The following is a 54,545-nucleotide window of genomic DNA, read 5'->3' as shown; positions in this document are numbered from 1 at the left end:
CGATTGCGAGCAATCGCCTCCCGATATAGCTAATCATGGATTGCCTCCCTGCTGGCTGCTTGCTACTGGCTGCTTATTACTGGCTAATGTTTATTCCTTCAAATGGATTTTCGTCCCGATTCGCAGGGAACGCAAAGTCCGTCACCTTGTTTTGAAGCACTACCGTTTTCTTAATATAGGAGATTGGCACAATCGCCGATTGCTCCTGCAGCGTCAGCAAGATAGAGCTATACAGCTGCTGGCGCTTCGTTTCATCCGTCGAGGCAAGCGCTTCATGGATTTGCTGATCCAGCTCCTGCTTCATTGGCAAGCCGGAGTTGGCTTCGGCTACGCCCCAGCCTTTCTCAGCTACAACGTTAATGAAGGAATGCGGATCATACGGCGCGCCATAGTTGTACCAGAAATCAAGGTCAAATTCGCCCGCTTTCCGGCGCTGAATTTGCGTCGTGAGCTCAAGCCCCGTTATGTTCAGCTTCACGCCGATCGCACTCCATTCGGCTTGCATCGTTTCAGCCATCGCTTTTTGAATCGGATCTGTCTTATCGAAAATCAATTCCAGCTCTAATGCCTGTCCATCCTTCTCGCGAACGGCTTTGCCGGAAGGCAGCTTCCAGCCTGCTTCATCCAAGTAAGCAGCCGCTTTATCCGTATTGTATTCGACAGGTTGTACGTCGATATTCGTATACGGGAAGTTTTTGGACAAAATCGTATCCGCCTTCTCCTCAAGGCCGAGCGTAATGCCTTCAACCATCGCCTGCTTGTTAAAGCCAGCCTGAAGAGCCAGACGCACCCGCAAATCGGAAAGCTTGTCATTCGTTGTATTCAGCAGAAGACTTCTTGTTCCGACCGGCTCGGACAATTGGGTTGCATACTTGCCGGATTCTTTCAAATTATTAAAGGCATCCATGCTGATGACACCTTCTCCATAAATCAAATCGAGCTCGCCTTTTTCAAAAGCCAATACGCGGGTTTCCGCGTCAGGAATGATTTTGACGGTGATTTTATCGATTTTTGGACTTTCGCCCCAATAATTCGGATTGCGCGTAAATACGGCATATTCGTCCTTCTTGTATTCAGCCAGCATCCACGGGCCTGTTCCAATCGGCTCTTTAATTCCTTTAGAAGTGTCTCCATCATCCGGGAAACCGGCTTCACCCAAGAAACGAACCGGGCGAACGAGCGAAAGATCCTGAATAGCCGGATAATAGGCCTGCTTCAGCGTCATTTTAAAGGTGTATTCGTCAACGACCTCCGTCTTGTCGAGAACGTTGATAACGCCAAGCCAGCTGTGCAAGCTCGGGTTTTTCATAACCGCATCAAAATTTTTCTTCACGATCGCGGCATTAAAAGCCGTTCCGTCGGAAAACTTCACATTTTGACGAAGCTTGAAGGTATATTCCTTGCCATCCTCCGAAATCGTCCATGATTCAGCCAGCATCGGCTCAAGCTTGCCCCCTGCTTTATAGCTGACCAACGGCTCATAAATCATCGATTGGGCAAATAGCTGCGAAGGATTATATGTGTGTGGGTTCATCGTTCCAATATCACGCGGCCAAGATAACGTAATGGCCTTTTCCGATACGACTGCTGCGTTTTCAGTAGTTCCACTGCTAGCGCTTGGCGCCGCTTCCTGCTTCGTACATGCCATAAGCACGGTTGATACGAGGAAAATCGTAGCTGCGATAGATAGGAGCGTTTTCTTGGTCGTTCTAATCATGTTGTCGTTGTCTCCGTTTCGGTTCAGTAATAATGATTCTCATTAATAATAGTGAAAAGCTTATAGGCTGTCAATGAGCTTCGTCCTTAAATCATGTGAAAAAAGGCAATCGGGCCTCATACAAGGTCCAATTGCCTGACTTGTTATTTACTGCTTGTTTTTGTGCGTGCATGGAAAAGCTACGCCGCGAGCCGTTCTCTAGCAAGCTTTCTGAACTTCAGATAAGACATGACGCGCCAAGGAATGATATAGGAAAAGGCGATCACCATGAACAAGGCGGCGAACGTTTCCGGATCGAGCATCGACACATAATTTCGCAGCAGCAGGCGAATGCCCAAAATCGCTAGAAAAGCGACGATGAAGCCTCGATTCTTTTTCGCATAAATTTGCTGATCCTCGCGCACCTCATAATTAGTCGTCCAGATGAGCGGTATCGACAGCGCTAAGCCGATCACAATAGCGAGGAGCCATTCAAGCAGCGGCGCATGGATGTGAGGATTGAGGAAAATCATGAAGCCCGGCAGCATGAAAAGAAGGGGAAGCAGCAAACGTATGCCGCTGCCGCGAATCGGACGATAAAAGCTGCGCGTCCTCCTCCATAAAATCAATCCCGCTATTAAAATAATGAATACGTACACAGAGCCGTTCATGCTCACACCGCTTTCTTTGAAGGAATAGATAGTTTTAATTATAATCGTTCATCAGCTGGACTTCTATACGCTCCTAAACGCTCATGTTATACTTCATGAATATTAAAATTTCACATGGGAAGCAGTAGAGTCGGTTAACGAAAGCACTGTTCAACATCAGATTGGAGATTGTCATGTTTGGATACGGCAAGGCCATCAAGCAGCTTGCGCCCGCTGCAAAATGGCTGATTTTTAGCGAAATATGCTTCGGAATGACCATGGGGCTGTCGAGCCTTGTGCTTAATTTATATTTTCTATCAAAAGGTGTGAATGAAGAGGCGATTGGCCACCTGACATCGGTCAGCACCTTAATTGGAGGAGCCGTCGGCATTCCCGCCAGCATGCTGGCAGGACGTCTGGGACGAAAGCGAATTATGGTGAGCGGCATCTGCATGATGTCCGGCAGCTTTGCGCTGTTTGCAGTGAGCGACCACTTGCTTCTATATTATGGCGCTCAGGCCATGCTGTCCTGCGGCATCGTATTTATTGTTGCGACGGAAACCCAGCTGTTGTTTCAATATAATCGTTCCCGGGAAGCCGAGACGCAGGCTTACAGCCTGTTTCTCGCTGTGTTTATGTTTTTCAACATCGGAGGCACGCTGCTTGGCGGGTATTTGCCCCGCTGGCTCGGCACGCCAGCAGACCATTATGAGCCGCAGCTGTGGCTGGCGTCTATGTTCATGCTGCTGCTCGCGATCATTCGCGGATGGAAGCTGCCTTCTGATCGCCAAGCTGCTGTGAAGAAGACAACGCAGGAAGCACAGCAGCGGGGGATTGGGCCACAGGATACAGCGAAGGATCGGAAAGCTGGAGCTGGCAGCGAGCATCGGGCAGCAGTTGGGAAAGCATCCGCTTCGCGCAAATTTGCCCATTCGCTTACTCGTCTACTGCCAACGAAGCAGGTCTGGCTGCTAGCAGGATTTATTTTCATATCCGGCATTGCTGGCGCTTTGACCATGCCCTTCCTGAACGTCATCGTTAAGTACCAGCTCAATTGGGAAAATGAAGCCGTATCATCACTGCTCGCAGCTAATTATTTCGTCTTGTTCATCGGCACTTTGCTGGTGCCTTCCGTGTTATCCCGGCTCGGCGAGGTCAAAACGTATATGCTGTTGTTCGCACTGACGATCGTATGCGCAGCCGTACTGTCTGTCACCAGCTCGGTAGGCTTATTCGCTAGCGCGCTGCTGCTGCGGGGCGGGCTGTTCGCCTTCCTCAATACGCTCATCGACAGCAACACGATGTCGTCGCTGCCGGACGAGGACCGCAACAGCTTTGCGGGGCTGCGCTCTCTGTTTCGCAGCATAGGCGGCGCGGCGGCAGCCTATGCTGCAGGGCTGATGCTGGAGCAGAAAAATGTCCAGCTCCCTTTTCTCATCACGGCCATCGTTATGCTCATCAGCGCCATTTATTTCTGGTATGTAGTCAGGCCACTGTTGAACAAGCAGAACATACAGAACAAGCAGAAAACGCAGCAGCAGCTCGAACCGTAAGGCTGAGCTGCATGGGCTGTTTCCTGTTATTATATTTCTTTAGCTCGGAAATAGACTAGGCCGCCGATAATAAATAGAAGCAAGCTGCCTATAATCGTCATAAACAAGTTCATCACAGGCATAGTGAAGGCACCGTAATTTTCGGAGCCCAGCGCCAGCATCGCAATCGTCGGCTGCGCCCAAGGATAAAAGGGGCCATATTCTGCTGAGTTGATGACTAATATATTCGGCAGCGTCAGCATGACGTTAATCGTCAGCGGCGCTGCAAAGCTGCTCCAGCTGGTGGATGCCCAGAGCTGAAGCGCTGCTAAAGGCAAGCAAGCGAGCCAGCCTCCCAGCAAGCCCAGCAGCATAAAATTCCAAGGAATTTCATGGAGTCCGCGGGCAGCACCTGTAATGAGCACCGCTGCCAAGAAAAGCAGCTGCACACCGATGAGCAGCTCGGAAACGAGCCAGAATTTGGCGAAATAAAGCGATTTACGCGATATTGGCATCGCCAGCAGCTGCTTCCAGCCTCCCCCAGCATGCTCATAGCGGCAAACGAAAGCCGCAAAGACGCCAGTCAAAATCGGCAAAAGCAGCACCGCATGAAACAACGCCATGGATGAATACAAGCCTTCATATTGCTCGGCAGGCGTGCCTTCTATTGGATTAGAGACAATGCCTAATAAAAACGAGAGCAGCGGACTAATAGGGACTAGCAGCCAAATGAAGGAGCGGGACAGCTTAAGCCGCTCGGATGCCAGCAGCCTCATGAATGCAGCCATTCTAGACCACATCCCTTCGGCCAAAATGCACAGAACCCAGCAAAAAAATAACTAGCCCGGTCAATATTCCCGCGCCGATATAAAGCTCTCCCCGTTCGCCTCTGAAGGCAAGCAGCGGCCAATTCAGCGGCAGCCACGTATATTTAGCCGGAAGATACATGGAAGCCATCGCGGTAACGATCCCGGCGCTAATGGAGAAGCCCTGATTGCGAAAGGTCATGCAGAGCCATAGCATGCAGGCAAGCATGGGCAGCGCACCTGCATAAGGATAGAAACTTAGCCGCAGCACCTCCGTCAGCGGAAAGTGCCAGCCAAAGCCAAGCAGCACACCTAAAGCGACAGAGAATACGGCAAGCAGCAGGCAGGAGCAGGCCAGCAAAATCGCGCTCAGCGCAAATTTTGCAGAAAACACCGTCAGCCTTGATATAGGCAGCGCCAGCAGCTGCTTCCATGAGCCTGTGCCATGCTCCACATTTGCCAGCAGCGAGCTGACAAGCACGCAGCCGAGAAACAGCGAGATCGGCACAAACATGAAGATATTATGCAGCAGCCCGCCCCATAAATCTTCGGCATACTGCTTCACTAAATAGTCATAACGGAGCCCAAAATTGACGGCTTGCAGCAATACAACGCCAAAAGGAGCAAATATAACGAGCGCCCACAGCCCTTTGCGGCGTATTTTCAAAAAATCGGCAGATAGTGCCTTGAAAAGCATGCCCATCACTTCTGTCCCCCTTCCCCAACAATTTGCAGGAAAAGATCCTCTAGCGATTTTCTTTTTTCTTCGATACGATATACGTCATGCTTGCGCGCTACTAATTGGTTCACCATCTGTGCCGCAGCGGCATCGCTTATTCCTTCCAGTCTAATAAGCGAGCCTTCTCTGACAGCGTCCAAACCCTGCTCATACAAGGTGAGCAGCGCCGCTTGCGGATCGGATACCCGCAGCTCGATTGTGCTCTGCGCCTTCTGCTGCAAATTTTGAATCGTATCTTGAAAAACAAGCTCCCCTTGCCTAACGATGCCTACCGTTCCCGCCATCTGTTCGACCTCGCTCAGCAAATGGCTGGAGATGAGCACCGTAATGCCATGCTGCCGCGGCATGCGCTTAATCAGCTCGCGAATTTCCAAAATGCCGGAAGGATCGAGGCCATTCGTGGGCTCATCCAAAATCAGCAGCTCTGGATTGCCCAGCAATGCGCTGGCGATGCCAAGCCGCTGCTTCATGCCCAGCGAATACCCCTTTACGGACCGCCGTGCCTCCTTCGCAAGGCCAACGATGTCCAGCACCTCGGCAATTCTCGCCCGTGGGACGTCGATAATTCGGCGAATGGCCTCCAAATTGTCGACTGCGGTAAGATGTCCGTAATAGGACGGGTATTCCACCAGCGAGCCGACTTTGCGAAGGATGTTCAGCCGTTCCTTTTGCAACTCCTTGCCGAAAATATGCACACTGCCGCCCGATGGCTTAATCAGCCCGAGCAGCATGCGGATGGTCGTCGTTTTCCCTGCCCCATTCGGCCCAAGAAAGCCGTAAATATCCCCTTTTTCAATGCGCAAATTCAGTCCGGCTACAGCATAACGCCCTTTATATTTTTTGCTGAGCCCTTTCGTTTCTATGACCCATTCGTTCATGTCTATCACCTCGAAAGCTAGAATAACGCATCAAGGTTAAAACCAAGGAGCCTCTTTGTTTAAATTTTGTTTAAAAAATAACCCGCCGCCGCTTCCGGATAGATTAGAATGCGTGTGCCTTTAGCTGTGCTGTCAATATGCCAGGCCAGCCCCATCTCGCGGATCAAATAATGAACGATCGCAAGGCCGATGCCTGCCCCTTTCTCCTTCGAGGCCGACTGGGTGCCGGGTCCCCGATCCGAAATGACGAGAGCCGAATGCTCGCTATGCTGCACGATGGCAACGCCAATGTAGCCGCCGTCAGCGGCATGACGCATAACATTTTGGAACAGATTGTCCAAAATGCGACGGAAGCCGTCCTTGTCCACACGCCAGACAAGCGCCTGCTCGGGCAGTTCAATATCCGCCGCCAGCCCTTCGCGCTCCCAAAGCGGATACCAAGAGGCTGCGCTTTCCCTGACAAGCCGCAGCACATCCTGCGGTGCCAGCTCAAGCGGATACCGTCCGCTGGTCATCAGCGTATACGAAAGCAGATTTTCGATCAGGCTGCTGACCGTATCGATTTTATTCTCCAACTGCTTTACGGTTTCGCGTCCCGCCTGACTAAGCGGCTCCTTATGCAGCGTATACAGCTGACCGCCCATCACCGTCATCGGCGTACGCAGATCATGCGATAAATTCGCAATCAGCTCCTTGCGCAGCTCCTCCTCTTCGCGTTCCCTCTGCCTGCCCGCTCTAAGCTGCAAAATCATTTCGTTAAAAGCGATTTCGAGCTGTCCAATCTCATCCTGCTTATTCACCTCCACCGGCAGCGGAAGACCCTCTGCTCCCCGCCTCGTCATAGCCGCCTGCAAGCGCAGCAGACGCCTACGAATATGGCGGAAGAACAACAGCGATAAAGCCACGAAGAACAGGAACACCAGGATGAGAAAAAGAATATAAAACGGGGCTCCAGATATGAGCGGCGTATTGCTTTGCACAAGCGAACGCGGCAATTGCATCGCCATAAAGCCTTGGCCAAGCGGCTTATCGCCAATAAAGGCAACAACCGTAAACGTGTCTGATCCGGTATTTTCTTTCATAAACTGGATGGCATCTTCATTCGACCACGTCACCGGCAATCTGTCCTGCCCGCCAAGCTCCAGCTTCGTCTTCCCCTCTCCATCGACCCAAAAGAAGGAAGCATCGGGATAGCTCTCCCGCAGCTTTCGCAGCGTTTCATTGATGTGCTGGCTGGATGCGCCGGACAGCACGGCCGCCTGCTGATGGAACATTAGCTCAATCTCGCTGCTCTTGCCGTATTTAAGCTCCTGCATGTCCTGCTGCTGAACCGCAACTCCCAGATAATAATAGAAAACCGTCGCCACTGGAAACACGATCGGCACGAACAGAAACGCTGATAGAATAATGAGCAGATATCTGGATTGCAGCGATTGAAACAAACGGCCGCCTTTGTGTGTCCGCCGCTCCTTCTTATTCCGCTTCACGGCTTCACCCGGTAGCCGATACCCCGCACCGTCTCAATAATTTCGGGATGAGCCGGGTCCTTCTCCAGCTTCTCGCGCAAATAGCGAATATGTACCATCAGCGTCTTGTCCCCTTCCAGATAAGCCTCGCCCCATACACCCTCATAAATTTGCTCCTTCGTCATAATCTGCCCCAAATGGCGCAGCAGGTAGGAGAAGATTTGAAACTGCTTGCCTGTCAAAAGAATTTCCTCGCCCGTTTCCCGATTTTCAATGCGGTTCTCCTGTTCAAAAACAAGCCAATGCTTAACCGCCAGCGGCTCAGCCGCAACGCTTGCAAAGCGGCGCAGCAGCACCTCGACCCTTGCCGTCAGCTCATCAGGATGAAACGGCTTCGTCAAATAATCATCAGCAAACTGCAGGCCTTGCAGCTTATCATCAATTGCCGTCCGCGCCGATAGCATTAGAATCGGCATGCTCGGCTCTGCCTTTTTCAACCGCTGCCCAATCGTAAAACCATCTAGTCCCGGCAGCATCACATCCAAAATCGCCAGTGAGCAGCCCGCCGCCTCCTCCAGCGCCCGTTCGCCGCTCAGCAGCCACTGCACCTCGTAGCCCCGCTCCTGCAAATGCGCATAAACGAACTGCCCAATTTCCTTGTCATCCTCAATATATAAAAGCTTTACACTCAACGCGCTTTCCCCTCCCCAGCTACAGCAAAGGTTATCAAGCTGCAATACTTTGAAAATAATACGCAGCAGCCTCAAACTCTATTTTTCTTCCTTCAATACAGGAGCAAAGCGATGCTTCGTTAATTGTTCAAAGCCATAAGCCAGCTTTATTAGGGTTGGCTCGCTGAAGGCGGCCCCCACAAAAGTGATGCCTTGCGGTCCATTGGTTACATATCCGCCGCTTGCGACAACCCCCTTCTCCGCGTATCCGCCAGGTACGGTAATAACCGGATAACCCGCTCTTGCAGCGAGATCGTCACCCCCCTCGTTGCCAAGGAACAGCAGCGCGTCCAGTTGATGCTCTGCAAGTGCATGGTCGATTCCTAGCTTACCCGCCATTTCTTTATTCCTCGCTAGGCTTTCCAAATAAGCCGGCTCCGTTAAGGTCCCGCTCGTCTCTTCCGAAGAAATGAGAGTATCTTGGCCATATTTTAACGCTTGCTCAGCGTTTGCCGCATTAAAAGCAATGACCTCCTGCAAGGAATGAACAGGGACATGCGCAGCAAGCTTGCCCAAATAATCATTCAAGCCCTGCTTCAATTCGTAGCGGATGACATTGCCATCCCACTGTTCCTGTTCACATGGCAGCTCTACAGGATCAACAATCGTTACTCCCGCCTCTCTTAGAATGACAATTGCAGCCTCTACTATCTCAAGCCGATCAGTATCTAAGCCCTGGTAATAAAATCTGGGAATGCCGATTCTCGCTTTTTTTAAATAGGAAGCGTCCAGAAAAGGGAGATAGTCATTTATAAAGCTCGTCTCTTGCTGTCCGTCCGCACCCGTCATTGCCCCCAACAGCAGTGCTGCATCAGCAACGGTTCTCGTCAAAGGACCCGCTGTATCTTGTGAATGAGAGATGGGGATAATGCCAGCGCGGCTAACGAGACCAATAGTTGGCTTCAGTCCGACAAGGCCATTTTGGCTGGCAGGGCTAATGATCGAGCCTGTCGTCTCCGTTCCAATAGCTGCCGCTGCTAAATTAATTGCGGTAGCTGCCGCTGAGCCAGAACTGGAGCCACCAATGAACAATTCCCCTGGGCCATATGGGTTGAGCGTGAGACCGCCTCTAGAGCTGTATCCCGCCCATATTTGACCCGACATGCACCCTGCCCATTCGGTCATATTTGTTTTACCAAGCAGTACCGCACCCGCTTCACGCAAGCGGGCAGCTACGAACGAATCCGCTTCGGCAATGGAATCCGCTAATGCTATGGAGCCTGCGCTTGTATGCATGGCGTCATGCGTATCTATATTATCCTTTAACAAAATAGGGATTCCATGCAGCAGTCCCCTGCTCCCACGCTCCTCGCGTTCCTTATCCAACTGCTTCGCGATGGCTATGGCCTCTGGATTTAGTTCAAGTACCGCATTGATGATCGGGTTATAACGTTCTATTCTTTCTAAATATATTAGCGTCAGTTTTTCCGAGCTAAGTACGCCCTCCTCCATCGCTTTGTGCATAGAGGCTATATCAGCTTCCACAACCCATTCCTCAAACTTAATCCGCATAAATCCAACCCCTTGATCGTTTGTATGTATATGGCTTCCATATTACCTTGTTCTTAGGGATTGTAAAGAAGTTTAGCCAAACTAAACTGATTCGTTATTCTTACTTTAAATCGCAACAAAGAACCAAAGCCGCCTATGGCTCTGGTTCTTTATTTTTCCGCTGAATGCGGATACATCCTTGCTTTTTGCAAAAAACGCCTCTATTGCTCTAACTCTTTATCCCATTATATATGTGCGCTTACCAGCCGAAATCAAGCGTCTTGCCCGTCTCCGCCAATGTCTTAATATTGCTGAGAATCATCCACCAGCTCGTCTTCGTATTTTCATATGACGGGTGGTCAGCTGGCCACTTATCATTCACCAGCGTCAGCTTGGTGCAGCCGCCGACCTTCTCAAGTGACAGCGTAAGCCGTGTCTCGAGCTCCGCATGATTTTCACGATATGAGGGCCCCGGGTGCTCCGTACAGCTGAATAGCTCATTTGGCTTATATTCCAGTACCGTTCCGTAAACATGCACAACCTCTTCGCCCTTCTCATTTGGCCCAATGTATTCATAATGGGCACCTGGCTCAAACGTCGAATGCAGCGTGCTGCCAAAAAAGATTTTGCGCGTGTTTTCCGGCTTCATGAACGCATTCCAAACGTCCTCCGGTTCGGCATTCACATAAAAATCATATCTCAAATCCATACCTACACTCCTCCGCAATCGTGAATGGGCTGACCTTATACTTAAAATATAGGAAAGGATATGATTTTTCCATCCTCTCTCTATATTTCTCGGAATGAAACGCGCCGCGCCGAGAGAGGTCGGCGAAAGCCGTTTCACCTTATCTTGCTAGTAAGCTTAGCTGTGATAAAATTATTATAAGGTGCAAGCAGCAGCATGTATTGTAAAAACGCGACAACGACTATAACAATAAATTGCGGAGGAATTTATGATGAGCGCAAGCATGCAACGACCGAGCATGGGCCTTCTCCATTTGCAGGAGGGGGAGAAAAATTTTCAGCTTACGCGTTATGCGCCTTCCGAGGATATTGCTTTTTTCGTCAAGCATTTCTGGATCGTCAGCTGGGACTTGTCCGAGCAGAAGCAGTATTTGCAGGAGGTTGTGCCTAATCCATGCGTGAACCTTATCGTTCAGCAGGGAAGAAGCGGCATTTTCGGTGCGGCCAAGCAGAAGTATAGTTATCTCGTAGAAGGCAAAGGCTGCGTCTTCGGCGCAAAATTCCGTCCTGGCGGCTTTTATCCGTTTATGAAGCAGCCGGTGTCCTCTCTTGCTGACCATCCGCTGGGCATCCATGATATTTTCGATATGGATGGGCCATCCGCCGAGAAGCTGCTGCTGGCACAGGAAGAAGAAGCCGCTATGGTCGAGCTCGCCGAGCGCTTCATTAAACCGAAGCTGCCTGCCCAGGATGAATCGGTCACGCTCATTAATCAAATGGTCGATTGGATTATAGCTCAGCGAGACGTTACGAAGGTCGACCAGCTATGCGAGGCTTTTCATATTAACAAAAGAACGCTGCAGCGTCTATTCGATCAATATGTTGGCGTTACGCCAAAATGGGTTATTCAGCTGTACCGGCTGCAAAATGCCGCTGAAACGCTGGAACGCAGCCCAAGCCATGACTGGACGCAGCTATCGCTAGAGCTTGGTTACCACGATCAATCACATTTTATTAAAGATTTTAAAGCTGTTGTCGGCGTCACTCCAGAACAATACGCCAGTGTCGACCATGGCATCAATCAAGTCGTTGCTGTTCCAGCACGAGGTTTAAAATAACATCTGGAGACTTATCGCCTTTCTCAAATCGCACATGCAGCGCCTTGGTCGCTTTTGCTTCCGTCCAATCGTTCGCTTCCGCGAGCAGTAAGCAGGCTTTAAAATATTTCTCGTAAAACGCGCTTTGCTGCTCGTGTGCTGCTTGAATCACATCCTTGCTAAGGTGGGACCCTGTTAATTCCGGACTGCGTTCCGGGCTCGCTGCAGCGAGCGCCTGTTGCATCCCAGTCGCACCAAGGTCGACGCAATAGGCCGGCTTGCCCGGCTGCAGACGCCAAGACTCATCCAAACTGCCGGCATCGACAGGGTCGAACCCTACCTGATCAACCAGTTGGAAAACAATGGATTTGGCTTCGGAGTTAAAGGCCTTCAATGACCGATATGCTTCAGGGAATCCCCCTCTCCAACTGGCTATGTCATAAAAACACCCCGAAAGTGATGCATCATCTGAAATTGCCCCCGTTCATGAAACAAGGATAAAACACCTCCAAGTTGTACGATTATTTTACAATAGCCGTATTTCCAACTTAAAGGCGCTTTATCCTAGAGTGAATTTTTCATACAAGCGCGTAAATCAGCCTACCGCTGCTCATTTTCAACAAATGCAATAAACCGCTTGGCAGCCGGAGAAATATGACGATCCTCCCTCCACTTTAAGCCTATTTCCCAATACCAGCCATCATCCGTAATCGGAATCCAAACAAGTTCGTTTAACATTAATCCCATCGTCTTAGGCAAGACAGATACACCGAGATTTGACTTAACAAAGCCGGCTACTGTGATTAAGTCCTCGGCTTCATACGCCGAATCAAGTACAAAACCAGTATGTTGGAAACGCGACATTATCGTCGCTTTTAAGCCGCAATTGTTTTTCAAACCGATGAATGGCTCGCCCGAAAGCTCTGCCAAACTCAAAGCTGAACGATTCGCTAAATGATGCTGAGAGGCTACAACAATATACAATGGGACCTTCTGGATCATCATCCATTTATGATTGTCTAAAGTAGATTCCTTCGATGTAATCATAAGATCCGAATGTCCTTGTTCCAAATGCTCATCTATATCTCCAAGATTCCCTTGTGTCAATTCAAATCGAACCTTGGGATAGTCTAATTGATAGCTTCGGACTAAATGGGGGATTAAGTCAACACCAAGGATATTGAGATAGGATAAAGTAATAACGCCCGTCTCCGGGCTAGACCATTCTTCGATTTCTTTTACGCCGCTTTCAATGTTCTGCAAGGCTTTGCCGATCCATTTGGAGAACATGGCGCCATTGCGGTTCAGCTTCACGTTTCGCCCATTACGCTCAAACAAGGGAGCCCCGATTTCGTTCTCAAGCTTTGCAATCGCATGACTTAGCGCTGGCTGGGTAATACCGAGTGTCTTTGAAGCCATCGTCATGTGTTCTAAGCGTGCTACCGTCATAAAGTACTCTAATTGTGTAAGCTCCATTATGTGACCTTCTTTATATTAATATTATTCATCAATTTCATTATTATAATAGATTGGACGTTATGGAAGAGTCAAGTGTACTATTATTCATTATAAGGAGGAATAGATATGGATAGCACATTTGAGTACTCGGCAACAGAATTTAAAGGCAAGAAGGTGCTTGTAACTGGCGGTACAAAAGGAATGGGGCAAGCTGTTGTGAAGAGGCTAGCAAGCAGTGGAGCCACTGTCTTGACAACAGCCCGTTCCGTATCTGCTGACATGCCCGCTTCGGTCAAATTTGTTCAAGCCGATATTGCTTCGCCTGAAGGAGTAGAGCAAGTGATTGCAGCAGTGAAAGAACAGCTTGGTAGTATTGATATTATTGTCCATTGTGTAGGCGGATCCTCTACTCCACCAGGAGGCGCACTTGTCCTTAGCGATGACGATTGGCTGCAGGCATTAAATTGGAATCTTCTGGCCGCAGTAAGGCTTGATCGCGGTTTAATTCCACTCATGTTGGAAAACAAATCAGGCGTTATTCTGCATTTCACCTCCATCCAAAGAAAATTGCCTCTTTACGAGACTACATTAGCTTATGCAGCAGCTAAAGCTGCTCTCGCTAATTACAGCAAGGGGCTGTCTAATGAATTTTCTCCCCGTGGTATTCGTATTAATTCATTGTCTCCTGGTTTTATTCAGACTGAGGCAGCAGATGCGTTAATTGAGAGGATGGCAACTGCAACAGGAAGCAGAGAAAGTGCGCTCCAGCAGCTTATGGATTCGCTTGGAGGCATTCCAATTGGCCGCCCTGGGTTTCCTGAAGAAGTTGCTGAGCTGGTTGCATTTTTGGTTTCTGATCGTGCAGCATCCATTACAGGAAGCGAATATGTCATTGATGGCGGAACCATTCCTACCATTTAATTACTCAAATAAACTAAGGGGGAGATACTATGGAAATCCTTCAAATTCCAACTGTAATTCGTGAATATATGGATGCATCGAATAAGCCCGATCCAGAAGCTTTTATAAATTGTTTTTCAGAAGATGCCGTTGTTTTGGATGAAGGAAAAAAGCGGATTGGCAAAAAGGAGATTAAAAAATGGGCCGATCAATACCATTTTGGAGCAAATGTAACGTTAGAGCCTAGATCAATACAAGAGAATAAGGATGAGATTGTTGTAACATGCAAGTTGGAAGGAACTTACGACAAAACAGGGTTACCCGACCCATTATTGCTCGATTACCATTTCCGTATTGCAGATGTTAAAATTGCGAGTTTATCCATTTTTCTAAACGATCACAAAAAAGATTAGAGAAATCAATCGCACAAAGTTTAAAAGCAAAGAGACAGCCCCTGTGCTACCGGGAGCTGTCTCTTTGCTTTTATTACAAATGAAGCTTGAAAGCCGGCATTCGCTTATACTTTGAATCTGCTGATTTTATCCTGAAGCTCCTCAGCCATGCTGGACAATGATGCCGCCGAGGATGCAATTTCCTCCATCGAAGCAAGCTGCTCCTGTGTCGCTGCGGATACATTATGCGCGCCGCCCGAAGCTTCCTCCGCAATATGCGAAATTTGCTTCACGAAGCCGACAACCTCATCCGTGCTTGCCGCCATTTGCTCGGCACTAGCCGAAACCTCTTGGATTTCGCCAGCTACCTTGTTAACGGCATCCAAAATTTGTTCGAAGGCTTCTCCAGCATTCGTCACAACTGCGATACCTTGCGATACCTCTTGTTTGTTCATCGTTACAGCTTGGACTGCATTAATCGTGTCCTTCTGAATAACGCTGACCAATCCAGTAATTTGCATGGCCGAAGCGGACGATTGCTCGGCCAGCTTGCGGACCTCATCTGCTACGACCGCAAAACCGCGACCGTGATCGCCTGCCCTTGCCGCTTCAATCGCCGCATTCAGAGCAAGCAGATTAGTTTGCGTTGCAATGGCGGTAATCACATCGGTAATTTTGCCAATCTCATGCGAACGCTCGCCAAGTTCAGTGACCAAGTCAGCAAGCGAAGAAATCGAACGCTGAATGGAATCCATTTGTACGACGGCCTGCTGAATCGTCCGGTTGCCTTCTGATGATTGAGCCGCCGCATCGAGTGCCGATGTAGATACGCTTTGCGCACGCAGCGCGATCTGCTCGACACCTATCGACATTTCGTCGATTGCTTGAGAGGAGCGCTTCACCATATCAACCTGCTCGCTTGTTCCGACAGCCAGTTCCTCGACCGTCTCGGAAATTTGCTCCGAAGCCTTGCTGTTCTGCTCAGCGCTTGCCATCAGCTCCTCGGAGGAAGCGGCAACGAGCGAGGAGGTCATGGAGACCGAATTAATGACCTCACGCAAACTGTGGGTCATTGCATTAAAGGATTTAGCCAAATCGCCGATTTCATCGCGGTTTTTAATGACGATCGTCTCGCCGGTCAGGTCGCCTTGGGCAATTTGCTCCGCCGCTCTGCTTACTTTCTGTACAGACCTAGATACCATCTGCGAAATCAAGATAGCAATAGCAATCGCTAGCAGTACAGCGAAGATGACTACGGCTATAATGGTATTCGTGCTAGTCACAGCCAGATCAACTGACTCGTCTGCAGCGTTTTTCGATCCTTCTATTCCCAGATTGATCAATTTGGTAATATTGTCATTAGCCGTATACCAGAGCGGGTAAGCTGTCGTATGCAGCTCGCTCGCCCTTTCAAAGTTATTTTCCTTGCCATATGCGATAAACTCTGGCATTTTGGTCAAATAAAGATCCAAGCTTTTGCCGAATTCATCGAACAGCGCCTTCTCTTCTTCAGTTTGAACCATCGTTGCATATTGCTCGCGTTCGGTTTTAATCTTGTCGATAAGATCGTTCAAAGCACTGTTCAACTTGTTGACTTCATCTGTATCCGTCTCGACAATGATGTTCAGGGCAAGCCGCTCAATGTCAGACACTTCCCCGTTCATAATTCCAAGAAGGGATACGCTTGGCATCCACCTATCATTCATTTCCTTTGCTTTGTCGCCCATTCCGTTCATGGCAAACATCGCGATTAACCCTGTTGCAACAAGCAGTAACGCTACCGAAATAAAACCCGTTAGCAATTTAAAGCGAATGCTGAACCTCATAACTTCACTCCTCTGATGTGTGTCTTAAATATATCGACATTTTTATCATGGGAGTGAATATGCGTTCGACAATTTTCGGGATAATATTCCTTTCTTAGACAGGTCAGATACCATTGCCCAATAGTCACAAGGGCAAGCTGCTAGAACAGCATAAGATTCAGCTGTCTTACATCAGCCCTCAGCTCGGAAACGTTGTCCAAATAGGCTATAAGCACGCGTACAAGTGTCGGATTTCGCTGCTCTGCCCGAGCCTCCTGCCCAAGGAGCGAAACGACTTCCCGCAGTTCTGCGCGAACAGCCTCTGGCTTAGGCAGCTCGTCTATTTTCCCCGCCAGTGCTTGAAGAAACTGCACAGCCGTTTCCCGCCGTACCGGCTCATCGCTCGGGTTCAAATGGTTAAAATAGACGTTCGCGCCATCAATAATCGGCTTCGGCTGCTTGGCCGCCATATCGCGGACGACGGCGTCCATCCGGTCCACCAGAAAAGCGGCCAGCTCTGCCATCGGCACGGCTATGACCTTCTGAATGGCATAGGACAAATATTGCAGCAGCATGCCTCGAAAAATGGTAACGACATCCCATATGATAGCGTCGATTTGCTCGCCGTACGCTTCTGTCAGCAGCTCCCGATGCCACGATAGCATAGCCGCTTTTTTATTTTGCCATGCTGTCAAAAATTTATCATTCGCCGTTATCGGCAGCTCTTTAAAGTCGAGCATGAACAAATGGTTCTCCATCGTATAATACAGCTGGAATTCAATTTTCCGGCGAAACTTCTCCTTTGGCGCAAGCCCCTGCTGCGACTGCACACGGTCAAGCTCCGCTTCCTGCTCCAGCAAAGAACGGTAGCAAACGGTAAACACCTCGGTGAATAAATCTTCCTTGGAAGCAAAAAACTTATATATGCTCGCTTTCGCCATGCCGCAAGCTTCAGCAATATCCTGCATGGATGCAGCGCTGTAGCCCTTCTCCCGAAAAAGCGCCAAAGCAGCGTCTAAAATTTTTCCTTTTCGTAATTCCTCCATTTAGATGCCCTCCTCCCCCCTATCTTGACATGAGGAAAGGGCGAGGTCAACGTCTGGAGTTGACACCGAAACTATTTAGTTTTATATTGAACTCATAAGTTTTACTTTACTGGTAAAGGAGGTGCGCTGCCGCTTGTTTCTATTTAAATAGGAATAAAGCTGTGGCCTGCACATGCGCATAGCCGAAGGAATTGAAATGCTGGAATTGACTTTAAGCTTGGGAGACAATCATAGAGTATTTCATCCCACAGCGATATTAGGGCCGGACTTCTGGGTGCTGGTTGATACGGGCCTGCCAGGCTCTGCCGAAGCGATTCAGCGAATGGTCGTAGAAGCAGGATTTCCCGATGTACCGCCAAGCGCTATTATTCTTACCCATCAGGATCTGGATCATATCGGGGGCTTGCCAGGTTTTCTGTCCTCGAGTCGCAAGCTGCCCGTCGTTTACGCCCATCTTGGAGATCAGGCTGCGGTTGACGGGAAAGAGCCGCTGCTCAAAGCGTCTCCTGAAAGGCTGGCGCAGCTGCTTGAGACGATGCCTGAACAGCAGCGGACAGCGTTTGAGCACACTTTTATCCATCCAACCCGTCCGAACGTTAATTTGACGATTGCAGATGGCGATACGCTCGACTTCGGCGGCGGGCTTACCGTTATTCATACACCCGGCCATACGCCGGGACATCTCTCTCTGTATCATCAGCCGAGCAAGACGCTTCTCGCGGGGGATGCCATGGTGGTGATCGATGGCCAGCTATCCGGGCCAGTGCCTGCTGCCACCCCAAATATGGCGGAGGCTATCCGTTCCCTCAGCAAGCTTAAAGCGTTTGATATCGAGCAGGTGATTTGCTACCATGGCGGGCTGTTCCAAGGAGACGCAAACAAACGAATTGCTGAGCTGGCTGACCAGCTGTGATCCGTTTTGTAACGGCACTCGTGCTCGCTTTAGCCGGGGGCTATCTGTTCGCATCGCTTCATGTGCCGCTGCCTTGGCTGCTCGGTCCGATGGTATTCGCCTTTCTCGGTTCACGATTGCTGAGAAAGACATTCAAACCGCAATGGCCCAGCTCCATGCGCAATATAGCACTGCTTATTATTGGCTATTCAATCGGACTGTCCCTTACAGTCGACACGATGAAGGAAATGGGCCATCAGCTGCCGACTATGGTGCTTATGACGGTACTGCTGCTGCTATTTAGCGGGTTAATTGGCATCACGATTGCCAAGCTGTCTGGATTGCCGCTGCCGACCGTCCTAATGGGCTGCATTCCGGGCGGCTTGTCGCAAATGGTTATTTTAGCGGAGGATACGAAGAGCATTGATATTACGGTCGTCACCTTTTTGCAGGTATCGCGGCTGATGATGATTATTTTTTGTGTGCCGCTGCTCGTATTCAGCCCATTGTTCGGGGGCGTTCACGATGAGATCGTCGTTGCAGCAGCAGGCTCCGAGTGGACGCAGTGGGGCGCCTTATTCCCGGGCATTGTGCCGTTTGCCCTCGCTTGTGTGGCGGCGGCGCTGCTGGCAAAAAAGATCAAGATGCCTTCGTCCTATTTGCTCGGCCCGATGATCGCAACCGCACTGCTTCATAACTTTGGCTTAGACGCTCCTCTGCTGCCATCGACCTTGTTGAGTGCAGCACAGCTCATGATCGGCACCTATGTCGGACTGCTGCTGCGGCCGGAAAATTTGAAAAATAAAACACGCATCACCCTGCTCGCCATCCTAAGCGGAATCGTCCTCATTGCCGGAGCGTTCGGCATGAGCCTGCTGCTTGCCAAGCTGCATAATCTGTCGCCTGCCACTGCTTTTCTTAGCATGTCCCCTGGCGGCATGGACCAGATGGGCATTATCGCCAAGGAAATTCATGCGGATGTTGCCATCGTCAGCTGCTACCAGCTGTTTCGAACATGGTTCATCTACTTCGCCATCCCTCCCCTGCTGAGGCTTCTTTTCAAGCGTATCGGCAGTGGCAGCGGAACAGGATCGGCAGCCGGCTCAAATGGGCAGCAGCCGATGGAAAGTAAGTAAGCAAGGACAGCGGGCTTAAGCGAAGCCGCGCTGTCCTTTTTTATCCACCACTTATCGTCTTTCGTTAGCTTTCCCCTCCATTTTTGCAAGGAACGCCTCCTCAAGCTCATTCCAGTTTGGCGTCGCTATACGGGCTTGCTGCTTCCAAACGTCGAACGCTTTATGCAAATGGGCGATTTCCACGAATGAGCCATCTATCATTTTCGCAACGGGAAGACGATGATAAATGTTCAGAAAAAAGTAGACGAGCTGCCTTTTCCGGCGAAAATAATCAACCTGGCTTGCAGGTGTAATCGTATAGCCGATAGCCTCCATTACTTTAAAGCCTTCATCAACGGCTGCAATCATTTGCAGGAGCAGTTTTTTGTCCTTCGCTATCTGTTTAAATTGATTGTCTTGGACATAACTAACGGAGCTCAACACCAGAATAGGGACAATGTGGCTTTTAAGCCATGCATCTATATCCTCATGATAATCGATTTTATATTTGACATCAGCAAATGCTTTGTCGATTAAATCTTTAAAGGGAACAGGCCCGTTCAAGCTGCCAAGCACCATTTGACCGCCTCCACGCACGGAGATCATGCGCCCCTTTTCTCTGCGGCCGCCGCTTAGCTGGAAGCCGAAGGCAACCTTTTTGTCAGGCAAGCTATTCTCCAACAGCTCTTTCTCCGTCGTACTGGCCGTCGGATTATTGCCGACAAGCACGATATGGCTGCTTTTATTTTTCGCCAAAATCGGCAGCACCGCTGGGAAATCATTATATTTCATCACAACAAAAATCAGGTCATAGCTGTCATCCGCCGGGAGTGCTTGAATGACCTTCACTTTATCTACGGTCGTTTTACGCTGAAAATAATGGCGAATGACGAGCCCATCCTCGCTCAGCTCCTCCGCTCTGCTTCCTCTTGCAAGCACCGTGACGTCATTGCCTCCCTGCACTAACACATGGGCCAGATAGCTGCCTAAAACGCCCGCGCCATAAACTAATATTTTCATATTCCACCCCTTATCGATTTGAACATTTGTTGATTTATCGACATTCGTTCAATACAATGATAGTACCAACGACTTGGGATCGCTTCAATCGTTAAAAAAGTCCGATTCGTTGATTAATCAACAGATTTGGTGAAGTTGTTTATATCCACTTTTCAGGAGGATTCTATGGACAGACGGGTGCTCAAAACGCGGGATGCGATTATGAAAGCTTTTATTGCCCTTATGGCAGAGAAAAATTTCGAGCAAATTACGATTAATGAAATTGCAGACCGGGCTAATGTAAACCGGGGCACCGTATATTTGCATTATGTAGACAAATTCGATCTTCTCGATCAATGCATAGAGGTCCATTTAGTCCAATTGCAGCAAAAATGCTTGCCTAACGAGGAGGCAACCTCCTTTACGTCTAAAGAGCTGCTGCTTCGAACGCTTGTATTTTTAGAGGAGCATGCTTTCCTATATTCGACTCTGCTGACAAACAAGAGCATCCCCGCTTTTCGAAGCCGCATGATGGAGTTGATGTTTCAGCAGCTAGGTGAAAACATCGATAAGAGTGATATGAACAAAGACAGGAACCAAGAAGTACTGAAGCAGTTTTTAGTATCCGCTGCGGTCGGTGTTCTGGAGTGGTGGATTACCCGTTCCATGCCCTATCCAGCCAAAGAGATGGCCGAAGAGTTATGGGCGCTGCTTGAGCGCAATCAGATGGTGCCGCAGGATGTGGAATCGAAATAAGCCAGGGCAGTTCCTCCTTGTAGAGGTACTGCCTTATTTTCGTTGCTGATCTGCAACGGATTTATTAACGAGCAAACCGACGAATAGCTGCTTAAATTTTCAACAGACAAGCAAGTTAGCTGAAATTTGAACATACAAATGTTTTAATACTCCAGCCAAGAGAACCATTTGTTGGACAAAATTGAAAGCAAAGAGAAGTGTTAGGCTAGCTGGATGAAGGAGGCCGTGCATGAACAGCAATCCGCAAATTCGAAAATGGTACCCCTTTGTCGGGCCGCATGATCCGTGCGAGCCGATGATTGTGCGGACGTATGTCGTTCCGCCGAACCAGTACATTCCTTTTCAGCCGATGAACCTTCCGCAATTTTCGCTAGAAGAGGCGCTGCGGCTTGGAACGCTATGGCCTGCCTTATACAGCCCGTACGCATCCAAATGTGGAGGGGGGAGCTATTAGCCATGAGTGAGCAGCCAATGGTGTGCGATGAAGCCTATTATGCCAAGCTTTTGGAGCTGCAGCAGTTGGGTTTTGGCCTGCTTGAGCTGAACCTCTATCTCGACACCCATCCGCATGACCATCATGCCCTGCAGCAATTCAATTATTTGGCCCAGCAACGCATGCAATGCGCCCAGCAGTTCGAAATGAAGTATGGTCCGCTGATGAACTATGGACACAGCTTCTCGGGTTACCCTTTCCAATGGCCGAATACGCCTTGGCCGTGGCAGGTGTAGCAGGCCTGACAGACAGTCAACATGAAGTACAGCGGGCTGCCGCTGCTGATGACATCTGGGTAGCGGTCTAAAAAAGCGGCAGCTTAGCATGTTGGAGGTGACAACGGCATGTGGGTTTATGAGAAAAAGCTCCAGTACCCCGTTCGGGTTAGCAAATGCGATCCTCGAATGGCGCGTTATCTCGCCGAACAATACGGCGGCGCGGATGGTGAACTGGCGGCGGCACTTCGTTATCTGAATCAACGCTATACGATTCCGAGCAAGGTCATTGGCTTGCTAACGGATATTGGCACAGAGGAATTTGCGCATTTAGAAATGATTGCTACGATGATCTATAAACTAACCAAGGATGCGACTCCTCAGCAGCTTGAAGAGGCTGGGCTGGGGCCGCATTATGCGAGCCATGACAGCGCGCTATTTTACAACAATGCCTCGGGCGTTCCTTTCACCGCCGCCTACATACAGGCCAAGGGAGAGCCGTATGTACTCTTAGGATAAAATTCCTGATTGTTCATACGGCTCGCCTATTATTTTGAGAATTTGACGTATCGGAAAGGAATCTCATATAGTCGGAGCAATGGAACAGCCGTTTCAATTGGCGTCTCATATGATTTTTCTTCGTAGGCCTCTAATTGGGCTACTGTTATTTTTGCATAGGCTGCAGCTTCATTTTTTGTGCGCCCGCTTATTAATCTGGCATTTTTAAGAGTTATTTTCATAGTGTCCCCCCCACGGTGCTATAACCACGCTACCATAATCCGAGCAACTGAACCGGACACAACCCGGACAACGCTCCTGTTTAGCAAGAAAGCCGACACAAAGTACGCTTATTAGGCGTCTAAGTGTCGGCTTGATCCAGCTCTACGTATAACCACTATCGTTATACGCTCTCCTTGTAAGTCCTGACGGGATATTAAGCTATAACTTTCCTCATGTCTATCTCATCGTTCACGACGAGCTGCCGCAGGTTTTGGTTGAACTTGATCGTGACGATCTGCTTGCGACAATGCTCACCCTCCACAATGCTTGTCATCCCCTCTATTTCAAGTCCTGGATACATGTCCGCAAAAATCGGATCAAAGTCCGATTTCATTATGGCAGTCACGTCCTCCAAGAAAAAATTAAACTTATTTGCACGTCCCAGCAGGTCGAGAAGGTAGAGTTCGAAGCTCGTAAACTCGGCCTCGTATATTAGTGTTGCTGTGTTGGTGTGTAGGCTGAACACCGTCTTTAACGGCCCCTTACCTGACCATTCTTTTTTAAGCTGCTTAAACTTCATTATCATTATCGTCTCAAAATCCGCTACATGCATCCCCTGTGACCTCCGTGTTGTTTTGGTTTATATCTGCATTATTAGGGGATCGCTGGGATATGTAAAGGGAAATTCACGGCCGCGAATTTCCCTATTTTATCGACATATTACGACACACTTTTCATTCTGTACATGCTATGTAACATAAAAAAGACGCTCGTCCGATAGGGATAAGCGTCGAAATTTGTTATGTCATACTCCTAACATTGTCGAAACTCGGGGGAAGTAAAGCTAAAACAGCCTTAAATTTTTCCTCCGACATGATGCAGAATTTTGACCGTTGATTTGGATATTCAGTAAAATAAGCCTTTTTAAAGCCTGAATCCATAAAACGTATTGCGTCAATATTGACTGCATTGCTTCGATCAACTATTGCGAAGTTACAGCCCGTGTTATTTAATGCATGCGCCCAATACCGCAATGAACCTATCAAATAATAATTGCTATACTCGGTGTGGGCTATTACACGGTCAATTACTGCATCGAACTCCAAATAGATAACCCCGCAGCTCGGTATGTTCTTTAAGCCGCCATCCCCTGACACATCTATTGCAACTGTTATATCCATTCATATCATCCCCACGCAGTTTTAAAAGTCCTCTGGAATGTCTGGCTGGTGTACGAATACCCAACTGGCTGGTAATACAACAAGGATGGCTACAACGCCTAGAATCGTCGCAAACAGCTTATAAGATCGTTTTTTCATGCTTCTTCTCACCCCCTCCTATTGGTATAAGGGTCAGACATTGTGCGAAAACAGCAGCAGCCACCACGGGCGATGCGGCAAAAAGGCTCAGGCCGATGTACGCCAGCGTAGCAGGCTTTAAATAGCGGTGGAAGCGTTCAGGCATCAGCGTCTTACCTTTGATGTTAGCCGGAGCATACAGCGCTGCTAAAACAAGGCTTGCCCCCGACATGATGTAAATATAAATCGGCGGGCAATCGACGAACGACAGCAGCGTCCCGCCAACCACCGATACGACTATGCACACCTCTGTTGATTTTAGATGTATTCCCCCCGCAAGCTGGCGGAGCTGCGCGAACACCAGCATGGCTATGAATGCTTCTTGCGTCTTTCCTGTCGCAAGCGAGATTAAGTAAGTTAGTGTCAGAATCGGAATGACGTTCATTAGGAACGATAGCGCCAGGCGCATTTTGCCCTCAGAAACCGGATGATCGGGAACCTCCGCCTTTATTCTGGCAGCCATTCTAGATGCCAAAGTCTCTAGCAATCTCCTCACGTTCCTTCCTTTTTGCGTAATAAATAAATCCAATAACCGATAGAACAAAGAACACAAAAGCAAAGTCTAAATTTTTACTTTGTAAAATCACACTGGAAATTACCGAAAATGACGCGCTCAAGCTGAGAATGATCAAATCCTCAGTCCTAAATTGAAAACGAGTGAAGTCAAAGGAATATCCTCGACCAATTTTATACAATGCGTGCGCCAATACAACGCTTATTACACCTGACAGTAATTGCAGAATATAGCCCTTGGCTTCAACGGCCTGCACCTCTGCAATGGATAAGTACCCCACTGAAAGGTATGATATTGAAGCTTGCAAAGAACCATATACCGAATATCCTGTAATAGACGAAAACACGGCCCAAACAATAGGCACTTTAATTGTGAATTTCATAAATAGTATTGTGATAGCTAAGTTAATAATCGGAACTAAAAAAGCGTATTCTGTAAACTTCTCAATCAAGTAGCCCAAAAGAGTAATTAGCAGGACGATTTTTAATATTGGAGCAACATATTTTTGAGGGTTAAACCTGAAAATATAAAGAATCCAAACATAAACCGCAATGCCCTCAATTGCCGAAAAAAGCATCGACCACACAAATTCCATCATAAACACTGTCTCCCTTTACGGCCCTATAGCGTCTAAGTTGCATTAGCCGGATGTGCGCTGCCGCTATCTCTTTTTTATCCATCATTGCATTTCGGGGCTGCGTTAGCAATACGCTTTATGAATAAATAGTCCCATTAAAAAGCAAAAGCCCCGACATTATGCGTCAGGGCTTTTTTGGTATTCGATTAGCTGGGATATATCCTCAAGTTTCAACGCGACCATAATCTTTTCTAAATTATCCACTGGCCATCTTTTTGTTCTATTTTCCATCAAATCATCAATACTATTCCAGCGAATCCCTGTTGCCTCGCTCAACTCTCGCGCATTCCAACGTTTTTCAAACATGACTTCACGTAATTTCAATCTCAACATTTAATCGCCTCCCGTTTGAATATACAACATTTAGCGTTATAATTCAACACTTAAAGAAATATAATTCAACGTTTAGCGTTGACATATAACGTTTAGTGTTGTATAATAAGAATATAAGGAGGTGAACGAAATGAGCAAAAAGAAAAAGAAACAGCAGATTAATCGTAGTGAAGTTATCGCGCTAGTGACAGCAATCATTAGCATGATAAATACGATAATCATCCTCATCATCACACTGGCTGACTAGTCCAGTAGCCCGCTTCGGCGGGCTACCCCTTACGGGGAACGGTGAAATATAAGGGTGCTGTTTCTTTCTCATTACAATACAGTATATCATAAAGGAGATGGTTTTATGAAGACGTCCAAAATTATGAATGCTGCAACGGTTATCAGCCTAGTAGCGTTGGCAATCAGCTTGACGGTTCTCGTAATAGTCCTGGTTCGATGAACATAGCCGGTTACTCAACAGGGATGCCGATCCTTCGGCGTCCCTCCTGCGAAAATTAAATTGAATAGGCGGTGTGTCTGATAATGAAGGCTCAAACGATTGAGCAGTTTCATATTTTGGAATGGCTTAAAGCGAATTTTGCTACGGGGTCGATAGAAATAAAATTAATCGATAGGCACACCGTGAAGATTAGGGACGCTGACAATAAGATTGCTCGTGTGACTTGCGTTAGCAAAGACAACATCACGTTAGCTGACGATGAATCATTTTGAATACAGCCCAGCCCGCAGCCGATGTGGGCTTTTTCTTTTCCAGCTATCGCCAAATCACGACATTTGTAGTAGACTATTGTCGATTACATAAAAGGGGCGATTTGGAATGAAGAAACTTATCATATTATCAATTGCAGCAATGGTCGTGTTATCTGGATGTGGAGCTACTGTCGCAACAAAAGAGAGCGGAGCTACAACATCGAATAACGAGACGAAAAAAGAGGACGTAAAGGAAGAAACAAAGATTGAATCTGTCGAGGTTGATAAACTGACTTTCAGCGACCTTTCGATGAAGGACACAATGGGCAGCTGGCTCGGCGCTGTCGAGGTGCAAAACACCGATTCAAAAGATTATGAGGCTATACTTTTCACGGTCTCCTTTTACGATAAGGACAATAAGCGTTTAGGGACTGCTTCAGGCGCTATATCTGGGCTTGCTAAAGACGATACAAAGACTGCTGAAATGGTTTCTATCGACGATCTGACTGGTTACGAGAGCTTCAAGATTCAAGTTGATTCCAAACTTTAAAAACACAAAAAGCCCTGCCGGCCAATCAATGGTTAGCAGGGCTTTCGCGTTTGGTTGTATTTTAATCGGTTTTCTAGCAATTTGGTTGTAATGATAAATTACTGCTCTTTTTGCCCGCTGGCTTTTCGCAGCACATTCGCCATCCGGTTCGCTTCCTGCATGCGTACTGTATCGCCTTTCGATTTAGCTACTGCCCAATCCGCCTTAATCAGTTTGATAATTGCGTTTGCGTCTTCTACCTTCATCGTCAATTCCCCTTTCGCATTAGCTGCAGCGATCTGCGCTGCTGTTGGCCGCTGCCCAGCTCGATACTGCGCCGTTGACAAGCCGAACGTCATTTCAAAGTGTGGATAGTCCTTGAAGCTTGTCCAATCCCCGCCCCAAGCAAATCCTAGCGCTTTTGCCTCTTCCACCACCTCGGCCCAATCCGTCTTGCCGTCCTCGTCTCCGTCGCGCTTTGTATCCCACAATACCTGTTTGCCGTCATTCGATAGCAGTGCGAAGTCGATTGCCACACCGAAATTATGATAGCTGTAGCCGGCTCGAGCATTCGTGACGATGCTACCCGCCGTTGTTCGCCCCTGCGCATAAAGCTTTTCCTGCTCCGCTGCTGTCCTCAATCCTTGTGTAATGACAATAAGGACGCCACGATTATAGGCACGCTCAATTAAACGCTCCGCAGCCGCAGCAACGACAGGCAATAAGCCCGCCAGCCGCGCCGTTGATTTACTCTTTGTTTGTGCTAGTGTCAGCATTCGAAACGCCCCCTTCCCGTTGTGCAGCTCTATCCACTTTTGCTTTCAGCTCGCTCTCGATCATCTTGAGAACGGCCGCTGGAATCCACTTACCCCAGCCAGCTCGGTAAGCGTTGGCCGTAAGGGATTGCCAGCTGTGATAGATGAGTCCAATTGTAATTGCATAGAAAAATGGACCAGGCATATTAAGAGCCAAGTCAATTAAATTCGCCAGCGCAGGCAGCGCGAGCAGAAACAGCGTTCGTGGCGCGCCCCTCCGCAGGCCGTAATCGGATGAATAAGTCCCATCCTTGTGAGCTGCAGCAATCCCCGTTATCCAATCAAGCGAGATAGCCGCGATGAGCAGCACAATCGGAATGAGCCGATCCGTACCGTAAATCAATGCTACCCATGGCGCTAGAAAAGCGCCGACAGCGGTCGCAATCGCCTTATCTGGCGTCAATTCTACTGAAAAAATCTGTTTAAACATGCTTCAATCTCCCCTCGAATGTGTGGTCAGGAAAAGTTTCCTGAACCAAAATAAGCCCCGCTGCCGCGAAGCCCTAAATTTTTACTATTTGCAGCTCCGACCATTCAAGGCCGTATCCACTTCCGGCTGTGCCATTTCCACGCCCTAATGAAATCTTTAAGAAATTTTGCTTCCATGGGATCGTGAACGGAATCCTGTATTCAACACCTGCCGGAGTGGCAATAATTTCGCCGCGCGCTGTGCTGGATTGAATGTCCAAGAATGTGCCGATATCAGAAGCAAGCTGAATCTTGACCTTTTGATTCCCGGCTCCTGTTGACTTGACCTTGCCCCGAATCTCGAATGCTTCCCCTGCGAACTGGTACAGGTTGTTTATCTGTCCCATAAGGTTGTTTGTGCCAGCGTTGCTTTGTGAATTGTCCTGTGTGAAGCTCGGAGCGCTCCAAGTACCGTTAGGATTAAACGTCTTGTCTGACCAAACCGTTGTTTGCGACCAAAAGCCCGGAGTCGCTTGCGAGATACCCGAAAATACAGCTCCGTTTTCCTTCGCCAGATCAACCCGGCTGCTGCTATTAGGATCAGCATAAAGCAATCCTGCGAGCGTCAATGCTTCCAGCAGCTGAGCAGCGCGGTTAGTAACGACATAGTCCAAAATGATGATCAAGTCGGACACATTCATCCATGTGGCCGTCGAAGCGTTATTCCAATCAATCCATTGCGGATGAATGAGCAGTGCCAAACCCAGCTTGTTTTTAATGCACAGGTCAATTTGCTGCAGGATAAAATCGCGATGCTGGGCGCTTGTCTTGCCGCCTGAAATAGTGGTCACTGTTAGCCGTGTGGCCCCGTAATACGGCCGTGTAGGTAGCCTACGAAGCGAGCTGCCAATATAACCGGAGTAATGCGGGTACGTCTCGTATATGAGGCGTCCAGCTTCGCTATCAAAGTTGGCGACGTCTGCAACTTTATCGAGATTGTTATACAAACCCGATGGAGTCACGCCAGGCTGAATAAATCCTAGCACTTTAAGCCCGTGTGCCGTCTCAATCTGCGTTTTGGACTGCACAATCTCGCGCTCTGAGTCGGCAGAAGTATAAGGTGTCAGGTGCGTGTAACTGTGGCTCCACGTCTGCATGCCATACCACCACGTCCACTTTTGCAGGTCGCCTATCGTGGCTGCAGCAACCGTTTGGCTGCTCGTGATACCTGCATTGTTGCCATTGGCTGGATCGGCTATCATACCCAATGTAAACGGCATGTCACGGGTCCTGAACAATTCAAATAAATGGCTTTTCAAAAACACGGGGCTATCGTCCACTGTAATAGCGATAGCGCCCTTGCCTGCTGTCCCCAGCACCTCACCATAGGCTTGTCGAGCTAGCTCCCGTTGAAGCCCTCCATACCCGCCAGCGTTGCGTTTTAGCGCCTGCTGCGCCATTGCTATTGCCATAAGGTCCATTTATGTCACCATCCCTTTGACAATGGCTGTACCGCCAGTTACAGCCGTAAGGTCCATAATTACGCTTGTCAGGCCAGTAATATCAAAACGCCATAACTCGCCTTTGCCGCTGGTGCCGATCCCTATTGATAAGCCAGCATCCGACACTTTGACGCCAGGCAACGGCAGCCAATCTAAAGCGTGCGGCCCCTTGGCTTTAAATTCGACCGTCCGGCTGCTTGATGTCCCTGCTATCTCCACTAGCAGCCCTGTTTTGCCCGCCACCGTCAGCGGCGTACCGTTTCCTGTTGTCGATGCTCCGGCGTGAAACGGATGAAGCGTAGGCGTAACAGGCGCACCACCTCCGCCGCCAGCTGCTAAACTAGCGAGAATTTGAATGAGCAGGTCACCAATATTGGCCGTTTCGCCGTTCTCTTTTATGATTCGCCCCGATTGGGCGCTGTACTGCTCTATGTTGTTCATCCCGCATCACCTTCTTAGCTTATTTTGATACGTGTTGCAATTCGGGCGTATGCCGCCGTGGAAATAACATACATCAAATCCCCTGTAGGCTTGTCTAAAAATGGATTGAATGTCCCGTGGCCTGTGCCGTAATCCCTCAGCACCCCCATAGCGAGATTAAATTCATAAAAATTGTTTCCAGACTTAGCAAACAACGTTGTGTTTTGCACTAGTTGCCCACTACCCCAATACCACGGGGCAGCAATCGTTGTCGGATCGCCGGACAAGTCGTACATGTACCCGTTGTGGTATGTCAAATGTGGGTAATCAACTATTTGTATCATGCCGTTGCTGCTAAGGTTGAAGGAAGGAAGCGTCCCCGACAATGAAGCGTAACTGCCCCCACTGGCCGGAACACGCGCCAAAGCCCCCGCTACATTCGCCACGTAAACCATACCTGTCGGGCTAACTAAAATTCCATAGATTGTGCTGCTTCCTGAAAATACTACAGCGGTGCTCCATACTATGCTTCCGTCACTTATATTGAGTTTAAATAAACCGCCATCGTATCCCACATAAATGAAATTACCTTTCACGGTAACGGATGAGGCTCCACCTAGCGCGCTGTGTCTGACGTTGAAAACTTGCGTTAGCGTATTCCCTGCCAGCGATACCCTGAGAATATCTGTGTTATTAGAGTTTTGACACCACAGATAAACGGAATTTGATGGATAGTCATAGATTGCGCCCGTTCTGCTGCCGGATAATTGATAAGTTTTAAGGGCATTTCCAGCCTTATCAATTTGCTTGATTATGGCTTGTCCAGAACCAGGCTTATATACGACAAGCGTGTTACCCATTGTCATAAGCGGAACGGTCTGCGATTCCTGAAACGGGTAAAACTCCCCCCACGGCCCTTGAACGTTTGTTGGGTACACATCTTCTCCCGGCTTAAACCCAAGAACGATAGAACTGATTTTATTTGCTAAAACTGTGAAAGTATCCGATGCACTCGCGGCAACACCCTTGCCAGTAATCGCGGCCGCGATAGCCGTCCTACCGTTACTGGCTAACAGAAAAAGCTCGTTTATTGCAGCGACAAGGCTCCCCTTCGCAGTAGTGCTAAGAGTCGCGCGGTCGCCTACTTCCAGCCGAACATGTCCTGTAGTGGCTATTTGTGTGTTGTTAGTCCCTGCCGCCGCTGTCGGTGCTGTTGGTGTGCCTGTTAAAGCAGGTGATGCCAACGGTGCTTTTTCATTATTTAATTGTTCTAAAGTTTTTACCGGCGACATATCCCACTGAGCTTTACCTGTTATGCGCTTCACCATATTCCCCAGCATTGATAGGTTATTGGTCAATGTTGCCGCTAGAGCCGCTGCTGCAACATTGTCGTTAATCGTCCGGTTGCCAATTTGAAGGTCGGTAATGGAATTATTAGGAATGGTGACATCTACATTTTCAAGAGCCTGATGCAGCTCGGCAATTGCTCCGGCCGCAGTCTTCGCGGATGTCGGAACGGTGGACATGTCCCCGACGTCGGTTTTCAATGCCGCTTTATCACGCAATTCCTTAACGACTTTGGAAAGCCGTGTGAATAGCCAGTTAAACCAATCCGCAGGCGGCTTTTCCGCAGCTTGGAAACCCGCGGTCTTTTTACTTTCCGGTGGCTCTACGCCTGCAGCCTTCCAATCTGGCAATTTTTCTTCGTACACAAAATCCCCTCCTTATATTGGTAGATCATCTTCGGTGCCTGGACTGTATACCGCGCCCAAATAACCGCCAATCGTGCCGTCGATGTCCGCAAATCCAGCATCGTTATCTATCTCAACCGCGTTCGGAATGGTTGAAAAGGCGAATGTGCCTGTAAGCTCTATTACACCGACACTCACGCCCGCAGCCACTGTACGCTGCACGATGCGTGCAAACTGCACCGGGGACATACCTACCGCATTAATTCGTTCAATCGGCATTTGCATAAGGGCAATTGCAGCTGGTTCCGGATCGACAGGATCAGCCCATTTTTCGGTGATTTTAATTTCCGAGTATGGGCAGCCTAGCGCCGTCGCAAGCACCATTATGATATTGTTGATATCCCCTTTTGACATGTTGCGTGCGATCTTAGAACGCAGCAAAATACGATAAACCTCGTCTGTCGCTGTGCCACGCGGCTGAACGGCATTCACTCCGATACGGTCAAGCGTTGTGCCTTGTGCCTGGTCAATGTCCCGCCAGTCACCTATACGATTTTGCGTCTCCTCGATTTTGGCGAGCTGGCCCGCAAATATGGACATAAGCTTGCCGATATTGCTATCTGGATTTTTGACAAAATGGTCTGATAGTCGGGAAAGCATATCCTTTGCCGTAATCATCGCGTCACCTCAATAGCGGTGTAATGGATCTGTGCGACCTGTTGCGGCTCTATTGCAATATTGTCCGACGTCCAAGTAACTCCGTCCGTAGACTGCTGAATATTAACGTCCTCGATCCCTTCCACCTTATAGGCTGCTGCCACCATGCGCGAGTAAATGACATCATCGCCCATATTAAGCCCCACATAGAGTTGGCCGTCGGAGTCGGTACCGCCTATATACTTGACGATGGCGCTGATCAAATCGGCGTCTCCGGCCGCAGGATAGCTGTTGTTAACGGCCAACTGCACTTTGACGTGTACCTGCACCTCTTCGGCGTAACTAAAAAACATCGTATGGACATTGCCTGACAGGTCGTTAACCTCCACGCTCTCGCTCCCGAACGGCTCGATGCCTACAGCTTTAGTTTCAAGAATCGTTTGCCCGATATCGGAAGCAGCACCGCCCAAAACGTAAGCCTGGAATGACTTTTCTGGTCGCCCAGCAGAGTCCGGCACATTTTTATAATTCTCGATCACAACAGCCGCCCTCACACCTGCTGTACTAAGCAGAGCGCTTCGCAAGCTATCCAGCGTAGATGCCCCGCCGTTAGCCACCGACAAATCCCAGCGATCCCGAAATTCGACGTCCGTCTCTTTCTCGCGCCCGCCGCTTGTTGCGACAGGATTGGTGACGGCTGTTATGTCCGGGTCTGGATTGGCAATAACAGTAATTGCCCCAGCTCCAACGTTGCCGGATAGCCCCGCCTCAACAGCTTCAACCGCTACCGTGGCGACTCCGCCGCTGGGTATAACAACCTCGGCTGTCGTCTCAAAATAAACGTCCGTGCCGGTCGCCGCCCGCCAGCCAATGGGTATGACTTTCAGCTGCGTTCCCGTAATTTCGATTGATCCGGTCGCGAAGTCCGATTGAATGCGCGTGATACCGATATAAGGCCCAAGCCTGTCCAAGCTTACGCCCTCTGCCGTGTTTTTATAGCCGCTGTTATAGACAGCCTCCGCATTGCTCCAAAGGAATGCCATGAACCACGCGACCAGCCGCAGCAGGATACCCAGTACGGAACGTTCTGACGTGTTTATTTCATCACCGAATGCCTCTTTTGCCTTGACTTCCATTTCCGCGAAAATGTCAGCGAAGCGCTGCCGCTTGAATCCAGTGCTATCCAGCATCTAATGCCACCTCCTCGGCAATCGTCTGACCATCAACAGTAGTGGCCGTAAATGTAATTAGCTGCTTCCGCGCTGCCTTGTCTTGCTTAATGGCAATGTCGTCCACCGTCGCTATAAAATCAAGTTGGTGGATGCCTTCGCGCAGTTCCTCTATCATTTCATCCTCGCTCAAAACTTTGCCGTTGAAAACGGTGTAATCAATGCCTTTGTTCGGATCCAAAAACCATTCATTTTTATTTGTACCTAATGTATCCCGCAGGCATTGCGCCCGCTCCTCCTGTCCCTCGATCAGCGCAAGATCATCGCCACCGAACACCAAATCCCCATCAACCATTTTTAATGATTTCACGTCTCCACCTCACAGCGAAGCCGGGAACACCCCGACTATTACCGCATCATTTTTGTTGTGCTGCCGCGAGCTGTCAGGGCTGGCGACCTTGCCGGACATGCCGTTTTTAATCTCCTGATCAGCAAAGACGACAAAAACAATATCCCCCACCTGCAGCACCGGCTTATATACTTGCGGGACTCCGTTGTTAACGGAATACCTCTGCCCCAGCGCAGGAACGTTTTGGATTGGTGCCGGATCGCCTGCCCCACTGCGTATTAACGGCTGCACCGTCGCTTTGCAGCTCGCCGCGTCAAATTTAAGCACTCTGCATATCGTCGCTACGTTTAGGCCGCCTGCCTGCTTGCCCTGCATGCTTTGTAGCAGAACTGCCAGCGTACCCGCTGGATTATCCTTCATAGCACTGTGTCCACGCTGGTCGTAAAGTCGCCCGTCCGGCTGAACGTATGTGAGCCGCTACGAACGTGTACACGGCCATTGAAGACAAGGCTTGTCAGGTCAATGGCTGATGCAGTTGTAATCCTGTATTGCAGCTGACTTGTCAGCCTATAGCCCTTGCTGCTGTCGTCCTCTTGGTATTCCGGCGTGCCGATCAAGCCGGTATTCGCTGACAACTTAAACAAGCTGTCCGCGCCGCTGCGAAGGTTACGAACGTACAGCTTGCCTTTGTTGATGTAAACGGATGTTTTGCAGTCCTCTGCCACCTTGACAATGATCTCTGTGACCTCGCCACTGGCTGTGTAGCCATCCATATACCGATAATCCTGCACCAAATCAAACTGAGCTATCGGAAGCCCTATTTGCCCCGCCATGACCTTGATAATGTAACTGGCAAGCGTCTTTTCCGCGAAACTCACGTCTTTAAGCGTGCGCTTTGAAAGGTCTTCGCTGTCCATGACATTGATGGTCGTGATTTTGTCCACGCCTTCGCGCACCGTCCGGACAGCCGACACAAAACCATGCAGGATAACGCCCACATCGCCTTTATACCCGGCGTTAATCATGAGTGTTTCGCCCCGCTTGATCTTGTTGACGGTTTCGGCCGTCAAATTCCATATTTTAATCTCGGACTCATTGGGCAGCGCGTCATCATCAAACGGAACGCTGCCTTCCAGCGCGAATTTATCCATTGAAAAGGTCATTCCCGCGACCATGACCTCAACAACCCGCCCGAAGTTGCTCATTCGACTGCCTCCTCATCGATGATATAAAGAAACACGCTCGTTGAGAGCGTGTCGTAGTTTACTTGCGAGCTACCGCCCGACAAATCCAATGGCAATAGGGGATAGGCCGGATAGCGATTGTCCTGTATGTCGGCAAACAATGGGACGCCATAGACCAGCTTGACGCCCACGGCCAGCACCTCGCCGTTACGCTCCAAATCAACCGTATAAAAGTCGTGATCGGCGTTGTAATGGACCTCGAAGGTATACATTTCTTCCGCAAGCGATATGTCAAACCGATACGGAACAAGCTCTGTTTCAATCTCCACATAATTCATGCTGGCGTCGCCCACTTACTTCCAGGCTTAAATTTGACGACCTGTGTTTTAGGCTTGTCCTTGCTGCTGGTCGTCTTGCCCGTTGATGTTTTTGTTTTGGTGGTTGTTGTCTTCGTCGTTGACGTTTTGGTTTTTGTCGTTTTGGTCCCGCTGTTAATAATCGGGGCCGCTTGCGACTTAACCGGCGCGGGAAGCTCGCCCGCAGCTGACGACTCGGCCACACGAATTTCTAGAATAGTGAATGATATGGCGTATCCATTCCCTACCTGGTACGTGTGGCTTGTTGTAAGATCGGTTATGACACCGTTAAATGCGTTGCGCCCCACGAATTTCACAATCTTGCCGCTGTCGGATGCAGCAATGAGATAGGCCCGAATCTTGGAAGCGTTCGGGCCTACTACAAAGCCGCTAAGGCCGATTGTGCGCGCCTCCCGCTGCACATGATCGGTAACGGCTACGCCTTTTTCAACAGGCTGTCCAGTAACAGTATTGCTGTAGGTCGGGTCCTCGTTCTCGATCATAATGTAATGCCCGTCTAACTTCGCCATTAGCCCGCCCCCTGAACATTAAGGATGCGCCCAGCTCCATCCAAGATGGCTTGAACCTGCCTAGCCACCTCTGCAGCAATGACGCTTGCGTTTTGGGCAGCTGCGCCGCCGTCCCCGCCGCTTACATTGATGTTGATTTCAATTTTCGCTGGTTGGCTTGCTTGACTCGCATACCTTGCTGGTGCAGCCGCTGGCGCTTTAGTCGGCGCCGACACGTCCCGTTGCCTGCTGACAACCTCCTCGGCCAAGCCTGTCGAAGCGCCACCTACACGATCCTCAGTGCCTGCGATACCTTCTGCAAGTCCTTGCCCCGTGTAAAACCCGACCTCCATCATCACCCGCGATGGCGAGTGAATATCCAGCACGTTTTTAATGCCGTCCGTTATGCCGCCAGCAATATCCTTGATCTTGTTAACGACAGCATCTTTCATGTTTGCTATCCCGTTAATCAGACCTTGGATGATGTTGCGCCCAATCTCCGTCAAATCAATGCCGCCAAGGAAGCCGGTAATACGGTCCCAAATGCTTTTAATCGTGTTCCATATACCGCTAGCAGCATTCGAGACACTGGTTTTAATGCCTTCCCATTTCTGCTTAACGATGTTCCATACAGCTGTAAACGCGGTCGTTGTGAAGGCCTTTATTTGATCCCAATACTTAAAAATGAGGAGGTATATCCCCAGCACTGGCCCCAATACAACGGCCAGAATGACGACGCCCCATTGCCTTATGAAAGCAACAACGGCATTAAAGGCATTCACGATCCAATCTTTGACCGCCGTGAAAATCGACACGGTGAACGTCTTAATCTCAGTCCAATATTTAACGACCAGCGCTACCGCTATGCCGATTGGTCCAGTTAGGATAATCAGGATCGTCGGCCCCCACCTCTTGAAGAAAGCGACGATGTTGTTAAAAATGTTGACGACACCCGTTTTGAATGCTGCAAATTTCTCCTGCAACCATGGCCCGATCTTTCCCCAATTTTTAAATACTAGGATAGCCGCAACGACTACCGCGATAATTGCCAGGACAATCCAAGTAATCGGGTTAGCTAAGAAAGCCGAATTAAGCGCCCATTGCGCCGCCGTCATGGCCCATGTACCGACCGTAGATGCAAGCATTACAGCCTTTTGAGCAACCCAAGCAGCCGTTGTAGCTGTAATGGATGCGACCGTCTTCCAGCCCTGCAGGCCGTATTGCACAATGGAGACAATCATTTTTCCGGTCATAATGGCTGCCGACTTGGTTGCCTCTACGCCAGTTTTAATAAGTCCAGCAATAAAGCTTCCGGCCATTTTTGTTCCGGTGATTGTAGATTGTACGCCTGTATTTATGAGTGCTGGCAGAAAAAACAATGTAAGGATTCCGGCTACCGCTAGAATCGTCGTTTTGTTCTCTTCTAACGTTTTTGTCACGTCCTGAAACGAACTAACGACTTGATCCTTGAAAGCCAGTACAGCAGGCGTAACCTCGACGGCTTTGTCATAAAGGAAGCGAATAGCTTGCCCAGCGTAATCAATGCCCTTGCCTAGTGCGTCACCTATCGCCGCTCCGGCTGCCTCAATTTGCGGTTTATGTTCCGATAGCCATTGTGCAAACTGCGTGAGTATCGGCAGCACCTTTTCACCGATCGGTATTAAAATCCCGACCTCAAGCTGCCGGCCGAACATGGCAAAGGCTTCGCCAGGCTTATCAAATTTTATTTGATTCAGCTCTTCTAGACTCTTTCCAGCCATGTCAAATTGACCCGAAGCATTACCCATTGCCGCAACGACATCCGATTCCAAATCCTCGAATTTCGTCCCCAGAAGCCCAATACCTACCTGATTCCGCAGAACCGGATCTTCTATGTCTGATATCATTTGGAAGACTTGTGTAAATGCCGCCTTTGCATCAGGCCCGCCGCGAGCGAATGTCTGCATCATGGCGTCAGCATTTAAGCCAAGCATTTCAAATGCCGTTGTGGCCGTTTCGCTACCGTCTTTTGAAATGATCGTAAATTCTTTAACGGCGTCGGCTACTAAATCGACGTTTCTAGCTCCGCCTGCTGTACCAGCTGCCAGAGTGTCGAACATTTCGTTGGCCGTGAATCCCAGCACATCAAAATAGACGCTGTATTCGTTGGCTGTAGCCAGTAAATCCCCGCCTATATCAAGCCCTTTTTGCTTACCTTGAGCCAACAGTTCGAAAGCCTCTGACGTTGTTATGCCGAAGTTTTCTACCATTTTCTGAGCGCCCAGCATTGATTCCCCGATATCAAATTCGAAAGCATCCCTTAATAGGATCGCTTCCCGCGTCGTCTTCTCCAACTCCGCACCCGTTTGCCCCGTAACCTGTTGCACCGTCGAAATGGCGCTGCCTAAGTCGTTCCAGTCCTCGCCAAAGTTCCCGCTGTACAGGTTTTTGGCTATATCTCGCGTTTCTTCCATTTGAGCTGTCGCTGTACCTGTCGCACTTTGAACATCGCTCATGGCCTTTTCAAAGTCACTTGCAGCCGACAGGGCAGCAGCGCCTATTCCGACAGCCGCCGCTGCCGCTGCAAGCCCCAGCCCCACAACGCCTTTCGTTAATGCTCCAATCTTGGTGTCAGCCTGCTGGATGCCCTTTGTGTTCGTCTTAAATCCGATGGCATACATCAGATTCCCGATAATGCCGCCAGCCATCAATCCCACCCCCTAACCAACAAAAAAAGGCGCCCATATGGGACGCCTATTTCCGTTTTTCTAACTTGCGCTGCTGTTCAATGTGGATATCGAGCGCAGCATTTGCCTCTGCGATATCGTCCTGGGTCATATTGTCCAAATCGCTATACGTTATGGACATGTCGGACAGCAATAGCCGCCATTGCGCCCAATTTCGCTCTGCTCTTGCCTTAGCCTGCTTCGGACTCAGCGCCATCGGCTTCATCTTCCTTCACGTCGTCTGGGTCTTCTACTCCCGTCGCGAAGTAGTAGGCTTTATTTGCGACTTGCATCATCTCGGCGTAACTTTCAAAGCTTTCAATAGTCACTTTCGGGCTAACAACGACGAATTTGAACATCTCGTCGCAAATTTTTTCTTCTTGGGGAACGCCGTTTCTGTTTTTTACGCGGTCATTGATTTTAGTTACATTACGCACGCCTGGATGCTGCAGCACGTAATCCTTGCCCTCGATAGTGATTGTCTTTTGGTTTGCCATTTATAATCAGTCCTTTTCGTTTGTTTTTAGTTAAAATCAATATCCATGCATTGCAATTCGAATTCCCGGTCCTCTGCCTCCGCTCCGTAGGAACGGCTTGCTGGTTTTGTTACATATGCTTCGCTAATTGTGATAGTTTCTTTCGGTGTACCTGCATTTACGATATAAACGGGAACTAATTTCCCTGTTTTTGCCAGATTGTCAAGGTATGCAACCTGTGGGCTTGTTTGTAACAGCGTAAAGTTAACAGTTCCCGTAGGGTTGTTGACCTTGTTACGAATTGTGTCCCCTTGCGCCCCTACCTTTATCTCAAAGTTGTTTTCGCTCTTTTCGGCTTCAACGAAGCTATCCGAAAAACCCGTCAAATATACGCCACCTACGGTTACCGTGACGTCCTTCGCATCGTATGTTGTCGCTTTTGACATTTATCGTTTCGCCTCCTACAGCCTGATTCGGCCGCGAATAGTAGTTTGGTGAATAGCTCCAGCGAGTGCAAACCAAAATTCCCCGCCGTTATACGTGCGGTCAGCTCTATCGGCTGCATCCACTTCCGCACGTCCCTTGAATGTTGTGCCGTACATAGGCAAACCGTCTGCGTCAGCGGCAATGATGCTCTGATTAAATGCCTGCTGCAGCCGCGACCGTACAGCTCCCTCGATCTGAGCAATGCCGTTATTGTCGAAGCTGATTTTCGGCATATTATTAAGCAAGGTCTGCACGTCATTTTCAATCGAGAACGTGACATAATCCTTGCTGTGAATAATATCAATGTACTCACCGCTCAACGTCTTGCCTTCGCTTGTCTGCGCCTTACCCGCTTTAGTTACATAAGTATTGGCGCCAGCTGCATGAATCTCATTAAGCTCCGTTGCTGACAGGTCCAACGCCGTTATCCCGTTTAAGGATTTAAATTTCCATGTCAACGATCCGACAGGAGCCGAACCAGCTCGGCCAATCCAAGCAGCATCAGGATAGTTCGTCAACGTCGTATGATAAAAAACTGTCGTCCTTGTATATCCCTTTGTTTTCAACGTAGTGACTTCCGTCAAGTCGCTAGAACGAGTGAAATACTCTCTCGTTTCGTCCAGCTCGATTGCCGCCGCAATCGTATCAACGTCCGCTGCTGTTGTAGTGGTAGCAATAAGAAAATACCAATCCTCTCTAAAAGCTCGCGACAGCACATCTGCTAACGTTTCAGGGTCTGATCCTGTTTTCTGCCGCATTATCGCGATTTCAGCAGGTGAATCACTGCCCTGATTGAACAGCGCGTAAGCCGCTTTGTATTCCTCTGTGCTTTCCGCATAATCAACTTTTACCCCGTCCAAATCTGCATAGGATTTATAGGGCTTTCCAGCTGCAGCCGCGCCCAAAATCAACGGCTTCCCAAATCCCAAATTGCGTGTAGGACGGTCAATTTCGATGATTACATTAACGTCTTTCAATTTAGCCAATCGGCTCAACTCCCTTCAAATTTACCGTTTCTAACGGCCACAATTCGCTTTCTATAACATTCGACGTCCTGAACTCTACCTCAAAGCCGTTTCGGCGCTCCCATTCGTCGCCAAGCTGGATATCAAGATTGCCTGACGCCCCAACCCTTACCACAACCGTTTCGGCTTCGTCCTTAAGCAGCCAATGCCCGGCCGTCAAGAACCAATCACGGGCTTTATTTGCAAGGTTGACAGCGCCTGACCTATCCAAAGCGTTGCTTTGAAATATAACCGATAATGGCACGGTTCCCGACTGTATCAGACGGTTATCCTCGACGGTCGTCGCCATATGACCGACTACTGCGCCCTCATCATCGAAGTTGTACGTCAAAAAGGGATAAGCCGGTAACGCGCCTATCCCATTCATTTCAATGACTTTGCATTCAAGGTGTGCTGCCAGCCCTTCAATCATCACCTGTCTGATTCTTTCGAACTGGATCATGACTGCTCACCCTTTTCAACTTGTATTCATTTACATCACTATAGGCTTGCCAATCGCTATCAACATCCACCGTATACTGCTTGCCTTGATGCTCTACTATATCGCCGTTTTCATGGCGAAAACTAGAAAATAATAATCGGTCGTCCAGATTATAGCGACCTCCATCGCTTTGCAGCAGCCGGTCGCCCAACGGTTGAACAGAACCGCGCAAATCAATTCTAACAGCCTCCGGTGGGCGATATACGCCTACGGAATCATAATCCCCCTTACCTTGACGGATAAGGACATAAGGAACTTCGTAGCGTCGTAGGACGCCCCCAAATCTAAACCTCATAGTTACCTCCCGACCTTTCGGGCGATTTTGAATGTAATAGATTCGCGTAACTCATCATCGGATACAAGCAGCTTCCGCCCCCGCTTATACCTAGCGTAAACAGGAGACAGAGCCGGTTGCTTAATACGATCAAAATTCTTAATCATACGCTGCTTCGCCACTTCTCCTATCTCAGCAAATAGTGCCGGAACCATTTTGTTGCCCAATGCAATTTCGGTAACTCCGCTGCGCACCAGTTTACTGATTGCAGCCTGCGCCTTCTTCTTTCCCGTCCCGATAAAACTACGGGCAGGGATGCCCATTTTTACGCTGCCATACTCATGCACACCGGCGACCATAGCCAACTCAGCTGATCCCTGCATACCAACAAACACCTTTTGCTTTGTCAGTGGCTTCAATCGACGAAGAAGCAGCGCTAAGTCCTCATCGCCCGTGACCTCGACATTGGCTCTCCTGTATCTAGCCATTTATACCCCGCTCCCAACGTAAGGAGATATGAGCGATATGACGGCTAACGGCAAACTGGGCTTATCATCGGCGTAAGTGACGTTAATGTTTCCGACTCGCTCCGCCTTCACGCCCGGACTCCTCATAAGCATTTCAGCATAAAGCATGCATGCCATCTCTAAAGGCTTAGGTAGTGTAGGCTCTGGCGCGTCCTCCTCATCGCTCGGAAGGATGTAGCCTGCCGAATACTCAGCCCGAATCACCCTAGCCCCACAGGGCCAGCCTGAACGCCTGAAAAGCATGCCGTTATCCGATTCCATTGAATATTCGTTCTCACTGATAGGCTCGCCGCAAACAAGCACCTCAGCAACCGATCGAATCGGGTAATGACGTAGGCGCAAAAATTGCGCGCCTGGTCCGTCCAAGGTTTGTACATGCGCCTTTAAGCCAAATTCTCGGTTACACTCTCGCTCGATAGCCTGCGACGCCGCCGCAATCGCCATTCTCAACGCAAAGTCGCCCTCAGTATTCCACTCAGGAATGCCGAGAGCTTCTTTCGCCCGTTTGACGGTCGTCAGCATTACTCGTCCGCCACGGTAACGCCAGTAAGAATAACAATTGCGTCCTCATTTGCTGGCTTGCCGTCGAAACGTTGAGTAACGCGAGTCAGTGTCGTGTCATTTTCAAAAGCGCCAGCGCCTTCATCTGTGGTTTTAGCTTCCAAGACTTGGCGATCAAAGAAGTAATAGCCGACTGGGAAATTACCGAAAGCGATTTTGGTTTTTCCAGCCACTGTTTTTATATCGTCGTACACATCGACCGGATAGCTGAACAAAGTGAAAACATCTGCTTGTGTTGGGTCAGGCACCAGCACACTTTTGCCGTCTGCATATTTCATATCTGCCAGCGCTTCGGTTGCTGCTGTATTCATAATCCAACGCGCACCGCTGCGATATGACGCATCCACCATGTTTTTCAGCTTCCGCAGCGTTTTAATATCAATAGCAGCTGGGGCCGCCAATGTCCGGTATTTAGTTGTTGTAAAAATACCTTCGCTCGCATTTTCCCCGCCAGCTCCGTTGAAAACTTCATCGTTTTCTGTATTGCGTGAAATTTCGGTGTACCAGTCCATAAGCTCATCGCTAATATTAACCGCGCTATCTGCAAGCAGTTCATTCGTCACTTCGAAAATGCCGCCGTATTTATGAACCTTGTATTTAACCTCGGTGTATACTGGCGTATTTTCTTTATCAATCGGTGTTTTTTCATCGTAATTTTTCAAAAGCATGTCGGTGCCTTTGCGTTTGGGCCTGCTGCCGGACAATGTGCCTACCGGCTTAACGGCGACCAGGTTACGCACGGACCGCTTTGTTGTTTTTTGGAGGATAATTTCCTTCGTGTCGTCTTGGGGAACAAGGATGCCTCCCGCCGTTTTATCGCCTTCTACCATTGCCCGCGCTTCTGCTTGCGCGTCTTTGAAGGCCTGACGCTCTTCGTCGGTAAGCTCCGCGTTTCGGCCGAATTTCAAATATTTTTCATAGGCGCTGCGATATTCTCCCCTTGTTTCCTCCTCGTTATTTTCGCGTTTCTCCTTCTTGCCGCCCTTCATTTCAAGCTGCTGAGCGCGTTCCTCAACCTTAATTTCTTGCTCCAGCTCGTCCGACTCGGTTTCAAGCGCGACAAATTTGCTATCCTCTTCGGCAGTAAATCCGCGCTTCTCCGTTTGGGCCAGTGTCACCAAAGCCCGCATTTCATCTTTCTTCTCAGCCAATTTTCTGCGCATCTCCATCAGGTTCTTAAACAAATAGCCCAACTCCTTATATTTTTAATTTTCGCAAACGCATTTCATGTTCCCTCATGATTCTGGCTGTCTCAGCAGCTGCAGCAGCCTGCCGCGCTTCCTCGGCCACTTGTGGGCGTGACTGGAAAACCTCCTCGGCCGAACGAATTCCCACGCTGGATTGTGGATAGGCTGGCATGGTCACCGGGCTAACCTCAAAAAGTTCCGCCTCCGTAATCGTGCGAATTGCCATATCAGGATTCGATTCGTCCCAATTTTCGATGACTGGCCGAAAAATAAAAGACGATCCTCGCACGTCTCCGCGCTCAATCGTCTCCATGTATTTCTCCGCCCAGCTCGGCGGTGTTATTTCGTAGCGAAGCCCTAAATCGTCCTCTGTAAGTATCAACGTGTTCGGCGTGCGCCCTAATACCTCTCGGCTATCATGTTGCCATGATGCATAAACATCCGGATTGATCAAACTGGCTGAAAAGGCCCCGCGTGAAAACCGCTCTTGAAAATAACCATAAATCGGATTAGAGAGCTGGTCCCATCTAACGGCATAGCCTACAATTTTAGCCGGCTCTCCATCAATCCGCCTCACTTCCAAGCGGCTCCCCTGCAGCAGGGTTTCCCTCTGCTCCTTCGTCTCCTTCATTTTTCTTCTCACCTCCTTCGTTTGTTTTACCAACCTCAGCCATATTGAGTGGCTGCAAATAAATGTCGCCGCCTTCAATTGGATTCATGTTTTCCTTCTCTCGTATGTCGTTAACCGAGAGCCAGCCCCCATTGCGTCCGATGTTGTAAGCTTCATACCGAGCCTTTGTCTCTCCCCGCAACAAACCATCAAGCAAAAACTCAGCAAATAAGCGTTTGTGTTCATTTGCCGTGAACAACTTCCAGTTAATCGTTTGCTCCCACCTGATTAGCCAAGGCCGGACAGTATGGGTAACAAAATCAATGCTCTGCTGCTCAATGTTGCTAAACGTTGCCCGTTCCAAATCCGCCATCATGTGTGGAGGCACACGAAAAAGACGCGCAATTTCGAGAATCTGGAATTTGCGTGTCTCCAGAAACTGCGCATCATTTGGTGGGATTGTATTTTTAGCAAAGGTCATGCCCTCTTCCAGCAGCATGAGCCGATGAGACTTCCCAAGCCCTTCGTATTTTTCCTTTAACGACTTGCTCAAACGTTCAAATGCTTCATCGCTTAGCGTCCCCTCATGCGTCACTACTGCACCGACATTTGTTCCATTCTCAAAAAACTCTGCACCGAATTGCTCTGTCGCCAAAGAAAGATCAATCGCTTTCCTTGCCCAGCTAATAACGGATATACCTTTCGTGCCGTCGAAGCCTAGTCCTGGAATGTGGAGCATCGCATAGAACGGCACGTTATGATGTTTGCCGTCTTTTGTTGCAACGTGAAAGTAAGGCGATCCCTCCTCCGTTTCCATGTGCGTAACCCTATAAGGGGGTATCGGCCAGAGAGCAACAACCTCGCCGCGCTCATCAAACTCTATTTCGGCATAACAGTTCCCCCATAAAAGGATGTGGGCCATCATGGTTTCGCGAAAGGTGAACGCCGTCATTCTAGGATTCGGCCTTTTCCCTAGCAGCTCAGATACAGAGTGGTTAACCCGCTGCTTGCCGCGTGGATTGAGACGCTTATAAACAGGGATCGGCAGCGAAGCTACTGTTTCCGCCAGTATCCGAACACACGTCAAAACAGCCGTCGAACGCATGGCCGTCTTCTCGGTCACGGATTTACCGCCTAGTCCTAATGCATCCAGAAACCATTTACTAGGATTCTTTAAATCACTCGGCTGACTTCGCTTCCCCAATAGCTTTGATAAAAATGGAATTCGCAGTTTTTACACCCCCTCTCATTAGATCACCCTGACTCCTCGATCTTCGTAAACGGACCTCTTTGGCTTGGCAGCATTGGATAACGTAAGCTTATGTGCATCAATCACAGCGTCAACCGGATCAATCCGTTTCGTTTTTTCTGCTGGGTTCTTATCAATCTTGATTTCCCCGAAACTGTTGCTGACCGTCTTGGCGTTCGCCATGCTCCATGTCAGCAGCTTGTTTTTCCGGTCATAAATCACGTTCTTAGCTTCTGTTTCCAACCTAAAATCGACAGTAGCATCATTCAAGCTCTTCGCACTTTGAACAATCTCTACCAAATCAACGCCAAACTCTTCCAAGTCAGACAAAAAGGCATCTGCGTTATGTGGATCATACGCAATGCCTTGTAGTTTGAGATTGTACTTTTTAATTAGGTCCCGATAGTACGCCAAGATGTATTTGTAATCCGTCTTAACCCCGCCCATTGTCTCTGTTGGAGTTAACAAGCCCTCCATGATCCACATGTCATATGGCGCAAAGTCGCTTTTGACATGCTCATCCACGCGTGCTGCAGGTATCCAACTGTGCGAATGAATATAATACTTGCGCTGCCCGTCGATATCCAGCGGAAATTCTAAAGCGCCGCTCGTTAGGTCACCGCCAGAAGAAAGGTCCAACCCCAGATAACATTGCTTGCCTTCCATGTCTGCGATAGTAGTATCGGATTCGCAGGCTATCCAGTGTTCCATATTCATGTACTGAGAATCGCTGAATTGAACCCATCTGTTAAGCGACTTGGTTAGGAAATTGCGAAGCTCCTCGCCTTGCTGAACCTTGGCTTTAATGGCTTCGGTTCTCAAGTTCTCCAATGTCTCTGGCGTCCAGAGTGGGTTGGCTTTCGGCCAGTTTGATTCGTCCCAAATATCGTCATCCTTGTCCAGCTCGCAAATGAATATGAATTGCGTTTCATCAGCATGAGCGCCGGACAAAACCAGCTTGCAATACTTATACAGTTCGTAACAAGGCCCATTGATGTTAAAGCCGGCCGTTGTGATAACGGATATAAGACACTGTTTCAGTTTCTTTGTACCATCCGCCAGAAGCTTGTACATCTGGTTATCCTTATGCAAGTGGTATTCATCGACGCTTGCAAAATATGGACGGAAACCGTCAATAGATTTCGTGTCTCGTCCGAGCGCCCTGATTTCACCTTTGGAAACGGTGCATAGGATCGTGCTTTTATAATCCTTCACGTCAAAAAGACCGGATTCGTATTCGTCTCCGGCTAGTTCAGGATCGGCGTCAATAAACTTGATGCATTCTTTAAGTACAATCCGCGCCTGCGCTTCCTTGGTTGCTGTGCAATATACTTGCGGATAGTTGTAACCGTCAAAGTTTCCGTAAAACAGGGCAGGCACGGCGTTTCCTAGCGACTTTCCGTTTTGCCGAGCTACCTGGATGTACGATGTTCGGAAGCGTCGATAACCGTCCAGCTTCAACCAACCATTCCAACTCCCGAACATGAAGTCTTGGAAGCCCCACAATTCCAGCGGACCCGGTGCCTCTCCCTCGGCAAGCGTTAGGGATTCGGCAAACTCAATAATTTCATGCGCCTTATCTGGATCAAACACGTAAGGAAAATCTTCCTGACCTTGCCTATCCAAGTCGCGTAGGTGACGTTCGCACGCCTGCCGATGAGCCTGACCGGCAATGATCCTTCCAGACGTAACCTCAAGGGCGTAGGCCGTTACCCTGTCTGTCTCACCAACCGTGTTGTAAGGGTAAATCTGAGGATTAGCCACTTCGGTTTCCAAACCTTCCGAACCTGCTTATCTTCTCTTCCTTCGCTTTCGGCTTCGGCACATTCTTCACCTTGGACAACGGGTTCAGGAACAAACGATCCTGCATTTTCAGCAGCATGTCCATTTTCTTATTGACCGCTGTCTCAATTTTCAGGATACCTTCCATAGAAGCCAGCTGAGCAAGGTACTTTTGCGCCCTCAATCCATACTCATTCAAATCCTGTTCCGATTCCTCGGCTTTTCGCGTTAATTCATCGAAATATTCCTCAAATACATAATCTTCAATGGAAATTCGCTCGATTTTTTGGTACTGTTTTAGCAATTTTTCATACTCTGAAAACGTCCTGCAGTACATCCCCAGCAGCCCTATGTCAGAGCTTGAAAGTAAATTCGTACCCTCCGCAGCTGCAGCCTTATAATCCTTCATGCATTGTTTCCAATGCATGAATGCGACCGCATCATCCTTTACAAATACTGGCGGTTTAAGCTTTTCCAATTCCGTTTTTCCAAGCTTGACCTCTCCATCTTGCCGAGCTTGAATCTGCGCTTTAGTCAATCGGTTCGGGTTCCCCTCCGCGATGTGGAGCCCGATCGGTTTGGCGTTTCTCCCCATCAGGGACACCCCCTAATCTCTAAAAAATTAATAAAACGAGTTTTTGCGCGAAATGAGTCCGATGCGGTCTAGAAGGCTAAAATTTTTCAGCTTTTTTGGCCCCCTACCTTTTTGAAAAAAAAAAAAAAAATAAAATAAAATAAAATAAAAAAAGGTTTAAACTAAAGCAAAATCCGTTTCAATAGAGACAGAGACCTTTGCTATTGAACCTAAGACTGCTGCTTTAGCTGTGCCGGACAAGCAATCAGACTCCAACAATTGGCGCAGCTCACTCAGATATTTAATCTTCAAATCAATTTCCGTTCTACCCATTCCCGAACCCTCCATCTTCCTTGGCCGTCTTGACGCTATGACATGAAGCACATAGCGGCTGCCAGTTGGCACGGTCCCAGAACAGCGCCTTGTTTCCCTTGTGTGGGATGATATGGTCAACTACAGTGGCAGCAGTAATGCGTCCTCGCTCTTGGCAGCTCAAGCATAACGGTTGCCTCTTTAGATAGGCTGCGCGAGCCTTACGCCACTTGTGATCATATCCCCGATCTGCCGATGAACCGCGCTGCATATCATAGCCACGTTCATGCTCTTTGTGTTCGTCGCAGTAGCCGGTTACTGTCAGGCTCTTGCATCCCATCTTTCGGCAAAACTTCTTGAGTCCCATAGCTGCTTATCCTTTCACTATTTCACTATTACACTATCGCCAAGTGACTTCGCAAGCGTAGCTCGTACTGCTCGAGCAACACTGTTAGGATCGAGTTCGATTCGAACCGTGAAAGGTTTAATGCCTGTAATTTCCGCAAACCTGCTTTCAAGGCGCTGAATCTCTGCCTTGGCCTCGTCAATGAGTACGGCTTTCGAGCTGCCCCATATCGGGTTGCTTGCTACCATTGTGTAGCCCTGACCGCCGCCTCTAAAATCAATAGATTCTGTTGTTTCAGTAACCGCGATAAAATCTTTCAGCCCCATAATGCTATTTCTGATCTTCCGGCCTTCATCGACCTTCTTTTGCATCTCTTCCCATGTGTCGCTCATTAACGCTTCCCCCTTTTCGGAATCGTTCGCTGATAGCCGCGCTATTGCGGATGGCTTGCATACTCCTCCGTATTCATCAATGTACCAGCCTCTTGCGAGTTTCTTTGCACATTCAGCGCTTCGGCACCATTTACCTGGCGACTTCTTGCCACAATGAGCGCACTTGAAAACATCCGTATGAAGCCTCTTTTCGTAAAATAGCACCGTCTCTGTGGGACAGGAGCCGCAATAATCCTTGCAGCCATGTTTAATGCACGCTTTGTGACCGCCAATGGATGTCCCGAAAAGTGAAAATAGCTTATGAATCATTCCGTTCACCGCCTCAAGACAAAATAAAAAGCCACTCATAGGAGCAGCTTGGGTAACCTTATTCGGTTTGCTTCTTGATTTTCTTGTATTCTTCCCTTATGAACTTCCATCGGGCAGGATCTATTTTTATTTTGTCGCCATCTTTGAAATGCATTTCCATGGTAAATTCGTTTAACTGAGCCACGTTATTGAGATTGACTATCCGTGTTTCACTCGCCAAAACAAAGCCTTGATATGGCGACAGCAATTCTGCCAATCCTTCCATGTCTCTAAGAGGAACGTATTTCCCTTTTTTCGTGATTACAACCGATTCGCCTTCCTCTGTCTCATACGCACCGATAGTGTCGCTCATTTTAACAAATTCAGGTTTGTTGGTTTCAATGTTTCTCATTGGAAATTGTACATCTTTCGGCATTTCACTTCTCCTTTACTAGCGTAATTGAGAAGATTGTAGCCGAACGATGGACGAAAAGCAAAAAAGGCGCCAATAATAGCGCCTTTCTGTTATCGACACTTTGCCGCTGGCTTGCTGTGGACCAGCGGCTTAAGTCTCCTTATGAATTTCTTGCACTTTAAAAGCATATCACGATTTTACAATACCGTGTGTTGCACGAATGTTGCATGATTACCGTTTACGCGAACGTTTGGAGCTTCGTGGAATCCGTGAACTCACTCGCCGGATATACTGTTCACTATACCCTAATCTTTCTGCAATGATTTTCAGCGGAAGCCCCAACGCATCCCTTTGATATTCCACCGACTTATCTAAGCCCTCTATCTGCCCTATGACAGCCTCCATTCGCTTTCTTGTCTGTTCCTTGCTTTGTAGCTCGGACAACGTAGCCTGTAGCTCTACAAGGGCTGCATCATACTCTTGCAACGCCTTGTCCAGCGGCACGATAACTGGCTGACCAGCTGACTTTGGCAAACCGCTGTTATGCATCTTGCGCCTGGCATATTTCAGCGCTCGCTCTTGATCGGCAGCTCGCAGCTTAAGCAATTCCAATTCCGTGCAAACATCCTTGTATGCGGAAATTCCTGTTAGATCGCTCATACCGCTGCCCCTTTCGTCTATTTCTTAATCATACTGAATTTGGCTTCAACCTCGATCCCACTATCAAGTAGGATGAAATAAATATTTGCCGGACGTGATTTAATTATTTTGGTTTTGATGCTCATTACTTTACCTCGGAATGGCCCTTTAACATCTTCCGGCTGCCCTAAGTAGGTGGTTACTTCAACTGTTTTACCGATCGTAGGCCGACGCGTTGCAAAAGACATACCAATCTCCCCCTATTCTGGATTCACTCTGTCTAAATTAACGAATTTATTAAACTGCTTCAAAAACACCAGTTCCACCGTTCCGACCGGACCATTACGCTGTTTAGCTATAATGATCTCAATAATATTTTTCTTCACCGATTCTTTATCGTAGTAATCGTCTCGATATAAGAAAGCGACAATATCGGCATCTTGCTCAATAGAACCGGAATCCCGAAGGTCTGACATCATCGGGCGCTTGTCCTGTCTCTGTTCCACGCCCCGACTGAGCTGTGACAGTGCTATTACTGGACATTCCATTTCCTTCGCTATCTGCTTCAACGTCCGCGAGATATAGCCTACTTCCTCCTGTCTGCTCTCACCTGCCCTGCCACGCCCCGAAACCAATTGGAGGTAGTCCAGCAGAATCATTCTTATTCCTTGTTCTTTTTTGATCCTGCGGCACTTCGCCCTGATCTCTGCTACGGATATGGCAGGAGTATCGTCAATTACGATGTTTAAGTCTGATAGACGGCCTGTAGCAATAGCAACCTTTTCCCAATCACTGTCAAGCAGGTTACCCGTTCGGTAGCGAGTGGCGTCCACGTTGCCATCAGCGCAGATCATACGACCTACCAACTGTTTTTTCGACATTTCAAGACTGAAAATAGGTATGACCTCACTCTTAGGTGCGTTCACGCTCTCTGCAGCATTTGTTGCTATATTGAGAACAAACGCTGTCTTACCTACCGATGGCCGCGCCCCTACATATATCAGGTCGCTTTTTTGGAATCCGGCAGTCATGTTGTCCAGGTCTTCAAATCCGGAAGATACTCCCGTTATCACACCATCACGGTGGTTGACAAACCGTATTTCTAAATCTTCAAACACTTCTGGCAAGATGCTTTTCAAGGTTTGATAGGTTTTCGCCTCCTCACCTTGTCGGGTAAGTTCATCCATCTTTATTTGCGTTGATTCAATAATTTCATGAGGGCTGGAAGCTGTTAACGCTTCGTTTAACCGTTCTCTCAACTCCACAATCAATTGACGATGCGTATATTTTTCCTTCACGACTTCGATATAATATTCAATATTTGATGCTGTAGGCGTGTTGCTTATAAGATTAGCCATATACGATACGCTGCTCTGATTAATCCATCCTTTGTCTTGCAGCTTCCCTGTCACTGAACGTAAATCCACTGGCTCATTGGAATCTGCAAGTTCCTGAATTACTTTGTACATACGCCGATGCTGGGTATCGGAAAATTCTGCGCCACACAAAGCTTCAACAGCTTTATCAAGGGTATTTTCAGGGTTGGAAAGGATTGCGCCTAAAATTGCCTGCTCAGATTCGTAGCTTTTATGAAGCGGGTTCTGATTCGCTTCTTCCCAAATCGGAGGTAGGTTGTCCAATCAAATTCAGCCCCCTTCTGATTCGTTCCCTTATTTCGTCAACATTCGTCTCGCTGGGCTTTAACGTCAGTTCTAAATGTTCCAGCTCTTTAGCTTCCAGCATGGCGCGGGTTTCTGCTGCATTCGGCACGTACCGACCGTTGGCCCGTTGTAAAGGCGTTGCAGCTAATATGCCTGGATGAGGCGGAAACGTGTTTTCTGGTTCCAGCGTGTAATTCCGCAAATTCTCTGTAGCTTGTTCAAAAGGCACGTCCGCCAATATAAACCGCCATTCTTCTACCTTGTAATCGTCGTATGCAAAATTGCTGTAGAAATTGCTAATCTTCAAGAAGAGTCGTCTGATTTCCGATTCTTTCACGTTCCTCTGCCTCCTTGATTTTTTCTGCTGCCGTTTTGTTCCTTTCGAATTGTCTATCGTTTGCGTTATAAGGAGTAGTTTGCTTTTTCCCTGCATTAGATGCTTTAATGCACAAATCAGGGTATTTTTTGCGAAGCTTGCTAGGGCTTAATATATTTTGCTGCCAAAACGGATCATCCAGCGCCCATGCAATCACTTGGCCTACCTCGACCTTAGGACGTTTATCAATCTCTATTATTTTCCTGAACTCATCAGCCCATTTTTGCATGTCGGCATCTTTTATTAGGTGAGTCTTTCCGATGCTCTCCACAAAGGCCATAAGCTTATCGTGAAAGAAAACCGCCATTTGGTAATATCCATCTTCCTCGGCATATTTTTTTGTTTGCCGAGAAGAAGTCTTTCTTTCTTTCTTATTATCATTATTATCATTATTGTTTGTGTGCATTTGATGTGCATTTGATATGCTTTCGTCGTGCTTTGGTGGTGCTTTTGAATCCTCGCTACCCTGATATTTGTCATAGTTTACAACGGTTAAATAGGTTTTTTTGGTGGTGCTTTTTACGACCAGCATCCCGTCGTCAGCGAGACACTTCAAGAACCGTGAAACCTTCTTATTTGACCAGCCCCATTTCTTTTCCATGTCGCCAATTGACCAGACGGTTGAACCTCGATCAACAAGCTCTGGATTCCCGTTGTGAACTATTTTTCTTGGCGAGTGATTAACGCGCATAAGAATATCTATCCAAGCTTCATATCTGCTAAATATGCGCTTTTCTGTGTAAAGCCAATGGCTCCGCAACTCTCTATACAGACTGATCCATCCTTCTGACACTTAATTCACCGCCTACCTTACACCGTTTTATGAATTAGGGGATGATGCGTGTTTAAGCTGCACCATCCCGAGAATTTCTATAATTGCGAGTTTTCTGGTTGATCCGCAAAGGTTCTATATTGCTATATTTCCTAATATTGTGTAAGATGTAGGCAATAAGAGACTTTGCGGTCCAACAAATGATCAAATTGCGCGCCTGCCAGGGTCTTAGCAAATTGATCTTTTTTTATGCAATCGAAGAATGTCTTTACAGCCTCTTCCGTTTTAATTTCCACTTTCCTCTTCCTCGCGTTTCTTGGCTTTAAGATTAGCTTTGAAAAACGGCTCCCGCTCCATTTCTTGAATTCTTCCTACGGTTTGAAATAAGCCTATAACAGCATCTTGCTTCGTATAGCAAGAATCTTCTTTTAAAAATCGCATGATCTCTACTACGCTCGCCTTTAGCTCTGCAAGTTGGTTCATCAATAGAAAGTCAATCCCCCTGATATCGGCGCTAGTTATTTCGCGGTCCATTTCGTTCATCCTCCCTGAATATTTTATTGAAGTTCCATGTGGTTACGATAATCAGCATTAGCGAAGCTTAATGCGTCAATGAGTTTGCACATATTGTCTGCTCGCTCCCTGAATCCAGCAGCGTTTTCACGCTCTCCTGCTTCGTCTGCTCGCTTGGCTGCCCAAGTATTGCGGTGTTCCTCTAATGAAAGAGATTGCGAAGCGTCAAGTATATCGTCAAAGCAAAGTGTGCGAATAAGTTTGATTAATGCCGTTTCGTGATCATCCAGTTTTAAAGCCTCTTCTTCACTGGAAATACCAGTAAAGTTGTTTGCAACATTAATCATATCCGGCTCTAGTACATCGCTGTTGAAGAATGCGGCATAGTTGGGGCCTGCGACTCCGACTGTAATCTGGCAATCACTTATTTCCTTGGAGAATTGATGTTCCTTTAATTCAAATTCAAATTCCGTCTCTCCTAACACAACTACTAAAGCGCCGTGTTCATCGCTGTTGATATAATCTGTTTTTAAAGTCGAGTATGGAATAGAGATTCCGCTGCTGCAGTCTACCCGAAAAGTAACATCGCATTGAATGCAGTTGTTTTGTATAACCTCAAATAAATAAGAAGCTTCCTTTGCAGTGATTGGAGTCATTTGTACATTACCCATTGTTTTTTCTCCTCTATTTTTTATTTTAGCTACCTAGAGCCACACTTCTTGACTGGCGTATTAAAATACGAACGATAATAGCATGCTGGGCCGGACTTCGACTAAACCAGATTCTGGCTAGAGATTCCAGTGTTAGCTCGTCCCGATTCATAAAGTCATTTGTGCTGCAACTGCCTCTATTTCCATTGCAAGGTTCGTAGAGGGTGTCCAGCGGCTTATATAGCGTTTGGCTTCTTCTAACGATTTCAGAGCCGTATTGCAGTAGGAATTTACATTGAAGTATTCTTTATAATCATTCCATAATGCGCGATAAACTTTTCGGCGTAGGCTGCTATCGGCGTAGGCTGCTGACTCTTTACCGCCAAGAACGGTTATAACGCGTTTGCTGCTTGCTTTGTTCAAAGCTCGCTGCTGGCCGTAATCAATTGTTGTGCTGTTTTCTAAATGCTCAAGCCGACTATCCAGCTTCTGAACCTTCACATCCACCGTTAAAATAGCTTTTAATTCTGGACTGAGGTTTGCGAATGGA

General features: G+C 48.4%; 71 protein-coding genes and 1 pseudogene (2 of these 72 only partly in view). 11 read left to right on the top strand and 61 right to left on the bottom strand.

The window, feature by feature from the left end; translation table 11 throughout:
- From nikB to AC6B99_RS17240, 3 genes are all read right to left on the bottom strand, one after another.
- Window positions 1-37: the 5' end (the start) of a nickel ABC transporter permease subunit NikB gene (nikB, locus tag AC6B99_RS17250; RefSeq protein ID WP_056032094.1), read on the bottom strand. It extends 908 nt beyond the left edge of the window; 37 of the gene's 945 nt are visible here — the first part of the coding sequence; the start codon lies at window positions 35-37; the stop codon falls past the left edge of the window.
- Window positions 38-76: 39 nt separating this feature from the next.
- Window positions 77-1,717, bottom strand: coding sequence for a nickel ABC transporter substrate-binding protein (gene nikA, locus AC6B99_RS17245; RefSeq protein WP_494863713.1), 1,641 nt, complete (start codon window positions 1,715-1,717; stop codon window positions 77-79).
- A gap of 179 nt (window positions 1,718-1,896) precedes the next feature.
- Window positions 1,897-2,367, bottom strand: a complete 471-nt coding sequence (locus AC6B99_RS17240; protein ID WP_056032105.1) for a CcdC family protein — start codon at window positions 2,365-2,367, stop codon at window positions 1,897-1,899.
- A gap of 173 nt (window positions 2,368-2,540) precedes the next feature.
- On the opposite strand from AC6B99_RS17240, the gene AC6B99_RS17235 reads away from it, so the two are divergent.
- Window positions 2,541-3,899 carry an MFS transporter gene (locus tag AC6B99_RS17235; protein ID WP_056032107.1) on the top strand — a complete coding sequence of 453 codons (1,359 nt, stop codon included), beginning with the start codon at window positions 2,541-2,543 and terminating at the stop codon, window positions 3,897-3,899.
- Between the two features lie 29 nt (window positions 3,900-3,928).
- Here AC6B99_RS17235 and AC6B99_RS17230 read toward each other — a convergent pair whose 3' ends face one another.
- The 7 genes from AC6B99_RS17230 to AC6B99_RS17200 form a co-directional block, all read right to left on the bottom strand.
- Window positions 3,929-4,666, bottom strand: a complete 738-nt coding sequence (locus tag AC6B99_RS17230; protein ID WP_056032112.1) for an ABC transporter permease — start codon at window positions 4,664-4,666, stop codon at window positions 3,929-3,931.
- A gap of 1 nt (window position 4,667) precedes the next feature.
- Window positions 4,668-5,387, bottom strand: coding sequence for an ABC transporter permease (locus AC6B99_RS17225; RefSeq protein WP_496663871.1), 720 nt, complete (start codon window positions 5,385-5,387; stop codon window positions 4,668-4,670).
- Complete coding sequence (locus AC6B99_RS17220; protein ID WP_056032115.1) at window positions 5,387-6,301, bottom strand: ABC transporter ATP-binding protein; 915 nt, start codon at window positions 6,299-6,301, stop codon at window positions 5,387-5,389. The genes AC6B99_RS17225 and AC6B99_RS17220 overlap by 1 nt, the downstream gene beginning before the upstream one ends.
- A 59-nt stretch (window positions 6,302-6,360) precedes the next feature.
- On the bottom strand, window positions 6,361-7,788 hold the full coding sequence (locus tag AC6B99_RS17215; RefSeq protein WP_496663859.1) for a HAMP domain-containing sensor histidine kinase: 1,428 nt from the start codon (window positions 7,786-7,788) through the stop codon (window positions 6,361-6,363).
- The gene (locus AC6B99_RS17210) at window positions 7,785-8,459 is read right to left on the bottom strand and encodes a response regulator transcription factor (protein WP_056033039.1); all 675 of its coding nucleotides are present in this window, start codon (window positions 8,457-8,459) and stop codon (window positions 7,785-7,787) included. The genes AC6B99_RS17215 and AC6B99_RS17210 overlap by 4 nt, the downstream gene beginning before the upstream one ends.
- A gap of 78 nt (window positions 8,460-8,537) precedes the next feature.
- On the bottom strand, window positions 8,538-10,010 hold the full coding sequence (locus tag AC6B99_RS17205; RefSeq protein ID WP_494863703.1) for an amidase family protein: 1,473 nt from the start codon (window positions 10,008-10,010) through the stop codon (window positions 8,538-8,540).
- A 238-nt stretch (window positions 10,011-10,248) separates the two neighbouring features.
- Window positions 10,249-10,698: an SRPBCC domain-containing protein gene (locus AC6B99_RS17200; RefSeq protein WP_056032121.1), complete on the bottom strand. Its 450-nt coding sequence runs from the start codon at window positions 10,696-10,698 to the stop codon at window positions 10,249-10,251.
- 247 nt (window positions 10,699-10,945) lie between these two features.
- On the opposite strand from AC6B99_RS17200, the gene AC6B99_RS17195 reads away from it, so the two are divergent.
- Window positions 10,946-11,794: an AraC family transcriptional regulator gene (locus AC6B99_RS17195; RefSeq protein WP_496663858.1), complete on the top strand. Its 849-nt coding sequence runs from the start codon at window positions 10,946-10,948 to the stop codon at window positions 11,792-11,794.
- Here the strand turns inward: AC6B99_RS17195 and AC6B99_RS17190 are convergent.
- Both AC6B99_RS17190 and AC6B99_RS17185 read right to left on the bottom strand, forming a co-directional pair.
- Window positions 11,754-12,167, bottom strand: a complete 414-nt coding sequence (locus tag AC6B99_RS17190) for a hypothetical protein (RefSeq protein ID WP_494863697.1) — start codon at window positions 12,165-12,167, stop codon at window positions 11,754-11,756. The genes AC6B99_RS17195 and AC6B99_RS17190 overlap by 41 nt on opposite strands.
- Window positions 12,168-12,373: 206 nt before the next feature.
- Complete coding sequence (locus tag AC6B99_RS17185) at window positions 12,374-13,249, bottom strand: LysR family transcriptional regulator (protein ID WP_056032133.1); 876 nt, start codon at window positions 13,247-13,249, stop codon at window positions 12,374-12,376.
- Window positions 13,250-13,357: 108 nt separating this feature from the next.
- Between AC6B99_RS17185 and AC6B99_RS17180 the strand changes: the two genes are divergently transcribed.
- Window positions 13,358-14,152 (top strand): SDR family oxidoreductase, encoded by a 795-nt coding sequence (locus AC6B99_RS17180; protein WP_056032136.1) that lies wholly within the window; start codon window positions 13,358-13,360, stop codon window positions 14,150-14,152.
- Between the two features lie 29 nt (window positions 14,153-14,181).
- A complete protein-coding gene (locus tag AC6B99_RS17175) occupies window positions 14,182-14,544 on the top strand; it encodes an SgcJ/EcaC family oxidoreductase (protein ID WP_494863695.1) in 363 nt (120 codons plus the stop codon).
- Between the two features lie 104 nt (window positions 14,545-14,648).
- Here AC6B99_RS17175 and AC6B99_RS17170 read toward each other — a convergent pair whose 3' ends face one another.
- Both AC6B99_RS17170 and AC6B99_RS17165 read right to left on the bottom strand, forming a co-directional pair.
- The gene (locus tag AC6B99_RS17170) at window positions 14,649-16,349 is read right to left on the bottom strand and encodes a methyl-accepting chemotaxis protein (RefSeq protein ID WP_056032141.1); all 1,701 of its coding nucleotides are present in this window, start codon (window positions 16,347-16,349) and stop codon (window positions 14,649-14,651) included.
- A 140-nt stretch (window positions 16,350-16,489) separates the two neighbouring features.
- On the bottom strand, window positions 16,490-17,374 hold the full coding sequence (locus tag AC6B99_RS17165) for a TetR family transcriptional regulator (RefSeq protein ID WP_494882626.1): 885 nt from the start codon (window positions 17,372-17,374) through the stop codon (window positions 16,490-16,492).
- Window positions 17,375-17,570: 196 nt separating this feature from the next.
- On the opposite strand from AC6B99_RS17165, the gene AC6B99_RS17160 reads away from it, so the two are divergent.
- Both AC6B99_RS17160 and AC6B99_RS17155 read left to right on the top strand, forming a co-directional pair.
- Window positions 17,571-18,287 (top strand): MBL fold metallo-hydrolase, encoded by a 717-nt coding sequence (locus AC6B99_RS17160; protein WP_235533079.1) that lies wholly within the window; start codon window positions 17,571-17,573, stop codon window positions 18,285-18,287.
- Window positions 18,284-19,402 carry an AbrB family transcriptional regulator gene (locus AC6B99_RS17155; RefSeq protein WP_496663857.1) on the top strand — a complete coding sequence of 373 codons (1,119 nt, stop codon included), beginning with the start codon at window positions 18,284-18,286 and terminating at the stop codon, window positions 19,400-19,402. The genes AC6B99_RS17160 and AC6B99_RS17155 overlap by 4 nt, the downstream gene beginning before the upstream one ends.
- Window positions 19,403-19,453: 51 nt before the next feature.
- On the opposite strand, the gene AC6B99_RS17150 is transcribed toward AC6B99_RS17155, so the two are convergent.
- Window positions 19,454-20,401, bottom strand: coding sequence for a ketopantoate reductase family protein (locus tag AC6B99_RS17150; RefSeq protein WP_056032149.1), 948 nt, complete (start codon window positions 20,399-20,401; stop codon window positions 19,454-19,456).
- A gap of 165 nt (window positions 20,402-20,566) precedes the next feature.
- Here AC6B99_RS17150 and AC6B99_RS17145 point away from each other — a divergent pair, with 165 nt between their 5' ends.
- The 4 genes and pseudogenes from AC6B99_RS17145 to AC6B99_RS17130 all read left to right on the top strand — a co-directional run.
- Window positions 20,567-21,136, top strand: a complete 570-nt coding sequence (locus AC6B99_RS17145; protein WP_056032152.1) for a TetR/AcrR family transcriptional regulator — start codon at window positions 20,567-20,569, stop codon at window positions 21,134-21,136.
- A gap of 229 nt (window positions 21,137-21,365) precedes the next feature.
- Window positions 21,366-21,590 carry a spore coat associated protein CotJA gene (locus AC6B99_RS17140; protein WP_056032155.1) on the top strand — a complete coding sequence of 75 codons (225 nt, stop codon included), beginning with the start codon at window positions 21,366-21,368 and terminating at the stop codon, window positions 21,588-21,590.
- A 2-nt stretch (window positions 21,591-21,592) separates the two neighbouring features.
- The gene (locus AC6B99_RS17135; RefSeq protein WP_056032158.1) at window positions 21,593-21,865 is read left to right on the top strand and encodes a spore coat protein CotJB; all 273 of its coding nucleotides are present in this window, start codon (window positions 21,593-21,595) and stop codon (window positions 21,863-21,865) included.
- A gap of 108 nt (window positions 21,866-21,973) precedes the next feature.
- Window positions 21,974-22,345: pseudogene (locus AC6B99_RS17130) on the top strand (manganese catalase family protein); the annotation flags it as partial.
- Window positions 22,346-22,392: 47 nt separating this feature from the next.
- Here the strand turns inward: AC6B99_RS17130 and AC6B99_RS17125 are convergent.
- From AC6B99_RS17125 to AC6B99_RS17095, 7 genes are all read right to left on the bottom strand, one after another.
- On the bottom strand, window positions 22,393-22,584 hold the full coding sequence (locus tag AC6B99_RS17125) for a helix-turn-helix domain-containing protein (protein WP_496663856.1): 192 nt from the start codon (window positions 22,582-22,584) through the stop codon (window positions 22,393-22,395).
- 194 nt (window positions 22,585-22,778) lie between these two features.
- On the bottom strand, window positions 22,779-23,177 hold the full coding sequence (locus AC6B99_RS17120; RefSeq protein ID WP_496663855.1) for a hypothetical protein: 399 nt from the start codon (window positions 23,175-23,177) through the stop codon (window positions 22,779-22,781).
- A gap of 187 nt (window positions 23,178-23,364) precedes the next feature.
- Window positions 23,365-23,745, bottom strand: coding sequence for a LytTR family DNA-binding domain-containing protein (locus tag AC6B99_RS17115; protein ID WP_496663854.1), 381 nt, complete (start codon window positions 23,743-23,745; stop codon window positions 23,365-23,367).
- A 21-nt stretch (window positions 23,746-23,766) separates the two neighbouring features.
- Complete coding sequence (locus AC6B99_RS17110; RefSeq protein WP_496663853.1) at window positions 23,767-23,883, bottom strand: cyclic lactone autoinducer peptide; 117 nt, start codon at window positions 23,881-23,883, stop codon at window positions 23,767-23,769.
- The gene (locus AC6B99_RS17105) at window positions 23,864-24,397 is read right to left on the bottom strand and encodes an accessory gene regulator B family protein (RefSeq protein ID WP_496663852.1); all 534 of its coding nucleotides are present in this window, start codon (window positions 24,395-24,397) and stop codon (window positions 23,864-23,866) included. Before AC6B99_RS17105 ends, AC6B99_RS17110 begins: the two co-directional genes overlap by 20 nt.
- Complete coding sequence (locus AC6B99_RS17100) at window positions 24,387-25,034, bottom strand: hypothetical protein (protein WP_496663851.1); 648 nt, start codon at window positions 25,032-25,034, stop codon at window positions 24,387-24,389. The genes AC6B99_RS17105 and AC6B99_RS17100 overlap by 11 nt, the downstream gene beginning before the upstream one ends.
- Window positions 25,035-25,190: 156 nt before the next feature.
- A complete protein-coding gene (locus AC6B99_RS17095) occupies window positions 25,191-25,406 on the bottom strand; it encodes a helix-turn-helix domain-containing protein (protein ID WP_496663850.1) in 216 nt (71 codons plus the stop codon).
- 826 nt (window positions 25,407-26,232) lie between these two features.
- Between AC6B99_RS17095 and AC6B99_RS17090 the strand changes: the two genes are divergently transcribed.
- Window positions 26,233-26,655: an FxLYD domain-containing protein gene (locus AC6B99_RS17090; RefSeq protein ID WP_496663849.1), complete on the top strand. Its 423-nt coding sequence runs from the start codon at window positions 26,233-26,235 to the stop codon at window positions 26,653-26,655.
- Between the two features lie 98 nt (window positions 26,656-26,753).
- Here the strand turns inward: AC6B99_RS17090 and AC6B99_RS17085 are convergent, their stop codons facing one another.
- From AC6B99_RS17085 to AC6B99_RS16895, 39 genes are all read right to left on the bottom strand, one after another.
- Window positions 26,754-27,410, bottom strand: coding sequence for a M15 family metallopeptidase (locus AC6B99_RS17085; RefSeq protein WP_496663848.1), 657 nt, complete (start codon window positions 27,408-27,410; stop codon window positions 26,754-26,756).
- Window positions 27,382-27,879, bottom strand: coding sequence for a phage holin family protein (locus AC6B99_RS17080; protein ID WP_496663847.1), 498 nt, complete (start codon window positions 27,877-27,879; stop codon window positions 27,382-27,384). Before AC6B99_RS17080 ends, AC6B99_RS17085 begins: the two co-directional genes overlap by 29 nt.
- 73 nt (window positions 27,880-27,952) lie before the next feature.
- Window positions 27,953-29,338, bottom strand: coding sequence for a polysaccharide deacetylase family protein (locus AC6B99_RS17075; protein WP_496663846.1), 1,386 nt, complete (start codon window positions 29,336-29,338; stop codon window positions 27,953-27,955).
- Window positions 29,339-29,800, bottom strand: a complete 462-nt coding sequence (locus AC6B99_RS17070) for a hypothetical protein (RefSeq protein WP_496663845.1) — start codon at window positions 29,798-29,800, stop codon at window positions 29,339-29,341.
- 14 nt (window positions 29,801-29,814) lie between these two features.
- Window positions 29,815-31,491 carry a PQQ-binding-like beta-propeller repeat protein gene (locus AC6B99_RS17065; protein ID WP_496663844.1) on the bottom strand — a complete coding sequence of 559 codons (1,677 nt, stop codon included), beginning with the start codon at window positions 31,489-31,491 and terminating at the stop codon, window positions 29,815-29,817.
- A 12-nt stretch (window positions 31,492-31,503) separates the two neighbouring features.
- Entirely contained in the window at window positions 31,504-32,148 is a 645-nt protein-coding gene (locus AC6B99_RS17060; RefSeq protein ID WP_496663843.1) for a hypothetical protein, read from the bottom strand.
- Window positions 32,145-33,317: a baseplate J/gp47 family protein gene (locus tag AC6B99_RS17055; protein WP_496663842.1), complete on the bottom strand. Its 1,173-nt coding sequence runs from the start codon at window positions 33,315-33,317 to the stop codon at window positions 32,145-32,147. Before AC6B99_RS17055 ends, AC6B99_RS17060 begins: the two co-directional genes overlap by 4 nt.
- On the bottom strand, window positions 33,307-33,666 hold the full coding sequence (locus tag AC6B99_RS17050) for a contractile injection system sheath initiator (protein WP_496663841.1): 360 nt from the start codon (window positions 33,664-33,666) through the stop codon (window positions 33,307-33,309). Before AC6B99_RS17050 ends, AC6B99_RS17055 begins: the two co-directional genes overlap by 11 nt.
- A gap of 9 nt (window positions 33,667-33,675) precedes the next feature.
- Entirely contained in the window at window positions 33,676-34,065 is a 390-nt protein-coding gene (locus AC6B99_RS17045) for a Gp138 family membrane-puncturing spike protein (protein WP_496663840.1), read from the bottom strand.
- Window positions 34,062-34,850 (bottom strand): phage protein, encoded by a 789-nt coding sequence (locus AC6B99_RS17040; RefSeq protein WP_496663839.1) that lies wholly within the window; start codon window positions 34,848-34,850, stop codon window positions 34,062-34,064. The genes AC6B99_RS17045 and AC6B99_RS17040 overlap by 4 nt, the downstream gene beginning before the upstream one ends.
- Window positions 34,847-35,167, bottom strand: a complete 321-nt coding sequence (locus AC6B99_RS17035; protein WP_496663838.1) for a phage baseplate plug family protein — start codon at window positions 35,165-35,167, stop codon at window positions 34,847-34,849. Before AC6B99_RS17035 ends, AC6B99_RS17040 begins: the two co-directional genes overlap by 4 nt.
- Window positions 35,164-35,715, bottom strand: a complete 552-nt coding sequence (locus AC6B99_RS17030) for a phage baseplate protein (RefSeq protein ID WP_496663837.1) — start codon at window positions 35,713-35,715, stop codon at window positions 35,164-35,166. The genes AC6B99_RS17035 and AC6B99_RS17030 overlap by 4 nt, the downstream gene beginning before the upstream one ends.
- Entirely contained in the window at window positions 35,715-38,381 is a 2,667-nt protein-coding gene (locus AC6B99_RS17025; protein WP_496663836.1) for a phage tail tape measure protein, read from the bottom strand. The genes AC6B99_RS17030 and AC6B99_RS17025 overlap by 1 nt, the downstream gene beginning before the upstream one ends.
- Before the next feature lie 46 nt (window positions 38,382-38,427).
- Complete coding sequence (locus tag AC6B99_RS17020) at window positions 38,428-38,616, bottom strand: hypothetical protein (protein ID WP_496663835.1); 189 nt, start codon at window positions 38,614-38,616, stop codon at window positions 38,428-38,430.
- Window positions 38,591-38,896 (bottom strand): hypothetical protein, encoded by a 306-nt coding sequence (locus AC6B99_RS17015; protein ID WP_496663834.1) that lies wholly within the window; start codon window positions 38,894-38,896, stop codon window positions 38,591-38,593. The genes AC6B99_RS17020 and AC6B99_RS17015 overlap by 26 nt, the downstream gene beginning before the upstream one ends.
- Window positions 38,897-38,922: 26 nt before the next feature.
- Window positions 38,923-39,321 (bottom strand): phage structural protein, encoded by a 399-nt coding sequence (locus AC6B99_RS17010; RefSeq protein ID WP_496663833.1) that lies wholly within the window; start codon window positions 39,319-39,321, stop codon window positions 38,923-38,925.
- Window positions 39,322-39,336: 15 nt separating this feature from the next.
- A complete protein-coding gene (locus AC6B99_RS17005; protein WP_496663832.1) occupies window positions 39,337-40,347 on the bottom strand; it encodes a DUF3383 family protein in 1,011 nt (336 codons plus the stop codon).
- Window positions 40,340-40,828, bottom strand: a complete 489-nt coding sequence (locus AC6B99_RS17000) for a phage neck terminator protein (protein WP_496663831.1) — start codon at window positions 40,826-40,828, stop codon at window positions 40,340-40,342. Before AC6B99_RS17000 ends, AC6B99_RS17005 begins: the two co-directional genes overlap by 8 nt.
- Window positions 40,791-41,162, bottom strand: coding sequence for a hypothetical protein (locus AC6B99_RS16995; protein WP_496663830.1), 372 nt, complete (start codon window positions 41,160-41,162; stop codon window positions 40,791-40,793). Before AC6B99_RS16995 ends, AC6B99_RS17000 begins: the two co-directional genes overlap by 38 nt.
- A 2-nt stretch (window positions 41,163-41,164) precedes the next feature.
- On the bottom strand, window positions 41,165-41,629 hold the full coding sequence (locus AC6B99_RS16990; RefSeq protein WP_496663829.1) for a hypothetical protein: 465 nt from the start codon (window positions 41,627-41,629) through the stop codon (window positions 41,165-41,167).
- Window positions 41,630-42,190 carry a head-tail connector protein gene (locus tag AC6B99_RS16985; protein WP_496663828.1) on the bottom strand — a complete coding sequence of 187 codons (561 nt, stop codon included), beginning with the start codon at window positions 42,188-42,190 and terminating at the stop codon, window positions 41,630-41,632.
- Window positions 42,190-43,413, bottom strand: coding sequence for a phage major capsid protein (locus AC6B99_RS16980; protein WP_496663827.1), 1,224 nt, complete (start codon window positions 43,411-43,413; stop codon window positions 42,190-42,192). The genes AC6B99_RS16985 and AC6B99_RS16980 overlap by 1 nt, the downstream gene beginning before the upstream one ends.
- A 13-nt stretch (window positions 43,414-43,426) precedes the next feature.
- A complete protein-coding gene (locus tag AC6B99_RS16975) occupies window positions 43,427-44,047 on the bottom strand; it encodes an HK97 family phage prohead protease (RefSeq protein ID WP_496663826.1) in 621 nt (206 codons plus the stop codon).
- Window positions 43,980-45,149 (bottom strand): phage portal protein, encoded by a 1,170-nt coding sequence (locus tag AC6B99_RS16970; RefSeq protein WP_496663825.1) that lies wholly within the window; start codon window positions 45,147-45,149, stop codon window positions 43,980-43,982. Before AC6B99_RS16970 ends, AC6B99_RS16975 begins: the two co-directional genes overlap by 68 nt.
- A 126-nt stretch (window positions 45,150-45,275) precedes the next feature.
- A complete protein-coding gene (locus tag AC6B99_RS16965) occupies window positions 45,276-47,039 on the bottom strand; it encodes a terminase large subunit (RefSeq protein WP_496663870.1) in 1,764 nt (587 codons plus the stop codon).
- Entirely contained in the window at window positions 47,032-47,652 is a 621-nt protein-coding gene (locus AC6B99_RS16960) for a P27 family phage terminase small subunit (protein WP_496663824.1), read from the bottom strand. The genes AC6B99_RS16965 and AC6B99_RS16960 overlap by 8 nt, the downstream gene beginning before the upstream one ends.
- Before the next feature lie 156 nt (window positions 47,653-47,808).
- Window positions 47,809-47,964, bottom strand: coding sequence for a hypothetical protein (locus tag AC6B99_RS16955; protein WP_496663823.1), 156 nt, complete (start codon window positions 47,962-47,964; stop codon window positions 47,809-47,811).
- Window positions 47,957-48,310, bottom strand: a complete 354-nt coding sequence (locus AC6B99_RS16950) for an HNH endonuclease (protein ID WP_496663822.1) — start codon at window positions 48,308-48,310, stop codon at window positions 47,957-47,959. The genes AC6B99_RS16955 and AC6B99_RS16950 overlap by 8 nt, the downstream gene beginning before the upstream one ends.
- 17 nt (window positions 48,311-48,327) lie before the next feature.
- Entirely contained in the window at window positions 48,328-48,681 is a 354-nt protein-coding gene (locus tag AC6B99_RS16945; protein ID WP_496663821.1) for a hypothetical protein, read from the bottom strand.
- A 41-nt stretch (window positions 48,682-48,722) separates the two neighbouring features.
- Window positions 48,723-48,854, bottom strand: coding sequence for a hypothetical protein (locus tag AC6B99_RS16940; RefSeq protein ID WP_496663820.1), 132 nt, complete (start codon window positions 48,852-48,854; stop codon window positions 48,723-48,725).
- A gap of 194 nt (window positions 48,855-49,048) precedes the next feature.
- Window positions 49,049-49,405, bottom strand: coding sequence for a LytTR family transcriptional regulator DNA-binding domain-containing protein (locus AC6B99_RS16935; RefSeq protein ID WP_496663819.1), 357 nt, complete (start codon window positions 49,403-49,405; stop codon window positions 49,049-49,051).
- A 210-nt stretch (window positions 49,406-49,615) separates the two neighbouring features.
- Window positions 49,616-50,044: a hypothetical protein gene (locus tag AC6B99_RS16930; RefSeq protein WP_496663818.1), complete on the bottom strand. Its 429-nt coding sequence runs from the start codon at window positions 50,042-50,044 to the stop codon at window positions 49,616-49,618.
- Window positions 50,045-50,061: 17 nt separating this feature from the next.
- Window positions 50,062-50,271, bottom strand: a complete 210-nt coding sequence (locus AC6B99_RS16925; protein ID WP_496663817.1) for a hypothetical protein — start codon at window positions 50,269-50,271, stop codon at window positions 50,062-50,064.
- Window positions 50,272-50,283: 12 nt separating this feature from the next.
- Window positions 50,284-51,663, bottom strand: a complete 1,380-nt coding sequence (dnaB, locus tag AC6B99_RS16920) for a replicative DNA helicase (protein ID WP_496663816.1) — start codon at window positions 51,661-51,663, stop codon at window positions 50,284-50,286.
- A complete protein-coding gene (locus tag AC6B99_RS16915) occupies window positions 51,611-52,021 on the bottom strand; it encodes a replicative helicase loader/inhibitor (RefSeq protein ID WP_496663815.1) in 411 nt (136 codons plus the stop codon). The genes dnaB and AC6B99_RS16915 overlap by 53 nt, the downstream gene beginning before the upstream one ends.
- A complete protein-coding gene (locus AC6B99_RS16910) occupies window positions 51,981-52,853 on the bottom strand; it encodes a phage replication protein O (RefSeq protein ID WP_496663814.1) in 873 nt (290 codons plus the stop codon). Before AC6B99_RS16910 ends, AC6B99_RS16915 begins: the two co-directional genes overlap by 41 nt.
- 264 nt (window positions 52,854-53,117) lie before the next feature.
- Entirely contained in the window at window positions 53,118-53,366 is a 249-nt protein-coding gene (locus AC6B99_RS16905; RefSeq protein WP_496663813.1) for a hypothetical protein, read from the bottom strand.
- 23 nt (window positions 53,367-53,389) lie between these two features.
- Window positions 53,390-54,016 (bottom strand): hypothetical protein, encoded by a 627-nt coding sequence (locus AC6B99_RS16900; protein WP_496663812.1) that lies wholly within the window; start codon window positions 54,014-54,016, stop codon window positions 53,390-53,392.
- 147 nt (window positions 54,017-54,163) lie between these two features.
- Window positions 54,164-54,545: the 3' end of an ORF6C domain-containing protein gene (locus AC6B99_RS16895; RefSeq protein ID WP_496663811.1), read on the bottom strand. It continues 386 nt past the right edge of the window; only the last 382 of its 768 coding nucleotides appear in the window; its start codon lies beyond the right edge, outside the window — the gene reads right to left on this strand; the stop codon is at window positions 54,164-54,166.

The organism is Paenibacillus liaoningensis, assembly GCF_059609455.1.
Note: the sequence above shows the minus strand (reverse complement) of the source record. Positions and strands in the feature narration are given on the sequence as shown.

Bases quoted from the DNA above. Each gene is read 5' to 3' on its own strand.
- AC6B99_RS16950 (WP_496663822.1), bottom strand. From the start codon at position 48,310: ATGGGACTCAAGAAGTTTTGCCGAAAGATGGGATGCAAGAGCCTGACA.
- AC6B99_RS17175 (WP_494863695.1), top strand. From the start codon at position 14,182: ATGGAAATCCTTCAAATTCCAACTGTAATTCGTGAATATATGGATGCA.
- AC6B99_RS16975 (WP_496663826.1), bottom strand. From the start codon at position 44,047: ATGAAGGAGACGAAGGAGCAGAGGGAAACCCTGCTGCAGGGGAGCCGC.
- AC6B99_RS17015 (WP_496663834.1), bottom strand. From the start codon at position 38,896: ATGGCAAACCAAAAGACAATCACTATCGAGGGCAAGGATTACGTGCTG.
- AC6B99_RS17235 (WP_056032107.1), top strand. From the start codon at position 2,541: ATGTTTGGATACGGCAAGGCCATCAAGCAGCTTGCGCCCGCTGCAAAA.
- AC6B99_RS17030 (WP_496663837.1), bottom strand. From the start codon at position 35,715: ATGGCGAAGTTAGACGGGCATTACATTATGATCGAGAACGAGGACCCG.
- AC6B99_RS16930 (WP_496663818.1), bottom strand. From the start codon at position 50,044: ATGAGCGATCTAACAGGAATTTCCGCATACAAGGATGTTTGCACGGAA.
- AC6B99_RS16935 (WP_496663819.1), bottom strand. From the start codon at position 49,405: ATGCCGAAAGATGTACAATTTCCAATGAGAAACATTGAAACCAACAAA.
- AC6B99_RS17160 (WP_235533079.1), top strand. From the start codon at position 17,571: ATGCTGGAATTGACTTTAAGCTTGGGAGACAATCATAGAGTATTTCAT.
- AC6B99_RS17240 (WP_056032105.1), bottom strand. From the start codon at position 2,367: ATGAACGGCTCTGTGTACGTATTCATTATTTTAATAGCGGGATTGATT.
- AC6B99_RS17165 (WP_494882626.1), bottom strand. From the start codon at position 17,374: ATGGAGGAATTACGAAAAGGAAAAATTTTAGACGCTGCTTTGGCGCTT.
- AC6B99_RS16995 (WP_496663830.1), bottom strand. From the start codon at position 41,162: ATGAGGTTTAGATTTGGGGGCGTCCTACGACGCTACGAAGTTCCTTAT.
- AC6B99_RS17020 (WP_496663835.1), bottom strand. From the start codon at position 38,616: ATGGCGCTGAGTCCGAAGCAGGCTAAGGCAAGAGCAGAGCGAAATTGG.
- AC6B99_RS16960 (WP_496663824.1), bottom strand. From the start codon at position 47,652: ATGGGGAGAAACGCCAAACCGATCGGGCTCCACATCGCGGAGGGGAAC.
- AC6B99_RS16945 (WP_496663821.1), bottom strand. From the start codon at position 48,681: ATGAGCGACACATGGGAAGAGATGCAAAAGAAGGTCGATGAAGGCCGG.
- AC6B99_RS17085 (WP_496663848.1), bottom strand. From the start codon at position 27,410: ATGCTGACACTAGCACAAACAAAGAGTAAATCAACGGCGCGGCTGGCG.
- nikA (WP_494863713.1), bottom strand. From the start codon at position 1,717: ATGATTAGAACGACCAAGAAAACGCTCCTATCTATCGCAGCTACGATT.
- AC6B99_RS17060 (WP_496663843.1), bottom strand. From the start codon at position 32,148: ATGATTACGGCAAAGGATATGCTTTCCCGACTATCAGACCATTTTGTC.
- AC6B99_RS17225 (WP_496663871.1), bottom strand. From the start codon at position 5,387: ATGGGCATGCTTTTCAAGGCACTATCTGCCGATTTTTTGAAAATACGC.
- AC6B99_RS17055 (WP_496663842.1), bottom strand. From the start codon at position 33,317: ATGCTGGATAGCACTGGATTCAAGCGGCAGCGCTTCGCTGACATTTTC.
- AC6B99_RS17070 (WP_496663845.1), bottom strand. From the start codon at position 29,800: ATGAACAACATAGAGCAGTACAGCGCCCAATCGGGGCGAATCATAAAA.
- AC6B99_RS17145 (WP_056032152.1), top strand. From the start codon at position 20,567: ATGGACAGACGGGTGCTCAAAACGCGGGATGCGATTATGAAAGCTTTT.
- AC6B99_RS17205 (WP_494863703.1), bottom strand. From the start codon at position 10,010: ATGCGGATTAAGTTTGAGGAATGGGTTGTGGAAGCTGATATAGCCTCT.
- AC6B99_RS17140 (WP_056032155.1), top strand. From the start codon at position 21,366: ATGAACAGCAATCCGCAAATTCGAAAATGGTACCCCTTTGTCGGGCCG.
- AC6B99_RS17100 (WP_496663851.1), bottom strand. From the start codon at position 25,034: ATGATGGAATTTGTGTGGTCGATGCTTTTTTCGGCAATTGAGGGCATT.
- AC6B99_RS17045 (WP_496663840.1), bottom strand. From the start codon at position 34,065: ATGAAGGATAATCCAGCGGGTACGCTGGCAGTTCTGCTACAAAGCATG.
- AC6B99_RS17000 (WP_496663831.1), bottom strand. From the start codon at position 40,828: ATGATCCAGTTCGAAAGAATCAGACAGGTGATGATTGAAGGGCTGGCA.
- AC6B99_RS17095 (WP_496663850.1), bottom strand. From the start codon at position 25,406: ATGTTGAGATTGAAATTACGTGAAGTCATGTTTGAAAAACGTTGGAAT.
- AC6B99_RS17080 (WP_496663847.1), bottom strand. From the start codon at position 27,879: ATGTTTAAACAGATTTTTTCAGTAGAATTGACGCCAGATAAGGCGATT.
- AC6B99_RS16985 (WP_496663828.1), bottom strand. From the start codon at position 42,190: ATGCTGACGACCGTCAAACGGGCGAAAGAAGCTCTCGGCATTCCTGAG.
- AC6B99_RS16925 (WP_496663817.1), bottom strand. From the start codon at position 50,271: ATGTCTTTTGCAACGCGTCGGCCTACGATCGGTAAAACAGTTGAAGTA.
- AC6B99_RS17180 (WP_056032136.1), top strand. From the start codon at position 13,358: ATGGATAGCACATTTGAGTACTCGGCAACAGAATTTAAAGGCAAGAAG.
- AC6B99_RS17040 (WP_496663839.1), bottom strand. From the start codon at position 34,850: ATGAGCAACTTCGGGCGGGTTGTTGAGGTCATGGTCGCGGGAATGACC.
- AC6B99_RS17230 (WP_056032112.1), bottom strand. From the start codon at position 4,666: ATGGCTGCATTCATGAGGCTGCTGGCATCCGAGCGGCTTAAGCTGTCC.
- AC6B99_RS17010 (WP_496663833.1), bottom strand. From the start codon at position 39,321: ATGTCAAAAGCGACAACATACGATGCGAAGGACGTCACGGTAACCGTA.
- AC6B99_RS17150 (WP_056032149.1), bottom strand. From the start codon at position 20,401: ATGAAAATATTAGTTTATGGCGCGGGCGTTTTAGGCAGCTATCTGGCC.
- AC6B99_RS17135 (WP_056032158.1), top strand. From the start codon at position 21,593: ATGAGTGAGCAGCCAATGGTGTGCGATGAAGCCTATTATGCCAAGCTT.
- AC6B99_RS16990 (WP_496663829.1), bottom strand. From the start codon at position 41,629: ATGGCTAGATACAGGAGAGCCAATGTCGAGGTCACGGGCGATGAGGAC.
- AC6B99_RS17025 (WP_496663836.1), bottom strand. From the start codon at position 38,381: ATGGCTGGCGGCATTATCGGGAATCTGATGTATGCCATCGGATTTAAG.
- AC6B99_RS17115 (WP_496663854.1), bottom strand. From the start codon at position 23,745: ATGGATATAACAGTTGCAATAGATGTGTCAGGGGATGGCGGCTTAAAG.
- AC6B99_RS17035 (WP_496663838.1), bottom strand. From the start codon at position 35,167: ATGAATTATGTGGAGATTGAAACAGAGCTTGTTCCGTATCGGTTTGAC.
- AC6B99_RS17125 (WP_496663856.1), bottom strand. From the start codon at position 22,584: ATGAAAATAACTCTTAAAAATGCCAGATTAATAAGCGGGCGCACAAAA.
- AC6B99_RS17185 (WP_056032133.1), bottom strand. From the start codon at position 13,249: ATGGAGCTTACACAATTAGAGTACTTTATGACGGTAGCACGCTTAGAA.
- AC6B99_RS16900 (WP_496663812.1), bottom strand. From the start codon at position 54,016: ATGGGTAATGTACAAATGACTCCAATCACTGCAAAGGAAGCTTCTTAT.
- AC6B99_RS17220 (WP_056032115.1), bottom strand. From the start codon at position 6,301: ATGAACGAATGGGTCATAGAAACGAAAGGGCTCAGCAAAAAATATAAA.
- AC6B99_RS16940 (WP_496663820.1), bottom strand. From the start codon at position 48,854: ATGTTTTCAAGTGCGCTCATTGTGGCAAGAAGTCGCCAGGTAAATGGT.
- AC6B99_RS17195 (WP_496663858.1), top strand. From the start codon at position 10,946: ATGATGAGCGCAAGCATGCAACGACCGAGCATGGGCCTTCTCCATTTG.
- AC6B99_RS17090 (WP_496663849.1), top strand. From the start codon at position 26,233: ATGAAGAAACTTATCATATTATCAATTGCAGCAATGGTCGTGTTATCT.
- AC6B99_RS17200 (WP_056032121.1), bottom strand. From the start codon at position 10,698: ATGGATTTGAGATATGATTTTTATGTGAATGCCGAACCGGAGGACGTT.
- AC6B99_RS16955 (WP_496663823.1), bottom strand. From the start codon at position 47,964: ATGGGTAGAACGGAAATTGATTTGAAGATTAAATATCTGAGTGAGCTG.
- AC6B99_RS17075 (WP_496663846.1), bottom strand. From the start codon at position 29,338: ATGGACCTTATGGCAATAGCAATGGCGCAGCAGGCGCTAAAACGCAAC.
- AC6B99_RS17110 (WP_496663853.1), bottom strand. From the start codon at position 23,883: ATGAAAAAACGATCTTATAAGCTGTTTGCGACGATTCTAGGCGTTGTA.
- AC6B99_RS17120 (WP_496663855.1), bottom strand. From the start codon at position 23,177: ATGCATGTAGCGGATTTTGAGACGATAATGATAATGAAGTTTAAGCAG.
- AC6B99_RS16905 (WP_496663813.1), bottom strand. From the start codon at position 53,366: ATGGACCGCGAAATAACTAGCGCCGATATCAGGGGGATTGACTTTCTA.
- AC6B99_RS17170 (WP_056032141.1), bottom strand. From the start codon at position 16,349: ATGAGGTTCAGCATTCGCTTTAAATTGCTAACGGGTTTTATTTCGGTA.